This window comes from Paraburkholderia sp. BL6665CI2N2 (assembly GCF_004366535.1).
Taxonomy (GTDB): Bacteria; Pseudomonadota; Gammaproteobacteria; order Burkholderiales; family Burkholderiaceae; genus Paraburkholderia.
Map to the genome: position 1 here is coordinate 5,051,239 of NZ_SORC01000001.1, position 57,671 is coordinate 5,108,909.

The 57,671-nt window shown below is 62.6% G+C and carries 46 protein-coding genes and 3 pseudogenes (2 of these 49 only partly in view); 15 read left to right on the forward strand and 34 right to left on the reverse strand.

What is annotated here, in order from left to right; genetic code table 11:
• Positions 1–39, reverse strand: the 5' portion of a protein-coding gene (locus tag B0G81_RS22590; protein WP_134138397.1) for a Glu/Leu/Phe/Val dehydrogenase. It extends 1,284 nt beyond the left edge of the window; the window shows 39 of its 1,323 coding nt (coding positions 1–39); the start codon lies at positions 37–39; the stop codon falls past the left edge of the window.
• A gap of 138 nt (positions 40–177) precedes the next feature.
• Positions 178–1,134, reverse strand: a complete 957-nt coding sequence (locus B0G81_RS22595; RefSeq protein ID WP_134138398.1) for a LysR family transcriptional regulator — start codon at positions 1,132–1,134, stop codon at positions 178–180.
• 235 nt (positions 1,135–1,369) lie between these two features.
• On the opposite strand from B0G81_RS22595, the gene B0G81_RS22600 reads away from it, so the two are divergent.
• Both B0G81_RS22600 and purB read left to right on the forward strand, forming a co-directional pair.
• Positions 1,370–2,122: a glycosyltransferase family A protein gene (locus tag B0G81_RS22600; protein ID WP_134138399.1), complete on the forward strand. Its 753-nt coding sequence runs from the start codon at positions 1,370–1,372 to the stop codon at positions 2,120–2,122.
• 117 nt (positions 2,123–2,239) lie between these two features.
• The gene (purB, locus tag B0G81_RS22605) at positions 2,240–3,628 is read left to right on the forward strand and encodes an adenylosuccinate lyase (RefSeq protein WP_134138400.1); all 1,389 of its coding nucleotides are present in this window, start codon (positions 2,240–2,242) and stop codon (positions 3,626–3,628) included.
• Positions 3,629–3,718: 90 nt separating this feature from the next.
• Here the strand turns inward: purB and B0G81_RS22610 are convergent, their stop codons facing one another.
• The 4 genes from B0G81_RS22610 to edd all read right to left on the reverse strand — a co-directional run bounded on the left by B0G81_RS22610 (position 3,719) and on the right by edd (position 8,455).
• Positions 3,719–4,216: a gluconokinase gene (locus B0G81_RS22610; protein WP_106284005.1), complete on the reverse strand. Its 498-nt coding sequence runs from the start codon at positions 4,214–4,216 to the stop codon at positions 3,719–3,721.
• A 10-nt stretch (positions 4,217–4,226) separates the two neighbouring features.
• A complete protein-coding gene (locus tag B0G81_RS22615; RefSeq protein WP_134138401.1) occupies positions 4,227–5,624 on the reverse strand; it encodes a GntP family permease in 1,398 nt (465 codons plus the stop codon).
• Positions 5,625–5,883: 259 nt separating this feature from the next.
• Positions 5,884–6,525, reverse strand: coding sequence for a bifunctional 4-hydroxy-2-oxoglutarate aldolase/2-dehydro-3-deoxy-phosphogluconate aldolase (gene eda, locus B0G81_RS22620; protein WP_106284003.1), 642 nt, complete (start codon positions 6,523–6,525; stop codon positions 5,884–5,886).
• A gap of 25 nt (positions 6,526–6,550) precedes the next feature.
• On the reverse strand, positions 6,551–8,455 hold the full coding sequence (edd, locus tag B0G81_RS22625) for a phosphogluconate dehydratase (protein ID WP_134138402.1): 1,905 nt from the start codon (positions 8,453–8,455) through the stop codon (positions 6,551–6,553).
• Between the two features lie 290 nt (positions 8,456–8,745).
• On the opposite strand from edd, the gene B0G81_RS22630 reads away from it, so the two are divergent.
• The gene (locus tag B0G81_RS22630; RefSeq protein ID WP_134138403.1) at positions 8,746–9,591 is read left to right on the forward strand and encodes a MurR/RpiR family transcriptional regulator; all 846 of its coding nucleotides are present in this window, start codon (positions 8,746–8,748) and stop codon (positions 9,589–9,591) included.
• A gap of 69 nt (positions 9,592–9,660) precedes the next feature.
• Here the strand turns inward: B0G81_RS22630 and B0G81_RS22635 are convergent, their stop codons facing one another.
• From B0G81_RS22635 to B0G81_RS45615, 3 genes and pseudogenes are all read right to left on the reverse strand, one after another.
• Positions 9,661–10,419, reverse strand: coding sequence for an OmpA family protein (locus B0G81_RS22635; RefSeq protein ID WP_134138404.1), 759 nt, complete (start codon positions 10,417–10,419; stop codon positions 9,661–9,663).
• 126 nt (positions 10,420–10,545) lie between these two features.
• Positions 10,546–18,624 carry a YadA-like family protein gene (locus tag B0G81_RS45420; RefSeq protein ID WP_279590491.1) on the reverse strand — a complete coding sequence of 2,693 codons (8,079 nt, stop codon included), beginning with the start codon at positions 18,622–18,624 and terminating at the stop codon, positions 10,546–10,548.
• Positions 18,625–18,634: 10 nt separating this feature from the next.
• Positions 18,635–18,753: pseudogene (locus B0G81_RS45615) on the reverse strand (hypothetical protein); the annotation flags it as partial.
• A gap of 1,159 nt (positions 18,754–19,912) precedes the next feature.
• Between B0G81_RS45615 and B0G81_RS22645 the strand changes: the two are divergent.
• The 3 genes and pseudogenes from B0G81_RS22645 (at position 19,913) to B0G81_RS22655 (ending at position 22,391) form a co-directional block, all read left to right on the forward strand.
• Positions 19,913–20,338 (forward strand): nuclear transport factor 2 family protein, encoded by a 426-nt coding sequence (locus B0G81_RS22645; RefSeq protein WP_134138406.1) that lies wholly within the window; start codon positions 19,913–19,915, stop codon positions 20,336–20,338.
• A 360-nt stretch (positions 20,339–20,698) separates the two neighbouring features.
• Positions 20,699–21,712, forward strand: a pseudogene (locus B0G81_RS22650) (IS110 family transposase).
• Positions 21,713–22,070: 358 nt separating this feature from the next.
• A complete protein-coding gene (locus B0G81_RS22655; protein ID WP_134138407.1) occupies positions 22,071–22,391 on the forward strand; it encodes a nuclear transport factor 2 family protein in 321 nt (106 codons plus the stop codon).
• A gap of 165 nt (positions 22,392–22,556) precedes the next feature.
• Here the strand turns inward: B0G81_RS22655 and B0G81_RS22660 are convergent, their stop codons facing one another.
• The 11 genes from B0G81_RS22660 to B0G81_RS22715 all read right to left on the reverse strand — a co-directional run bounded on the left by B0G81_RS22660 (position 22,557) and on the right by B0G81_RS22715 (position 34,883).
• Positions 22,557–22,991: a hypothetical protein gene (locus B0G81_RS22660; RefSeq protein ID WP_243856570.1), complete on the reverse strand. Its 435-nt coding sequence runs from the start codon at positions 22,989–22,991 to the stop codon at positions 22,557–22,559.
• Between the two features lie 210 nt (positions 22,992–23,201).
• Positions 23,202–24,584 carry an IS4 family transposase gene (locus B0G81_RS22665; protein WP_134143187.1) on the reverse strand — a complete coding sequence of 461 codons (1,383 nt, stop codon included), beginning with the start codon at positions 24,582–24,584 and terminating at the stop codon, positions 23,202–23,204.
• Positions 24,585–24,952: 368 nt separating this feature from the next.
• Entirely contained in the window at positions 24,953–25,369 is a 417-nt protein-coding gene (locus B0G81_RS22670) for a CopD family protein (RefSeq protein ID WP_166679047.1), read from the reverse strand.
• 103 nt (positions 25,370–25,472) lie between these two features.
• Positions 25,473–26,744, reverse strand: a complete 1,272-nt coding sequence (locus B0G81_RS22675; protein WP_134138409.1) for a glutamate-5-semialdehyde dehydrogenase — start codon at positions 26,742–26,744, stop codon at positions 25,473–25,475.
• A 316-nt stretch (positions 26,745–27,060) separates the two neighbouring features.
• A complete protein-coding gene (gene holA, locus B0G81_RS22680) occupies positions 27,061–28,179 on the reverse strand; it encodes a DNA polymerase III subunit delta (protein WP_134138410.1) in 1,119 nt (372 codons plus the stop codon).
• Between the two features lie 54 nt (positions 28,180–28,233).
• Positions 28,234–28,785, reverse strand: a complete 552-nt coding sequence (gene lptE, locus B0G81_RS22685) for an LPS assembly lipoprotein LptE (RefSeq protein WP_116118291.1) — start codon at positions 28,783–28,785, stop codon at positions 28,234–28,236.
• Positions 28,786–28,876: 91 nt separating this feature from the next.
• Complete coding sequence (gene leuS / locus B0G81_RS22690) at positions 28,877–31,468, reverse strand: leucine--tRNA ligase (protein WP_134138411.1); 2,592 nt, start codon at positions 31,466–31,468, stop codon at positions 28,877–28,879.
• A 359-nt stretch (positions 31,469–31,827) separates the two neighbouring features.
• Positions 31,828–32,259, reverse strand: a complete 432-nt coding sequence (locus B0G81_RS22700; RefSeq protein WP_134138412.1) for a biopolymer transporter ExbD — start codon at positions 32,257–32,259, stop codon at positions 31,828–31,830.
• 25 nt (positions 32,260–32,284) lie between these two features.
• The gene (locus tag B0G81_RS22705; protein WP_134138413.1) at positions 32,285–33,001 is read right to left on the reverse strand and encodes a MotA/TolQ/ExbB proton channel family protein; all 717 of its coding nucleotides are present in this window, start codon (positions 32,999–33,001) and stop codon (positions 32,285–32,287) included.
• Between the two features lie 77 nt (positions 33,002–33,078).
• Positions 33,079–33,876, reverse strand: a complete 798-nt coding sequence (dapB, locus tag B0G81_RS22710; protein ID WP_134138414.1) for a 4-hydroxy-tetrahydrodipicolinate reductase — start codon at positions 33,874–33,876, stop codon at positions 33,079–33,081.
• 176 nt (positions 33,877–34,052) lie between these two features.
• Positions 34,053–34,883: an outer membrane protein assembly factor BamE gene (locus B0G81_RS22715; protein WP_134143188.1), complete on the reverse strand. Its 831-nt coding sequence runs from the start codon at positions 34,881–34,883 to the stop codon at positions 34,053–34,055.
• Positions 34,884–35,041: 158 nt separating this feature from the next.
• Between B0G81_RS22715 and fur the strand changes: the two genes are divergently transcribed.
• On the forward strand, positions 35,042–35,470 hold the full coding sequence (gene fur / locus B0G81_RS22720; protein WP_115781030.1) for a ferric iron uptake transcriptional regulator: 429 nt from the start codon (positions 35,042–35,044) through the stop codon (positions 35,468–35,470).
• Between the two features lie 120 nt (positions 35,471–35,590).
• On the opposite strand, the gene B0G81_RS22725 is transcribed toward fur, so the two are convergent.
• The 3 genes and pseudogenes from B0G81_RS22725 to B0G81_RS22735 all read right to left on the reverse strand — a co-directional run bounded on the left by B0G81_RS22725 (position 35,591) and on the right by B0G81_RS22735 (position 38,574).
• Positions 35,591–36,103, reverse strand: coding sequence for an ureidoglycolate lyase (locus B0G81_RS22725; protein WP_134138415.1), 513 nt, complete (start codon positions 36,101–36,103; stop codon positions 35,591–35,593).
• Positions 36,104–36,116: 13 nt separating this feature from the next.
• A complete protein-coding gene (gene alc / locus B0G81_RS22730) occupies positions 36,117–37,127 on the reverse strand; it encodes an allantoicase (RefSeq protein ID WP_134138416.1) in 1,011 nt (336 codons plus the stop codon).
• Between the two features lie 120 nt (positions 37,128–37,247).
• Positions 37,248–38,574 (reverse strand): annotated as a pseudogene (locus tag B0G81_RS22735) (C4-dicarboxylate transporter DctA).
• A 229-nt stretch (positions 38,575–38,803) separates the two neighbouring features.
• On the opposite strand from B0G81_RS22735, the gene B0G81_RS22740 reads away from it, so the two are divergent.
• Positions 38,804–39,514: a FadR/GntR family transcriptional regulator gene (locus B0G81_RS22740; RefSeq protein ID WP_134138417.1), complete on the forward strand. Its 711-nt coding sequence runs from the start codon at positions 38,804–38,806 to the stop codon at positions 39,512–39,514.
• A gap of 103 nt (positions 39,515–39,617) precedes the next feature.
• Here B0G81_RS22740 and gap read toward each other — a convergent pair whose 3' ends face one another.
• A complete protein-coding gene (gap, locus tag B0G81_RS22745) occupies positions 39,618–40,628 on the reverse strand; it encodes a type I glyceraldehyde-3-phosphate dehydrogenase (protein ID WP_106285226.1) in 1,011 nt (336 codons plus the stop codon).
• 95 nt (positions 40,629–40,723) lie between these two features.
• Positions 40,724–42,745 carry a transketolase gene (tkt, locus tag B0G81_RS22750; protein WP_134138418.1) on the reverse strand — a complete coding sequence of 674 codons (2,022 nt, stop codon included), beginning with the start codon at positions 42,743–42,745 and terminating at the stop codon, positions 40,724–40,726.
• A gap of 279 nt (positions 42,746–43,024) precedes the next feature.
• Here tkt and speE point away from each other — a divergent pair, with 279 nt between their 5' ends.
• The 3 genes from speE to B0G81_RS22765 all read left to right on the forward strand — a co-directional run bounded on the left by speE (position 43,025) and on the right by B0G81_RS22765 (position 45,185).
• The gene (gene speE / locus B0G81_RS22755; protein ID WP_134138419.1) at positions 43,025–43,897 is read left to right on the forward strand and encodes a polyamine aminopropyltransferase; all 873 of its coding nucleotides are present in this window, start codon (positions 43,025–43,027) and stop codon (positions 43,895–43,897) included.
• A gap of 114 nt (positions 43,898–44,011) precedes the next feature.
• Positions 44,012–44,425 (forward strand): VOC family protein, encoded by a 414-nt coding sequence (locus B0G81_RS22760; RefSeq protein ID WP_106285247.1) that lies wholly within the window; start codon positions 44,012–44,014, stop codon positions 44,423–44,425.
• Between the two features lie 19 nt (positions 44,426–44,444).
• Positions 44,445–45,185 carry a 16S rRNA (uracil(1498)-N(3))-methyltransferase gene (locus tag B0G81_RS22765; protein WP_106285224.1) on the forward strand — a complete coding sequence of 247 codons (741 nt, stop codon included), beginning with the start codon at positions 44,445–44,447 and terminating at the stop codon, positions 45,183–45,185.
• A gap of 134 nt (positions 45,186–45,319) precedes the next feature.
• Here B0G81_RS22765 and B0G81_RS22770 read toward each other — a convergent pair whose 3' ends face one another.
• The 3 genes from B0G81_RS22770 to B0G81_RS22780 all read right to left on the reverse strand — a co-directional run bounded on the left by B0G81_RS22770 (position 45,320) and on the right by B0G81_RS22780 (position 49,095).
• Positions 45,320–45,880 carry a barstar family protein gene (locus B0G81_RS22770; RefSeq protein WP_106285246.1) on the reverse strand — a complete coding sequence of 187 codons (561 nt, stop codon included), beginning with the start codon at positions 45,878–45,880 and terminating at the stop codon, positions 45,320–45,322.
• A 16-nt stretch (positions 45,881–45,896) separates the two neighbouring features.
• Positions 45,897–46,313 carry a ribonuclease gene (locus B0G81_RS22775; RefSeq protein WP_116118299.1) on the reverse strand — a complete coding sequence of 139 codons (417 nt, stop codon included), beginning with the start codon at positions 46,311–46,313 and terminating at the stop codon, positions 45,897–45,899.
• Positions 46,314–46,755: 442 nt separating this feature from the next.
• Positions 46,756–49,095: an NADP-dependent malic enzyme gene (locus B0G81_RS22780; RefSeq protein ID WP_012434352.1), complete on the reverse strand. Its 2,340-nt coding sequence runs from the start codon at positions 49,093–49,095 to the stop codon at positions 46,756–46,758.
• Between the two features lie 231 nt (positions 49,096–49,326).
• On the opposite strand from B0G81_RS22780, the gene thiL reads away from it, so the two are divergent.
• The 4 genes from thiL (at position 49,327) to B0G81_RS22800 (ending at position 52,002) form a co-directional block, all read left to right on the forward strand.
• Entirely contained in the window at positions 49,327–50,325 is a 999-nt protein-coding gene (gene thiL / locus B0G81_RS22785) for a thiamine-phosphate kinase (RefSeq protein ID WP_134138420.1), read from the forward strand.
• The gene (locus B0G81_RS22790) at positions 50,315–50,896 is read left to right on the forward strand and encodes a phosphatidylglycerophosphatase A (RefSeq protein WP_208328549.1); all 582 of its coding nucleotides are present in this window, start codon (positions 50,315–50,317) and stop codon (positions 50,894–50,896) included. Before thiL ends, B0G81_RS22790 begins: the two co-directional genes overlap by 11 nt.
• 66 nt (positions 50,897–50,962) lie before the next feature.
• Complete coding sequence (locus B0G81_RS22795; RefSeq protein ID WP_106285221.1) at positions 50,963–51,463, forward strand: CinA family protein; 501 nt, start codon at positions 50,963–50,965, stop codon at positions 51,461–51,463.
• A gap of 23 nt (positions 51,464–51,486) precedes the next feature.
• The gene (locus B0G81_RS22800; protein WP_121307160.1) at positions 51,487–52,002 is read left to right on the forward strand and encodes a cupin domain-containing protein; all 516 of its coding nucleotides are present in this window, start codon (positions 51,487–51,489) and stop codon (positions 52,000–52,002) included.
• Between the two features lie 35 nt (positions 52,003–52,037).
• Here the strand turns inward: B0G81_RS22800 and pyrF are convergent, their stop codons facing one another.
• From pyrF to araG, 6 genes are all read right to left on the reverse strand, one after another.
• Positions 52,038–52,853, reverse strand: a complete 816-nt coding sequence (gene pyrF, locus B0G81_RS22805) for an orotidine-5'-phosphate decarboxylase (protein WP_134138421.1) — start codon at positions 52,851–52,853, stop codon at positions 52,038–52,040.
• 246 nt (positions 52,854–53,099) lie between these two features.
• Entirely contained in the window at positions 53,100–54,161 is a 1,062-nt protein-coding gene (locus B0G81_RS22810) for an aldose 1-epimerase (RefSeq protein WP_134138422.1), read from the reverse strand.
• Between the two features lie 218 nt (positions 54,162–54,379).
• Positions 54,380–55,282, reverse strand: a complete 903-nt coding sequence (locus B0G81_RS22815; protein WP_134138423.1) for an SMP-30/gluconolactonase/LRE family protein — start codon at positions 55,280–55,282, stop codon at positions 54,380–54,382.
• A complete protein-coding gene (locus tag B0G81_RS22820) occupies positions 55,279–56,079 on the reverse strand; it encodes an SDR family oxidoreductase (protein ID WP_106285216.1) in 801 nt (266 codons plus the stop codon). Before B0G81_RS22820 ends, B0G81_RS22815 begins: the two co-directional genes overlap by 4 nt.
• 39 nt (positions 56,080–56,118) lie before the next feature.
• The gene (gene araH / locus B0G81_RS22825; RefSeq protein ID WP_106285215.1) at positions 56,119–57,135 is read right to left on the reverse strand and encodes an L-arabinose ABC transporter permease AraH; all 1,017 of its coding nucleotides are present in this window, start codon (positions 57,133–57,135) and stop codon (positions 56,119–56,121) included.
• Positions 57,136–57,189: 54 nt separating this feature from the next.
• Positions 57,190–57,671, reverse strand: the final stretch of a protein-coding gene (gene araG, locus B0G81_RS22830; RefSeq protein WP_106285244.1) for an L-arabinose ABC transporter ATP-binding protein AraG. 1,057 nt of this gene lie beyond the right edge of the window; the window shows 482 of its 1,539 coding nt (coding positions 1,058–1,539); its start codon lies beyond the right edge, outside the window; its stop codon occupies positions 57,190–57,192.

Below are 57,671 nucleotides of genomic sequence, written 5' to 3' on the forward strand. Positions count from 1 at the left end.
GGATTGGGCTGATTGTGCTGCCTGTTGCTGGGATGACATGAACGCTCCGGCGTTGAACGAATGTCAGCATTGTGGAAAAACGCCGTTTTGAAATCCAATGCCGTTTCCTTATCCGATTATGTTTTTTTTGCATAACCATCAAGAAGCCGCAAATTCGCGTCGTAAGGAGGCAGGATTTCAGGCCGTGCCTTGCGCCAGCTCCTGCGACACCACCTCCCACAATTGACGCGCGAGAATCTGTCGCGCATCGTCGCTCTTCGCCGCGAGTTTGTCGCGATAGAGGCGGATCTCCATGGTCAGTGTGAGCTGGCCTTCCGGCGTGCCGCGCGTCGCGCGGTCAAGACGGATCAGCTTACCGTCGGCGACCGCGTCCTCGACCGCGCTGTGCGGCAGGAAGGCGACGCCGTGCCCGGCCAGCGCCATCGCTTTGAGTCCCTCGGCCATGTCGGTTTCGTAGAGGCGGTCGAGGTACAAACGCTCCGGCGCGTTGGCAAGTATCACTTCGGTCATGCGTCCCAGATAGGCGTTCGGCGTGTACGACAGATAAGGCGTGGGCGCCTCGCCCGTGCCCGGCAACGTGTGACGCGGCCGGCCGGCGCGGCCCGGCGCCGAAAACGGACTGATCGGTTCGTTGCCGAGCGTTAGCATGTCGTAGCGGCCCGGATCGAGCGCGACCGGATGGCTGGGATGGTGATAGCCCATCATCAGATCGCAGCCGCCTTCCACCAGCGACAACGCCGCGTCGTGCACGTTCAGGGCCCGCAGACGCGTGTGGATCGGACCCAGATGGGCTTCGATCCGCTGCAGCCAGCGTGGAAAGTAAGTCAGCGACAACGTGTGCGGCACGGCGAACTCGATGGTGGCCTGCGGCGTTGCGGTATGGCCGCGCAGCAGCGCGCGCGCTTCGTGGAACTGCGAGAGCATCGCGAGCGCCTGTTCGTTGAATACCTGGCCGGCCGCCGTGAGCCGCGTCGGATAGACCGAGCGGTCGATCAGCTCCGTACCGAGCCATGCTTCGAGCGCCTGAATCCGCCGGGAGAACGCCGGCTGCGTGACGTGGCGCAATTCAGCCGAGCGGCTGAAACTACGCGTTTCCGCGAGCGAAACGAAGTCTTCGAGCCATTTCAGTTCCATGCGGGGCCTGCTGCCGACGAGGAGAGGAAGTCAGCATTCTAGTGGGTGTCGTGAGACCGCCAGGTGCGGCCGTGCGCGAGATCGCGTGATGACCCCACGTCAGGAAATCGGATTGCGCCGATGGCGCCGCCCGGCCGCGAGCCGCTATCTTGCTGCACGCACGCCCCGGCGGCAGCGCGCCGCACCCTCCATCAACTCTCTTTGATAACGCGCCTTTCCGTGCGCGAGACCCGCCATGCCCCCACTCGTCTCCATCATCACGCCGACGGCCAATCGCGACCGCTTCCTGCCGGCCATCGCGCGCTGCGTGCTGCGCCAGCAGGTCGACTGGGAATGGCTGATCCTCGACGACAGCCCCGAGCCGAGCGCGTATTTGCAGGCGCTGGCTTTGCAGGACGCGCGCATCCGCTACTTTCATTGCGCCGCGCGCATGTCGATCGGCGCCAAGCGCAACGCGCTGATCGCGGAATCGCGCGGCTCGCTCATCGCCCATTTCGACGATGACGACCACTACGCGCCGCACTACCTCGCGCACATGGTCACGACGATGCAGGAGAACCGCGCGGACCTCATCAAGCTGTCGGGCTTCTTCATGTACGCGCCGCACACGCAGTTCTTCGGCTACGTGGACCTGAATGCCAAGGTAGGCCTGCACTACGAACTGAGCGGGCGTTCGGTCAGCCCTATCGAATTCCACGAGAAGATGCAGATTGGCGCGGACTTCATCCTGTTTTACGGCTTCTCCTATGTGTACGACAAAGCGCTGGCCGCGGTCTCGGCCTTCGACGACATCAATCTGTGCGACGACGAGAGCTTCATCCGGCGCGTAGTCGAAGCAGGCCGCAACGTGATCGCGGTGGACGATCCGCAGGCGAGCTGCCTGCATCTGGTCCATCCCGCCTCCACCTCGCGCTGCTTTTCGCGCTACTCGCTGCCGCCGTTCACGCTGCCTACCCTGTTCCCCGGCTACGAAGGTTATCCGGGCTAGCCGCCACACGGGCGTTACGCCGGCGCCGCGCCGAAATCGGCCAGTCGGCGTCCGGTGGTAAAATTCGCGGTTCCCCCAGTTTCCTCCGCGTTTTCACCCTTGCGCCACGCCGCCATCATGTCCGACACCCATCCCGACACCCTCTTCGCGCTGAACGCGCTCTCCCCGCTCGACGGCCGCTACGCCTCGAAAACCGAATCCCTGCGCGACTGGCTCTCGGAAGCCGCTTTCATGCGCAATCGCGTGACCGTCGAAATCCATTGGCTGATTGCGCTCTCGCGCGCCGGTTTCGCCGAAGTGCCGCGCTTTTCCGAAGCGTCCGAGCAATTCCTGCTGCAACTGGCCGAGCGCTTCACCGCGCACGACGCCGCGCGCATCAAGGAAATCGAACGTGTGACGAATCACGACGTGAAAGCGGTCGAGTACTGGCTGAAAGAATCGGTGAAGGGTCAGGCGGAACTGGAGCGCGCGAGCGAGTTCATCCACTTCGCCTGCACGTCGGAAGACATCAACAACACGTCGCACGGCCTGATGCTGGCGGGCGCCCGCGAACACGTGATTCTGCCGGCGCTGCGCTCGGTGCATCAGCGTCTCGTCGCTCTCGCTCACGCCCACGCCGAACAGCCGATGCTGTCGCGCACGCACGGTCAGCCGGCCAGCCCGACCACGCTCGGCAAGGAACTCGCCAACGTCGCGGCCCGCCTGGAACGCGCGATCGATCGTATCGCCAAGGTCGAACTGCTGGGCAAGATGAACGGCGCGGTCGGCAACTTCAATGCGCATCTCTCTGCGTATCCGGAGTTCGATTGGGAAGCGTTCTCGCGCGAAGTCGTCGAGCAACGTCTGAAACTCACCTTCAATCCGTACACGATCCAGATCGAGCCGCATGACTATATGGCCGAACTGTTCGACGCGGTATCGCGCGCCAATACGATCCTGCTGGACCTGGACCGCGACGTGTGGGGCTACATCTCGGTCGGTTACTTCAAGCAGCGCACCAAGGCCGGCGAAATCGGTTCGTCGACCATGCCGCATAAGGTCAACCCGATCGACTTCGAAAACTCGGAAGGCAATCTCGGCCTGGCCAACGCCACGCTGCGCCACCTCGCCGACAAGCTGCCGGTCTCGCGCTGGCAGCGTGACCTGACCGATTCGACAGTGCTGCGCAATATCGGCGTCGCGTTCGGTTACTCGCTGCTCGCGTACGACTCGCTGATCCGCGGTCTGGACAAGTTGGAAGTGAATGCGCAGCGTCTGAACGAAGACCTCGACAACTGCTGGGAAGTGCTGGCCGAGCCGGTGCAAACGGTGATGCGCCGTTACGGGATCGAGAATCCGTACGAGCAGTTGAAAGAACTGACGCGCGGCAAGGGCATCACGCGTGAAGCGCTGCAAACGTTCGTCAACGGCCTCGCGATTCCGCAGGACGCGAAAGATCGTTTGCTCGCGATGACGCCGGGCTCCTATATCGGCAAGGCAGTCGAATTGGCTAAGCGGATCGCTTAAGCGGTCTCGATTGCCGATTGCCTCGTTAAAGTCGAGGCGTAAAAAAACCGCTCCGTGGAGCGGTTTTTCATTTGCAGCAGCGAAACAAGCTCACTTGCGCGCTTCGACCTGCTTCAGCACCTCGACGACGATTTCTTCCGGTGACAATTCGATGCTCACCGTGATCGCTTCGTCCGGGCCCGGCTCTTCGAGCGTATCGAGCTGGCTTTGCAACAGCGACGGATCGAAGAAATGCCCGGTGCGCGTGGTCAGACGCTGCTCCAGCACCTCACGCGAACCCTTCAGATACACGAAGCACACGTCCTTGTCGCCATCGCGCAAAACGTCGCGGTACGAGCGCTTCAGCGACGAGCAGGTGAACACGGCCGTCTCGCCCGCCTTCTGCTTCTCGACGATCGCGGCACGGATGGTTTGCAGCCACGGCCACCGGTCTTCATCGGTAAGCGGAATGCCGTGGTGCATTTTCTCTTTGTTGGCGGCGCTGTGAAACGCGTCGCCATCGGTGAACGCGCAATGCAGGCGTTCCGCCAGCATTTCGCCAATTCTCGTCTTGCCGGCGCCCGACACGCCCATTGCGATCAGAATCATCAAAAACTCCTTACACGACCGCCGCGAGTGCGAAGGTCAAACCCAAGCCCATCAGTGAAATGATGGTTTCGAGGAGCGACCATGTCTTGAAGGTCTGCCCCACCGTCATACCGAAGTATTCCTTGATCAGCCAGAAACCGCCGTCGTTCACGTGCGAGAAGATCAGCGAGCCCGAACCGGTGGCGAGCACCAGCAATTCCGGCTCGACATGCACGCCGCTAGCCGAAGCAATCGGTGCGACGATGCCGCATGCGGTGGTCATGGCGACCGTTGCCGAACCCGTGGCCAGACGAATCAGTGCGGCCACCAGCCAGCCGAACAACAGCGGCGACAGATGCATGGCCGTTGCCACGTTGACGATTTCCTTCGAGATACCGCTATCCATCAGCACGCGCCCGAAACCGCCGCCCGCGCCGACGATCAGCGTGATACCCGCGATCGGCGCGAGACAGTCGCCGCAGAACTTCTGGATCTGCTCGCGAGTGAAACCGCGGCTCGCACCGAAGGTCCAGAAGCTCACCAGCACGGCGATCAGCAGCGCGACGTCCGAATTGCCGGCGAAGTGCAGCAGATCGTTCGGCAAGGTTTTCGGCGTGGTGAAGAGATCGGCCCAGCTTCCCACCAGCATCAGAATCACCGGCAGCAGGATCGTGAGCAGCGTGATGCCGAAGCTCGGCAGTTCGCGCTTGGGTGCTACTTTCTGCGCTGCGTTTTGCTCGCCGTTTTTGGTCTCGTCACCGTGGCCGAGAAATTGCGCGGCTAGCGCGTTCTCTTTCGGCAGCTTGATGTAGCGGCTGATCAGCAACGCGAACAGCGGACCCGCGACGATCGCGGTCGGCACACCGACGATCAGCCCATAAGCGATGGTCCTGCCGATATCCGCGTGATACGCCTGCACCGCGAGCATCGCGGCCGGATGCGGCGGAAGCAGGCCGTGCACGACGGACAGACCCGCGACCATCGGCAAGCCGACCAGCAGCAACGACTTGTTGGTGCGCTTGGCGACGTTGAACGCGATCGGAATCAGCAGCACGAAACCGACTTCGAAGAACACCGGCAAGCCGACGATGATCGCCACGATCATCATCGCCCAATGGATGTTCTTCTCGCCGAAGAAGTTGATCAACGTGGTGGCGATGCGCTCGGCGCCGCCCGACTCGGCCATCATCTTGCCGAGCATGGTACCCAGACCGACCACGATGGCGATATGCCCAAGCGTATTGCCGTTACCCGTTTCGAACGATTTGACGATGGTCGCCATCGGCATGCCGGATGCAAGACCCAGCAGCAGCGACACGATGATCAGAACGAGGAACGGATAAACCTTGTAGCGTGTGATCAGCAGGATCAGCAATGCGATGGCGATCACCGCGAAGACCAGCAGCGTGCTGCCGTGGACAGCTTCCATGAAGCTCCTCCTTTTGCGTTATTGATTGTGAGTGCGTGCGGAACACCGCCAGCACCGTGTCTCACGGCGACCTGTTCGGGGCCTTGAAACCGGGCTGACCGCGCGGACGCTGAATTTTACTGTTTGTTATCTCAAGACGTGCGCCAATTCTCCGCGCATATCGCAAAAAGAGCCTCGCCAAGACAGCCTGAACAGCTGTATCGACGAGGCTCCTTCGTGTCGGACCTTGATAAAGGGTTAACGAGCGCGCGGATTCAGCCTAGTGAGCCGGCGCCGCCAGCTGGCTCGCGGCACGCGCCAGACGCGTGACCTCGTCCCAGTTTTGCGCGGCGAGCGCGGCTTTCGGCGTGAGCCATGAGCCGCCCACGCACACCACGTTCGGCAGCGACAGGAAATGCGTGGCCGTTTCCGCCGTGATGCCGCCGGTCGGGCAGAACTTCAGATTCGGGAACGGGCCGTGGAACGCTTGCAGCATCGGCACGCCGCCGGCTTGCTGCGCCGGGAAAAATTTCACGATCTCGTAGCCGAGCTCGAGCGCCGCGATGATGTCCGACGGCGTCATCACGCCCGGCAGCAGGGGCAAGCCCGCATCCTGCGCGGCCTTGTGCATGTCTCGTGTCAGGCCGGGCGAGACGCCGAACTGCGCGCCCGCCTTCTTGGCCTGAGCGCAGTGCTCGGGCTTCGTAATCGTGCCGACGCCGACCACGATGTCCTCGGCCAACTGGCTCGCGCGTTCGATCGCTTCGAGACCGGCTGCGGTGCGCAAGGTGATTTCAAGCACCTTCACGCCGCCGGCATGCAGCGCACGCGACACGTGTTCGCCCTGTTCGACCGAGTCGAACGCGAGCACCGGAATCACCGGGCCGAGGCGCACGATATCGCTTACTGTTTTCGACGTCATAGTCAGACTCCTTGTTCTGCAGCACTTAGCTGGCTTGAGTGGTGCTTGTGTGTTGTTCGGTGTGGGCTTTGGCCGGTTTGCCGTCATGCGTCGGACGCTCGCCCACCATCGCGCCGAATACCGACGCACCCTGCTCCGCAGGCGCCGCCGCCGCACGGAATACACCGAACAGCTCGCGGCCGAAGCCGACTTCGTTTTCCGCCTGGTGATGCGGCACGGCACCTTGCCGCGCGCTCCATTCCGCGGCGTCGATCTCGATGTCGAGCACGCCGGCTTCGGCGTCGATCACCAGCATGTCGCCGGTGCGCACCTTGCCGATCGGGCCTTGCAGCAGCGCTTCCGGCGACAGGTGAATCACCGCCGGCACCTTGCCCGACGCGCCTGACATGCGGCCGTCGGTCACCAACGCGACATGGAAACCTTGATCCTGCAACACACCGAGCAGCGGCGTCAAACGATGCAGTTCGGGCATGCCGTTTGCACGTGCGCCCTGAAAGCGCACCACTGCGATAAAGTCGCGCTTCAGCTCGCCGTTGTCGAACGCTTCCTGCACGGCTTCCTGCGAATCGAACACAATAGCCGGCGCCTTCACCTTGCGATGCTGCGGCGCAACCGCCGAAATCTTGATCACGCCGCGGCCCAGCTTGCCTTGCATGAGACGCAGACCGCCGTCCGGCTGGAACGGTTCCTTGATGCCGCGCAGCACCGCCGTGTCTTCGCTCTGCTGCGCGCCCGGCACCCATTGCAGCTTACCGTCCAACAGCTTCGGCTCTTCCGTGTAGTGCTTGAGGCCTTTGCCCGCGACGGTGTTCACATCTTCGTGCAGCAAACCGCCTTCCAGCAGATTGCGCACCAGGAACGCGACGCCGCCGGCCGCGTGGAAGTGATTCACGTCGGCCTTGCCGTTCGGATAGATTTTCGCGAGCAGCGGCACCGCTTGCGACAGCGTGTCGAAGTCGTCCCAGTCGATCACGATGCCCGCCGCGCGAGCAATCGCGACGAGGTGCAGCGTGTGATTGGTCGAGCCGCCCGTTGCCAGCAAGGCGACTATGCCGTTAACGATCGCCTTTTCGTCGACCACGTGGCCGATCGGCATGTAGTTGCCGCGCTCCGCCGTCAGATCGAGCACGCGGCGCGCGGCCTGCGCGGTCAGCGCGTCGCGCAGTGGCGTATGCGGATGCACGAAGGCCGCGCTCGGCAGATGCAGGCCCATGACTTCCATCAGCATCTGGTTGCTGTTCGCGGTGCCGTAGAACGTGCAGGTGCCGTGGCTGTGATACGCGGCGGCTTCCGCTTCGAGCAGCGCGTCGCGGCCGCACTGGCCGGTGGCGAAGAGTTGGCGCGTCTTGGCTTTGTCGTCGTTGGACAGGCCGCTGCCCATCGGGCCCGCCGGCACGAAGATGGTCGGCAGATGGCCGAATTGCAGCGCGCCGATCAACAGACCCGGCACGATCTTGTCGCAGATGCCGAGGCACAGCGCCGCGTCGAACATGTTGTGCGTGAGCGCAACCGCCGTGCTCATCGCGATGACTTCGCGCGAGAACAGCGACAGTTCCATGCCGGCATTGCCTTGCGTGACGCCGTCGCACATCGCCGGCACGCCGCCCGCGAATTGCGCGACGCCGCCGTTTTCACGCGCGGCCTGCTTGATGATGTCGGGGTAGTTTTTGTACGGCGCGTGGGCCGACAGCATTTCGTTGTACGAGGACACGATGCCGATGTTCGGCTCGCGAATCTGCTTGATGACGAGCTTGTCGTTGCCTTCCAGGCCGGCGAAACCGTGGGCCAGATTGGCACAGGAGAGCGCGCCGCGCGCCGGGAACTTGCCCTGCGCGTGGTGGATGCGGGCGAGATACGCCTCACGAGTCGGCTTGCTGCGCTCAGCCACGCGTTGCGTGACCTTCAACAATTGCGAATGCGGGGAAACCATCGGAGCTCCTTCGTCGCTGGCTTGAGGCGCGCGCGCACTATGCCAGGTAGGTATCGCGGGGGCGTCGGGTCAACCGACGTCGCCATCTTAGTAGAAAAACTACATGATCGCAATCAGGTTTCCTGCTGCGTCGCCGCAACTTTATGTCGCCCGAATCGCTTTACTGGCGTGCCACCGATAGGTATTACGCAAAACTTGGGGATTACACCTACGACGCTAAATGTAGTTTTTGTACCTTCCCGGCAATCAGATATAGTCCACGCATTCTTCAGCATAGTGCGAGTTTTCCGATGATGCTGTCCCAAGTGGAAGAGATGCGCGATCAGTTGCGCCCGTCCGAGCGCAAGCTTGCCGATTACGTGATCGAGGCGCCGCGCGAGGTGCTCGACCTGTCGATGACGGAAGTGGCCGCCCGTGCGGGCGTCAGCCAGCCGACCATCGCGCGGTTTTGTCATGCGCTCGGCTTTTCGGGGTTTCGTGAGTTCAAGATACGGTTGGCGCAGGGAATTGCGTCGGGTGTGCCGACCGTCTATCGGGACGTCCGGCCGGATGAAGGCGCGCCCGGCCTGATCGCCAAGGTCTTCGACCGGACCATTGGCACGCTCATCGAGGTGCGCAACAACCTGTCGCCGGATAGCGTCGAATCGGCCGTCGAACTGTTGGCGAACGCGGCGCGCATCGAGTTCTACGGAGCGGGCGGCTCCGGCATTGCCGCGCAGGATATCCAGCACAAGTTCTTCCGGCTCGGCATGCCGAGCGTCGCGTATTCCGATCCGCATACCTATTCGATGTCGGCGGCGTTGCTCGAACCTGGCGATGTCGTGGTGGCGGTATCCAATACCGGTCGAACCCGCGACATCATCGACGCTGTGCGCTCGGCGCTCGCTCGCGGCGCGAAGGTGATCGCGATTACGCACGGCAGTTCGCCGCTCGCGCGGGTCGCGACCATCTGCCTGTTTTCGAACGTGGCAGAGGAAAGCGATGTGTTTTCGCCGATGACTTCGCGCATGTCGCATCTGGCGATCGGCGACATTCTGGCGGTAGGTGTGGCGCTGAAGCGCGGACCTGAGCTGGTGGAGCGATTAGGACAGGCGAAAGGGGTAATTGGCCGGCTGAGGATCGACGGCGAGGTTTGAAGCGCGGGAGATAGAAAAAAGGCCTGCGCGATGGCAGGCCTTTGTGATCAAACTCTCGCGTACTGCGATTTACTCGGCGAACACGCGGACATCCACGCGGCGGTTCTGCATGCGGCCTTCGGCCGTCGAGTTCGATGCGACCGGATCGGCGCTGCCCATACGCTTAGCGACGAACTGGTCGGCGTGGAGGCCGCCGTCGCGCAGATACTGCACAACAGCCGCCGCACGAGCCTGAGACAGTTTCAGGTTATGCGCCTCGGAACCCGTCTTGTCGGTATAACCCACCACGGTCACGCGACGAAGGTGGACGTCCTGGTTCACGCGCAGGAATTGGTCGAGGTTTTCCTTGGCGATCGAGCTGAGCGCTGCGCTGTCGGTTGCGAAGTTCGCGTTGCCTTGCAGCAGCAAGCGGCGCTGCGCAGGCTGGCTGGCTTGCGGTTGGGGTTGCGGAGCGGGTTGCTGTTGTACGACCGGCTGCGGAACGGGCTGCGGGACCGGCTGCGCAGCGGGTTGCTGCACAACAGGCTGTCCGCACATGAACGTCCCTTCGCGCGGATCTTTCACGGGCGCATTGTTGCGTACGCCGTCGATCGATTCAAGCCAGGTCACAGGCTGAGCTTTACAGGTTTCTTCGGCCACACGCACACAAGTCTGCGAGCTTTCGAAGAGTCCCAGGCAGCTCACCCGATAGACCGGCGCCTGCTGGTTCAGCACGCTAGCCGCGTGAATCGAGTAGGTCGGGCCCGACTGCGTGGAACAGGCAGCGAGGATGGTCACAAATGCGCCGAGCAGCGGCGCGCGGAGATATTTAAGAAGAGTTGCGTTCATTTTTACGAATTCAGTCGATTGAAGCGGCACCCTCGCCACGTGTATCGTGGACAAGGGCGCGCTGGCAGTTAGATCAAGAGCGGACCTGGCTGACGGACGGGACTGGCGACCCGTCCGTCATGGCACTTACCACTGATAGGAAGCACCCACGCCAACCGTCGTACCCGACGAGCTGGTACCCGCGCCGGCCTTCATCTTCAGGTTCTCGGTGATGCGCGCCGAAACGCCGAGCGCGACAGCCTGCGAACCCTTATACGTGCCGCCACCGATACCGACCGCGATCGTCTTGCCTTGATCGACGTCCGGGATCATCGTCAGCGCCGTGGCGGCCGCGATACCTGCGTACGCACTCTTAGCGAGCTGATTGACGCTGTTCTGCACCGAGTTGACCTGCTGGTCGGTGTAGTCCTTCGCCGTCATGCCGGCCGGCAGATTGCCGACCGCTGAGCCGATCGCGTCGTTCAACTGGCCGACGTTGACTGCGTCCGTGGTCGCCGTACCGGCTGCGACGTTGGTGATCTGACGTTCGTTACCCGCCGAACCGACCGACACCGTGTTCGCACGATCAGCCACCGAGCCCGCGCCTAGTGCCACCGAGTTGGCCGCGGTTGCGCTAGCGTTCGCACCCATCGCCGTGGAATGCGTGCCGCTCGCGACTGCTGCTTCCGTGTCACGGTTGCCGTCTGCCGCGAACATCGGATTGCTCGCTGCGTTGGCAATGTTCGTGACGGTGGAGATCGCCGCGTTCATCTGGTTGACGTTCACCGCATCGGTGCCGTCCGTGCCTGCTGCTACGTTGTGGATAGTCGTACCGCCTGCAGCACCGTTACCCATGGTGACGCTGTTGTAGTTGGTCGTGCCGTCCGCGTTGTGGTCGTACGTGACTGCCGTGTTGGTCGTGCCATCCGGATTGATCATGCCCGACGCCTTCAACTGCGCGACGTTCACAGCGTCCGTGTCCGCCGTACCGGCCGCGACGTTGGTGATTTGACGTTCGTTACCCGCCGAACCCACCGACACCGTGTTGGCACGGTCAGCCACCGAGTTCGAACCCAATGCCACCGAGTTCGTTGCCTGCGACTGCGCGTTGCCGCCGATCGCCACAGACTCCGCACCCGTTGCCTGCGAATCCGGCAACGTCGAGTTGGCGTGGAAGTACGTGATGCCGCCACCGCTGCTGATGTTGTTCAGCGTGTTGTTGATGTTGGCGATATCCGTCGTGTTCTCCGTCACACGGCCGTCGAGGTTGGTGATCGCGTCACCTACGTTGTTGACAGTCGTGCCGTCCACCACGTACGTCGGCGCTGTGATCGAACCATCCGGGTTCACCGTCGAGCCACCACCCATCGCGTTCGCCGTCGACTGACCCAGCGCATACAGTTGGGCGCCGTTGACCGCATCCACGCTCGTCGCGTTCACATCACCAGCGGTCACGCCGGTCAGCTTGCGCGTACCTGCCGTGCCGGTGAAGTCCACCACCGTGCCATCCGTATCCTTTGCCACCGTGATGTTGCGTGACGTCGAATCCTGCTGCACCAGACCAACAGTACCGTTGTTGATGTTGTTCGTCAGGTTCGTGATGTCCGTCGTGTTCTGCGTCGTACGGCCGTCCAGGTTGGTGATCGCATCACCCGCGTTGTTCACGGTCGTGCCACCCACCACGTACGTCGGGTTCGTGATCGCACCCGTCGTCGTGTTGTACGTCGAACCGCCACCCAGCGACGATGCCGTGCTCGTGCCGATCTGGTTCACCTTCGCGTCTTCCGACATCAGCTGGCTTACGTTCACCGCGTCCGTCGCAGCGGAGCCCGCTGCGACGTTCGTGATGCGACGCTCTGCGCCTGCCGAACCCACCGACACTTCGCCGTTCGCCGTCGATGCCGTACCCGAGATCGCGCTGCCGCCCGGGTTGTAGCCCGCTGCCGTCAGATCCGCCGTGGTCGTCGAGTTCGAACCCAGTGCTACCGAGTTCGCCGCCGTCGCCTGGGCGTTGCCGCCGATCGCCACTGCATCCGTGCCCGTTGCCGACGAGTCCGCCAGCGTCGAGTTCGTGTGGAAATACTTGATGCCGCCACCGTTGGTGATGTTGTTCACCGTATTGCTGATGTTCGTGACGTTACCCGCGATGTTGCTGACGTTGTTGCTCAGGTTCGACACGTTGTTGCTGACGTTGTTCACCTTCGCATCTTCCGACTGCAACTGGCTCACGTTCACCGCGTCCGTGCCGTTCAGGCCCGCTGCGACGTTCGTGATGCGACGTTCCTTGCCTGCTGCACCCACCGACACTTCACCACCGGCTGCCGTGGCTGCCGAGATCGCCGTGCCGCCGGCCGGCGTGAAGCCTGCCGTCGTCAGCGTCGTTGAGTTCGCCACCGCGTTCGAGCCCAGTGCCACCGAGTTCGCCGTCGTTGCCGATGCGTTGCCACCGATCGCCACCGCGTCCGTGCCCGTGGCCGACGAATCCGCCAGCGTCGAGTTCGCGTGGAAGTACTTGATGCCCGCACCACCGTTGGTGATGTTGTTCACCGTGTTGCTGATGTTCGTGACGTTGCCCGCAATATTGCTGACGTTGTTGCTCAGGTTCGACACGTTGTTGCTGACGTTGTTCACCTTCGCGTCTTCCGACTGCAGCTGGCTCACGTTCACCGCATCCGTAGCATTCAGACCTGCGGCCACGTTCGTGATACGACGTTCCTTGCCTGCCGCGCCCACCGACACTTCACCGCCGGCTGCCGTTGCCGCCGTGATCGCCGTGCCACCAACCGGCGTGAAGCCCGCCGTCGCCAGCGTCGTCGAGTTCGCCACCGAATTCGAGCCGAGCGCCACCGAGTTCGCCGTCGTCGCCGTTGCCGCACCACCGATCGCCACCGCGTCCGTACCCACTGCCGATGAATCCGCCAGCGTCGAGTTCGCGTGGAAGTACTTGATGCCGCCACCGTTGGTGATGTTGGTGACGTTGCCCGCCAGGTTGCTGACGTTGTTGCTCAGGTTCGACACGTTGTTGCTGACGTTGTTCACCTTCGCGTCTTCCGACTGCAGCTGGCTCACGTTCACCGCATCCGTAGCATTCAGACCTGCGGCCACGTTCGTGATACGACGTTCCTTGCCTGCCGCGCCCACCGACACTTCACCGCCGGCTGCCGTTGCCGCCGTGATCGCCGTGCCACCAACCGGCGTGAAGCCCGCCGTCGCCAGCGTCGTCGAGTTCGCCACCGAGTTCGAGCCGAGCGCCACCGAGTTCGCCGTCGTCGCCGTTGCCGCACCACCGATCGCCACCGCGTCCGTACCCACTGCCGACGAATCCGCCAGCGTCGAGTTCGCATGGAAATACTTGATGCCGCCGCCGTTGGTGATGTTGTTCACCGTATTGCTGATGTTCGTGACGTTGCCCGCAATATTGCTGACGTTGTTGCTCAGGTTCGAAACGTTGTTGCTGACGTTGTTCACCTTTGCATCTTCCGACTGCAACTGGCTCACGTTCACCGCGTCCGTGGCGTTCAGACCCGCTGCCACGTTCGTGATGCGGCGTTCCTTGCCTGCCGCACCAACCGACACTTCACCGCCCAGCGCCGTCGCTGCCGAGATCGCCGTGCCGCCGGCCGGCGTGAAGCCTGCCGTCGTCAGCGTCGTCGCGTTCGCCACCGAGTTCGAGCCCAGTGCCACCGAGTTCGCCGCCGTGGCCGACGCGTTGCCGCCAATCGCCACTGCGTCCGTGCCGGTCGCCGACGAATCCGCCAGCGTCGAGTTCGCGTGGAAGTACTTGATGCCCGTACCACCGTTGGTGATGTTGTTCACCGTGTTGCTGATGTTCGTGACGTTGCCGCTCAGGTTGTTCACGTTGTTGCTGACGTTGTTCACCTTTGCGTCTTCCGACTGCAGCTGGCTCACGTTCACTGCATCCGTGCCGTTCAGGCCCGCTGCGACGTTCGTGATGCGACGTTCCTTGCCTGCCGCGCCCACCGACACTTCACCACCGGCTGCCGTGGCTGCCGAGATCGCCGTGCCACCGGCCGGCGTGAAGCCTGCCGTCGTCAGCGTCGTCGCGTTCGCCACCGAGTTCGAGCCCAGCGCCACCGAGTTCGCGGCCGAGGCCGAAGCGTTGCCGCCGATTGCCACCGCGTCCGTACCGGTCGCCGACGAGTCCGCCAGCGTCGAGTTCGCGTGGAAATACTTGATGCCCGTACCACCGTTGGTGATGTTGTTCACCGTGTTGCTGATGTTCGTGACGTTGCCGCTCAGGTTGTTCACGTTGTTGTTGACCGTGTTCACCTTCGCGTCTTCCGACTGCAGCTGGCTCACGTTCACCGCATCGGTCGCCGCCGAGCCGGCTGCCACGTTCGTCACGCGACGCTCCGCGCCCGCGTTGCCGACCGACACTTCACCGTTGGCCACCGAAGCCGTGCCCGACAGCGCTGCTGTGCCCGGGTTGTAACCCGCTGCCGACAGGTTCGCCGTCGTCGTCGAACCCGAGCCCAGCGCCACCGAGTTCGCTGCCGACGCCACCGTTGCGCCGCCGATCGCCACCGAATTCACGCCCGTTGCCGACGAATCCGCCAGCGTCGAGTTCGCGTGGAAGTACTTCACGCCGCCACCATTGGTGATGTTGTTCACCGTGTTGCTGAGGTTGGTGACGTTGCCAGCGATGTTCGTCACATTGCCCGACAGGTTGCTGACATTGTTGCTCAGGTTGTTCACGTTGTTGTTAACCGTGTTCACCTTTGCGTCTTCCGATTGCAACTGGCTCACGTTCACCGCGTCCGTCGCCGCCGAACCGGCGGCCACGTTCGTGATGCGACGTTCCTTGCCTGCCGAACCCACCGACACTTCGCCGTTAGTCGTCGAAGCGATGCCCGAGAGCGTGCCCGTGCCCGGGTTGTAGCCCGCGGCTGACAGGTTCGCCGTCGTCGTCGAGCCATAGCCCAAGGCCACCGAATTCGCCGCCGACGCGGTCGCCGAGGAGCCAAGCGCCAGCGATTGCGCCGATGCTGCCGATGCGTTATCGCCTACAGCCACGGCTTGGGCGCCTGCCCCAGCACCACCGGCCACCGAGTTACCGCCGATGGCAATGTTGTGGTCGAAGTTGGCAGAAGCGTTGGTGCCGATGGCAATCAGATCGTTGGCAGCGCCGACATATTGGGAGGAGGCCGTCGTCGCGCCGGTACCCAGGGCGATAGAGTTAAAGCCTTTCGACAATGCGTTGGTGCCGATCGCAGTCGAATCGTGTGCCCCGCCAAAGCTAGGGGCAGACGCGCCCCCGCCGATTGCAATGCCACCGGACATCCCGGCCGACGAGTCTGCCAGCGTCGAGTTCGTGTGGAAGTACTTGATGCCACCACCGTTAGTGATGTTGCTGACGGTGTTGCTGATATTCGTGACGTTGCCCGCGATGTTGCTGACGTTGTTGCTCAGGTTCGACACGTTGTTGCTGACGTTGTTCACCTTTGCGTCTTCCGACTGCAACTGGCTCACATTCACCGCATCCGTCGCTGCCGAACCGGCTGCGACGTTGGTGATGCGACGTTCCTTGCCTGCCGAACCCACCGACACTTCGCCGTTAGTCGTCGAAGCGATGCCCGACAGCGCGCCCATGCCCGGGTTGTAACCCGCAGCCGACAGGTTCGCCGTGGTCGTCGAACCAGAACCCAGCGCCACCGAGTTCGCGGCCGAGGCCGAAGCGTTGCCGCCGATTGCCACCGCGTCCGTACCGGTCGCCGACGAGTCCGCCAGCGTCGAGTTCGTGTGGAAGTACTTGATGCCACCACCGTTAGTGATGTTGCTGACGGTGTTGCTCAGGTTCGAGACGTTGTTATTGACGTTACTGATGTTCGTGTTCAGCTTGCCCAGCGCCGTGTCCACCGTGCTGAATGCTGAACCGATATTGGTCGCTGCACCCGACGTACCGTCGATCGCGTTCGCATTGGTCAATGCAAAGCTCGGTGCGCTGATCGCACCCGTCGTCGAGTTGTAGGCCGAGCCGCCGCCCAGCGCTGCCGCGGTCGACGTGCCATCCGGGTTCACCTTCGCGTCTTCCGATTGCAACTGGCTCACGTTCACCGCGTCCGTCGCCGCCGAACCGGCGGCCACGTTCGTGATGCGACGCTCCGCGCCCGCGTTGCCGACCGACACTTCACCGTTGGCCACCGAAGCCGTGCCCGACAGCGCTGCTGTGCCCGGGTTGTAACCCGCTGCCGACAGGTTTGCCGTCGTCGTCGAACCCGAACCCAACGCCACCGAGTTCGCTGCCGACGCGATCGTCGCGCCGCCGATCGCCACCGAGTTCGCACCCGTGGCCGATGAATCCGCCAGCGTCGAGTTCGTGTGGAAGTACTTGATGCCGCCACCGTTGGTGATGTTGTTCACCGTATTGCTGATGTTCGTGACGTTACCCGCGATGTTGCTGACGTTGTTGCTCAGGTTCGACACGTTATTGCTGACGTTGTTCACCTTGGCATCTTCCGACTGCAACTGGCTCACGTTCACCGCATCCGTAGCATTCAGACCTGCGGCCACGTTCGTGATGCGACGTTCCTTGCCTGCCGCGCCCACCGACACTTCACCACCGGCTGCCGTGGCTGCCGAGATCGCCGTGCCGCCGGCCGGCGTGAAGCCTGCCGTCGCCAGCGTCGTCGAGTTCGCCACCGCGTTCGAGCCCAGTGCCACCGAGTTGGCCGTAGCAGCCGTCGAGAGCGTACCAATGGCCACACTCGAGCCGCCCGTCGCCGTCGACCAGTAACCGAACGCCGAAGCGGCTGTCCCTGTTGAGGTGCTGCCATAGCCGACGGCAGTCGCCTCCGTACCCGTTGTTACAGTGTTGACACCGATAGCCGTAGCCCGTCCCCAAGAGGCCGCGGGCGTGGTTGCATTTGCGTTCTCACCAATGGCGATGCTGTCGCCACTGCCGCCGGCACCGTCCGGGCCACCAGCTTTCGCATTGCCCCCAATTGCGATGCTCGTGCTGAAGTTGGCTGTGGCGGCGGTACCGATCGCGATCAGATCCGCCGTCGCGACAAACACACCTGTTTGAGCCGTGGTCGCGCCCGTGCCGAACGCAATGTCATTGGTACCCTTTGCAAGCGCATTCGAGCCGATTGCGGTCGAGCTGCCAGTGCCCAATGACGAATTCGCTACGGCGCCGCCACCAATCGCAATGTCATTGGTACCCACTGCCGATGAATCCGCCAGCGTCGAGTTCGTGTGGAAGTACTTGATGCCACCACCGTTGGTGATGTTGTTCACCGTGTTGTTGATGTTGGTGACGTTGCCCGCCAGGTTGCTGACGTTGTTGCTCAGGTTCGAGACGTTGTTATTGACGTTACTGATGTTCGTGTTCAGCTTGCCCAGCGCCGTGTCCACCGTGCTGAATGCTGAACCGATATTGGTCGCTGCACCCGACGTACCGTCGATCGCGTTCGCATTGGTCAATGCAAAGCTCGGTGCGCTGATCGCACCCGTCGTCGAGTTGTAGGCCGAGCCGCCGCCCAGCGCTGCCGCGGTCGACGTGCCATCCTGGTTCACCTTCGCGTCTTCCGACTGCAACTGGCTCACGTTCACCGCGTCCGTCGCCGCCGAGCCGGCCGCCACGTTCGTCACGCGACGCTCAGCACCCGACTTGCCCACGGACACTTCACCATTGGCCGCCGAAGCTGTACCCGACAGCGCTGCCGTGCCCGGGTTGTAACCCGCGGCCGACAGGTTTGCCGTCGTCGTCGAACCCGAACCCAACGCCACCGAGTTCGCTGCCGACGCGATCGTCGCGCCGCCGATCGCCACCGAATTCACGCCTGTCGCCGACGAATCCGCCAGCGTCGAGTTCGCGTGGAAATACTTGATGCCACCACCGTTGGTGATGTTGTTCACCGTGTTGTTGATGTTGGTGACGTTGCCCGCCAGGTTGCTGACGTTGCTGCTGACGTTGTTCACCTTCGCGTCTTCCGACTGCAGCTGGCTCACGTTCACTGCGTCCGTGCCGTTCAGGCCTGCCGCCACATTCGTGATGCGGCGTTCGTTGCCGGCCGCGCCGACCGATACTTCACCACCGGCTGCCGTTGCCGCCGAAATCGCCGTACCGCCAACCGGCGTGAAGCCGGCCGTGGTCAGCGTCGTCGAGTTCGCCACCGAGTTCGTGCCCAGCGCCACCGAGTTCGCCGTCGTCGCCGTTGCCAAACCACCAATGGCGATTGCGGAACTTCCCGTCGCCCCTGTCATCGTTCCGAGCGCAATTGAATTATTTCCGGACGCCGTCGCTCCTATACCGATCGCAGTTGAGTTGCTGCCTGAAGCATAAGCTCCGTAACCAGGTGCGTTACTTCCCGCCCCAAAAGCGAGCGCCCCCATCCCTGAAGCAGTAGCACCATTGCCGATAGCGGTCGCGACGGTAGTCTGCTGCCCGTTAATAGATCCTTGATCGGTCGCACCAGCGTGTGCAATGGTCGAATAAGTTGCCGCGGCAACGGCCAGAAGGGAAATGGTCCCGATTGCTGCACTGATGCGACCGCCGCTGGATCCTTTACTACAACCTTTTGCAGTTTCGGCCGCCGCGACAAACGTGCCGGTTTTCTTGTTCCAAACGGCCCGATAAGACTTGTTCACACTTTTTCCTTTGAATAGGCGATAACTGAATTAGTAATGCGTAGACGCCACATAGAGCGCCTGCATTTCAAGACAGGAAGTTACCGAAGGGAATCGAAGCAGGATCACAAGCCAATTTGCCAGACCATCTCGACAATCCCTCTGGGGATGGTGCCAATATAAAATTGGCGCAGAGATCAATTAATAAGACGATTCCTAAAACAGCACTTTGTTTCAAAAAAAATCCCGCCGTTCACCCGGAAATTCTTATTTTTAAGCGAACTCGCTATGGCTATCGCACTCGCAAGAAAACCCGAGCGAGGAAGATTGATTGAAGCTGCGTGTCAGGATATTGCGAAGGGGTTTGGCCACGCCGTCGGTCGATGCACGAGATCACGTCATCCTCAAACATGTCGACTTCAGACATCTGATTGACAAGACAAAGAGCCCAACAAACCCGATCAAAGTCAAAAATAGGAGAACTCTGAAAAACACGGACGCGACTGCGAAAGTTTTGCCACGCCTTTTTAAAGTTTTCCCTTCCAAATTCAAATATGTAGCCAGTTTGCTACCGGCAGCAGCGGGGTGAACTTGGTTCGCCAACGCGGAACGGACTTGCCGGACTCTCGCGACTCGCCTGCTAGATAGACCTACGCCCGCCTTCATTGACACCGTGCGTCGCCTGATCCATGAGCGATTCAAACAGCTTGCTACGGCACAACCCGTTTAACGGCAACAGCACTTCCCAAAATTGGGAATACTCTCAATATTTGACATAACATTAAGATTTTTCCTAATTCAAAGCAGACGATGTGCCGTTAAGATTCAGTTCTATCCGCTCCGCACCAATCAGTCACACCGCAAAATCAGAAAAATAAAAAATTCCGCCATATCAAGACAGTTACGCACGTACCAAGGAATCGAAATGAAGTACTTTTTCCGACTAGCCGTCATTACTTCAATCGCGTTTTCAGCAGCATTCCCCGCTTATGCTGCGGACCATGACGAAGACATGCTAAAGTCGATCGAACAGACGTGGGTTACTGCCGTCGAGCAAGCTGATCAGGCCACTCTTGAAAGAGTGTTTGACGATTCCTTCATCGAAATCACTGCAAGCGGCGCACGTCGCACCAAGAACGACGTTCTTCTCGCCTCACCGCCTCCTCCTGGCTCGACGCAAACTCTGATGAACGTCGATGTACGTGTGAATGGCGATACGGCCATTGTCACCGGCATCAACCGCTCCAAGTCGGCGCCCACCGCCCAAGCGACCAACTACTCATTCACTGACGTTTTCCTTCGAAAAAACGATGGATGGCGTGCTGTTTCGGCACATATGACACGTAAGTAAGTGGTTCACAAAATGTAGTACATATGCGGATCACAAATGGAAAAAGGGAGTGCGCTGCGTTTGCCGCCCACTCCCTAACACCGGGATGAACGTCGAAATGTTGCGCAGCAATCGAGTGTGATGACAAGCCAGGTAGGACCGGGACTCGCTAAACCTGTATGCCCTGCGGAGCTTAGAGCTCGTTGCTGGAATGAGGTGCGAGTCAGCGGATTTCATAGTGGCCCGCAGCGTATCAGGCTGCAACAAGGCCAGATACAGTGGAATGGCATCGTCCCACCCTCGGTGGTAGTGCACGAAGGTGCTCGGCCTGAGAGCGTGGCAGTATCAGGGCTCCTGATCTGCAATTGAACGGAGGCCGTCATGAGTGTCACGTTGCTGAGCATCGATCTTGCGAAAAATATCTTCCAGCTGTACGGCGTGGACGAACGCGGCACCCAGTGTTGAGTCGGCGAGTCAGCCGCAACAAGCTCGAATTCATTGTCAGTCTGCCCTCTTGCCGTATCGTGATGGAAGCCTGTGGTGGAGCGCATTACTGGGCTCGCCGGTTCTCGGCGATGGGCATCATGTGCAGATCATTGCGCCCCGATTCGTCAAACCGTTCGTCAAATCCCAGAAGAAGGATCGCAACGATGCGGAGGCGATCGTCGAAGCTGCGTCCCGTCCGACCATGCGCTACGTTGCGGTCAAAACAGCGTTCAGCAGCAGGATATCCAGTCCATGCACCGCATCAGCAGCCTGCTCATGCGTGACCGTATCGCGCAGATCAACCAGATACGAGGCCTGTTAGCCGAATACGGTGTTGTCATTGCACAAACCGCACTGAAAGTACGGCAGCAGCTGCCGGCAATTATTGACGACAAACGCAACGAGCTCACAGGGTTGAGTCGATCAATGATGCGGGATATGTACGAGCGACTCGTCCTGCTGGATAAGCAGACCGCCCGGTATGATGAGCTGATCCATCAAGTGCACAAGGCATCCCCTGCAAGTCAGCGATTTGAGAGGATTCGAGGCGTCGGGCCGCTGATCGCAACTGCTGTCATCGCTGCAGCGGGGAGTGCCACTGAATCCTCAAACGGCAGACAGTTTGCGGCGTAGCTGGGCTTGACCCCACGCCAGCACTCGTCAGGCGGCAAGGATCGCCTGTTCGGCATCACGAAGCGCGGTAACGGATATCTGCGAATGCTGCCGGTACACGGCGCCAGATCGGTCGTCCAGCAAGCCATAAAACATACCGATACGCTTTCCCGATGGATTCGAGAGGTTCAGGCGAGACGGGGAACAAACATCGCCGTCGTGGCACTTGCCAACAAGATCGCCAGGACGATCTGGGTATTGCTCGCACGCGGCCTGGAGTACGCACCGCCGGTATGAACGGAGCAACGATCGGATGGCGGCAACCGTTTTACCTCTTCATTGGTTGCACAAGTGATCTGATTCAATGGCAAACAGGTCGGACCGTCGGTGACAAAACCTGCGCAGTCTTAGGGCTCTCGAAGCCGTGGATATAAGTAGGAGTCGCCGGGCGAAATCCATTGGGGCCACGCACATGCGTGCCACAGAAAGGCCGAATGTATATATGCAATCCTGCACCTGCTCGCTGTAGAACAGATCGTTTGGCAAACGGGACGAGGCCATGTATAAAGCTGCAACCCATCCTGTCAGTCAATACACACGAAAAACTGTTGCAAACGGGCGGCGTCCATCTAGATGGTTATGAAACGCTTGTTTTTTGGCCGCCATTGGCGTGTCGACCTGTGTGTTGGCCGCCGGCCTTCACACAGAGGTTCAAATCGAGGCAACACTTGTTTCGATCGAGCAAACATGGGTAGATGCCGCCGTCAGCGGCGACCGCGAAGCGCTCGATGAACTGCTCGACGACTCGTTCGTCGAGACCATGCCTAATGGCGCACGCCGCAGCAAAGCCGAGGTTTTGTTCGCGCCCTCGCTGCCACCCGGCTCCGCGCAAACCTTCGGGGATCTGAAGGTGCGTGTCTTTGGCAATATCGCGATGGTTTACGGCGTTTACCCTACACACCCGCTTATGGCATGAAAGCGACCGATTACGCCTTCACCGACCTCTACGTGCGGCGCGGGACGACATGGCGTGTCGCGTCGTCACATACGACGCGCGGGTCCAGCGCATAAATGTTCAGTTAGTGCGCCGCAGTCTGCGACTTCAAAGCCATGAGGCGCGATCGCCCGCGCCTCATGTCGTCTACTGGACCGTATCGGCAGACCGTCTCAGTGAGCAATCGCAGCCACGCTTGGTCCGACGTCCGCCCCCGCCTTTTTCGCGTCCTGACCCGCTTCCGCAAGAAGCTTTCGCCGCAGCGCCAGCCGTAATACGGCGGTGTGAGATGCCGCGCGCGTCGAGTGCGATCACCTGATACAGTTCGCGGTCGCATTCCACTTCACGCTCATACTCCTCACACGTCTCGACCAGCAGTTCGAGCAGCACTTGCCGGCTCCGTCGTTCGCGGCTCGTCAACGCAGGATTCCTATATATCGAGGTCGCAAGCGTGGCCAGTCTGTTGAGTTGAGTCAACTGCCGCTCGCACGAACCGAATGCCGACAAGGCGAGCTTTTCGTACTGCAAGGCATCGACTGGCGGGCGTGAGGCGAGTTTGGCGTTTTTTCCGATTTTGCTCATGGCGCGATTCCCTGATGAATTCCTGAATCGCCCGACACTCGCTTGCAAGGAGGGTGAGCGGGCACGTAGCGGGTTAGCAGACCGGCGTTCCAACAATCCGGCGAGCCTTGCGGCTCCCCACCACGGCCCGCCCATTGAAATGTAGACGTGCAGAGGCAGACGCACGACCCGCCTGGGCCTCAGGTTTACCCACAAAGTTGAGAGGCCGCGCTATCCGCTTTGCTTGAAGAGCTGATACATCTTCGTAATTTCGTGCAGGACGAGAAACCCGCGCCATATGACGGTCGGTCCTGGTGGCCGGTCATGCTTACGATTCAGATAACCGCCGAGCATACCTATCCACACGATGGTTTGCTGCAGCGTCGGAACCTGCTCTGGCAGTTGCGTCGTTCGGTGGGTGTGGCAATAGAGCGCCTGCCATTCGACGGGTTGAAGCAGTACTTCGCAGCATAGCTGCGTATCAGTTCGCGCGAGCAGTGTTGCATACAGGATGTGCCACGCGATGACGGCAAACAGAGCTGTCGCTCTCACGAACCGGTCGAGCGTGCCGAACTGGCGCGCCTCGATACGGCAGCCGCTTTTGAGCACGCGATGCCACGTCTCGATGGTCCAGCGCCGTGCGTACCAGGCCAGCCGTTCGAGAACTTCATCAAGCGAGGTCGTGGGCACCGAACTCAGCAGCATCCATTCAAGCGGTTCAACGCCATCCGGGGGGGTATCTTCAATGGCGTGAATCGCAAAGACGTCCATCTCAGGCAGGCTTCGGCGGCTGGCGCGCGCTCTTGGAGAGTGTAGTCGCACGCTCGCACAACGCAATGTCAGCCGTGCTGTGCGCTGAGGAAGTGTGCCCCTGGCTGGCACCTGCAGTTCAGTGTGGCCAAGAGGCAGGGTGGCTAGAACAGCCTCCCAGAGGTAGCCTTGCGGGTGACGCGCCACGCGGTTGTGTACTGCGCGGATCAACCAGTCCACCCCGTCGGGGCGTTCGGCGACAAATAGCTCGTACAGGTCGCTCTCGCGGTCTCCAACACAGACAAACCGCGTCTGCGTACAACGTACCTTGAGTGCCGCGAGATGGTCGATTCCTTCAAGCCATTTGTTACTTTCCTTCTGTTCGATCGGGCGCGTAACCGCAGGGGCCCTCTTGCCGAACACCTCTTGGGGGCGCACCCAGGTCTTCATGCCCAGCACCCCTAGCGGCAAGCCCTCGGGCGTGACCGCCAGCAGGCTGTGCATCATGAAGCCTTGCTCATTGTTGCCGGTGCCGCGACCCAGGCCTTCAGTCGCGGGCAGATGCGACAGGTTGAACTCCGTTGTGTCCTGAATTGCCAGCACGACCGGCACCTGCCTCATGCGATCGAGCGTTTGTGCAATATGAGGCGCAAGGATCCCGTTTGTGTCCACCTGCTCATTATCGAAGAAGCGGTAGGCGGCCTTCAGTTCGGCTGGCTTGAGTGACTGGGGAAACGAACCCTGCGGACTGTGCGCGAGGCGGCGAGCCAACGCAACAAGACGTTGTGCAAGGCGCGCGTCCCCCAGATTCGCCTCGCTGAATTCGGCACTCGCCCAGTCGTCAGTATCGTTTCCGTCGACCAATTCCAACTGCCGTCGCGAACAGAATGGGCCAAAGTTAACATCGACGCCGACCGTTTACAAGCGATCATTCACTCCTGCCACACAAAAAGTTGTGGGGAATCCTGAGGCCTGGGCGGGTGTGCGGTTTCAGGCGCAGGCTGCTAAACCTGACCACCGGTTGATGCCGGCAGTTCGGAAATTATAAATCAGGCCGTACACGCATTGGCCGCCCCAATATGGGCTGACAGCCAAAGCTAGCCATTCCGCCTAAGACGATACGCCGCGCGCCAGCGCCCGCTAATGTAACAAAGGGCGGTTTGCCGAATCCAGCAAGCCGCCCTTTGTCAGATCGCAGCCGGCAACCTGAACCGGCGCGAAACGCGCGCGTCCTAAAACGGCTTGATCACCACCAACGCCACCGCCGCGAGCATCCCCAACACCGGCAGTTCATTAAACATCCGATACCACTTGTCCGAGCGACGATTCTCGCCGCGCTCGAAGGTGCGCAGCAGCACGCCGCAGTACGCGTGATAAATCACAAGCAGCACCACCACGCCAACTTTTGCGTGAATCCACCCCTGCCCACGGCCGATGCCGATCACCAGCCACAGCCATATGCCGCACGCCAGGGCTGGCACCGCAATGAACGTCATGAAGCGGAACAGCTTGCGGGCCATGATGAGCAGTCGTGCCGTCGCGGCGGGCTCCGTTTCCATCGCCAGATTGACGAAGATGCGCGGCAAATAGAACAAGCCGGCAAACCAGGAAGCAATCAGGACGATGTGAAACGTTTTTACCCAAAGCATCGGCAGTACCTGTTCGTGTGCAATTGGTGAGTGTGTGGATCGGCTGAGCGAGCGCGGCTGCGTTGCACAGCCGCGTTTTCGTTAAACGCTCGGCGTCGTGTGCTCACTGCCGCCCTTCGCCGTGCCCCAGCACGACATACTTGAGCGACGTCAGCCCTTCCAGCCCCACTGGGCCACGCGCATGCAGCTTATCGTTCGAGATGCCGATTTCAGCGCCCAAGCCAAACTCAAAACCATCCGCAAAACGCGTCGACGCATTCACCATCACGCTCGCCGAATCCACTTCGCGCAGAAAGCGCATCGCACGGTCATGATCTTCCGTGACAATCGCATCGGTGTGCTGCGAGCTGTACGTGTTGATGTGATCGATCGCCGCGTCGAGGTCGTCCACCACCTTGATCGCCAGCACCGGCGCGAGATATTCAGTGCGCCAATCTTCTTCGGTCGCTTCAACGAGCGGACCCACGCCCGCATCCGCCAGCACGGCGCGCGCCGCCGCGTCCACACGCAACTCGACTTCCTTGCCGCGATACAGCTTGCCCAACGGCGGCAGCACTTCAGCCGCGATGCCGCGCGCGACCAGCAGCGTTTCCATCGTGTTGCAGGTACCGTAGCGGTGCGTCTTGGCGTTATCGCAGACGGTCAGCGCCTTGGCCAGATCCGCGCGATCGTCGACATACACGTGGCAAATGCCGTCGAGATGCTTGATCATCGGCACGCGCGCTTCGTTCATCAGCCGCTCGATCAGGCTTTTGCCGCCGCGCGGCACGATCACGTCGACGTAGTCGGTCATCGTAATCAGCTTGCCGACCGCGGCGCGGTCGGAAGTGGCGACCACCTGCACGGCGTCCTGCGGCAAACCGGCCGCTTCGAGACCTTCACCGATCAGCTTCGCCAGCGCCGCATTGCATTCGAGCGCTTCCGATCCGCCGCGCAGAATGGTTGCGTTGCCCGACTTCAGGCACAGCGCCGCAGCGTCGATCGTCACGTTCGGACGCGATTCGTAGATGATGCCGATCACGCCCAGCGGCACACGCATCTGGCCGACCTGAATGCCGCTCGGCCGGTATTTCAGATTGCTGATCTCGCCGATCGGATCCGCCAACGCAGCAACTTGCCGCAAGCCCTCGACCATCGTCTTCAGCGCTTTATCCGATAGCGTCAAACGGTCGATGAACGCTGCATCGAGCCCCTTCTCGCGAGCCCGCGCGAGGTCACGCGCATTGGCCTCTTTCAGCAGCGCAGCATCGCGTTCGATCGCCTCTGCGACGGCCGCGAGCGCGGCGTTCTTCGCCGCCGTCGACGCCCGCGCCATCGCCCGCGAAGCTTGGCGAGCGCGACGGCCGAGGTCGGTCATGTACTGGTCGATATCCATGGTGATTCTCGTGGTGCCGCGCACGTTCTCGTGCGGCGGACTGACAGAATTAGCGAAACATCAAGCGATTGTAAGGCGAGTAGAGGCGCTTTGCTTGTCGCGGCGGCTTGAGCGGTTAGTACGGCTTGAGCGGTTCGAGGAGCACTAGCGGCTCACGCGAGTCTCGCGGGTTCTGGCAAATCGAGCTTGTCAAGAACCCGCCTTTCGCATCTCAAACCCGGCCACTACAAAAGCGGCTTTGGGAAACGATCCGCAAACGGTCACGATATGACTCGCACTTGCATCGAACCCTCACCACCCGGCCCCTCAGGCTCAATCAAACTGGCCTTCGAGCGGTAGCGGCGGCTCCGCTCCGAGGTCGTGGCGGCGGCCCAGGCACCGTTTTCGGCGAAGCCACCGTCATGGCCAGCTCGAACAAACCGTCCCAGGGATCGGGCGGCGGATCGTTGCGATGATTGCCCGGCGTACCGCCCGACAAGCCCTTCACCTGCCGATCCAGCCGAGCCGCCAAAGCAAGCGCCTTTTCCAGCGAGCCTTCGCTCACACGCGACAGCGCCGGCCCGATCAGCCGTTCTCGCGGCCCCCACACGCGGTTCTCGCGCACCAGCATCGCAAGCGGCTTGCCTGCCGTAACGCCGCGCTTGATCCGCAGCAGCGTGCGCACTTCTTCGACAACCGCCCACAGCACCAGCACCGCGGCCTCGCCTTCGCCGCGCAGCCCGTCGAGCATGCGCGACAAACGGCCGACATCGCCCGCCAGCATTGCTTCGTTCAGCTTGAAGACGTCATACCGCGCGACATTGAGCACCGCGTCGTGAATCTGTTCAAAGCTCAACGACCCAGCTGGATACAACAACCCGAGTTTCTGAATTTCCTGATGCGCCGCCAGCAGATTGCCTTCCACGCGCTCTGCGATAAACGCCAGCGCACGCCGCCCTTCTTCGCCGGCGACCACACGCTGATTCTGTGCGGCGAGCCGCTGGCCGACCCAATTCGGCAACTGCGCACGCTCGACCGGATCGATTTTCAGCGCGACGCCCGCCTCGGACAAAGCCGTGAACCACGCCGACTTCTGCGTGGCCGCGTCGAGCCGTGGCAGCGTGATCATGGCGAGCACGTCGTCATTGACGGCAGCGGCGAGCGCTTTCAGCGCTTCCGCGCCTTCCTTGCCGGGTTTGCCGGACGGAATGCGCAACTCGACCAGTTGGCGGTCGCCGAATAGCGACATCGACTGGCTCGCGCCCAGCAACGAACTCCAGTCGAAGCCGCGCTCCACGGTGAACACCGAGCGGTCGGTAAAGCCGGCCGCGCGCGCCGTGGCGCGAATGCGGTCGCACGCTTCCTGCGCGAGCAGATGCTCGTCGCCGTACACGATGTACAGTCCGGCGAGTCCCTTGGCGAGATGCGCTTCGAGCGCGTCAAGTCGCAGTTGCATGGCTACCGATCGGCGAGGTTGAACAAAGACGGCAATTCGAACGAATGGTGCGACTCACAGCGGCGGCGGCGGCAACGGCGCGCGCGGCGCAACCGAGGGCACTTCCTCGCCCGGCGCCGGATGCATCGAGCGCACGACGGCCAGACGGCGCGTGAGCTGGTCGATCGCGTCTCTTTCCATGTCGTCGAAGAGAATGTTGCTTTCGGAGGCTTTCGCTTGCGAGAACTGATCGCTATAGGTCATCGCGCGGTTCAACGCGATCACGCTCGGCGGAATCAGCAGCGTGCCGTCCTTGGCCGTCAGCGAATAGTTCATATTGAGATTCAATTGATACTCTTCGACCACACCCAGCGAGTTCAGCGTCAGCGTGCCGATGCCGCGGCCTTCGGTGATCTGCAACGTGGCGTCGGCATTCGCGACCGACGTGACCACCACCGTGTCGCTGCCGCCTTCCACGATACGCGCGAGACGCGCGCCCGCCGCCGCGGAACCGCCGGCGATATAGAGGCGTTTGAATGCGTAGTCCTGCTGGCCGCGCAACTGGAAGCCGCAAGCGGTCAACATCAATACGCTGCAAGCCAGCGTCAAAAACGATCTGCGAGTCACATTGGCTCCTGGTTCGCAGTAGATTCCGCAGCGCGGACAAGCGCCGCCGTGCGCGGCGGCGTCCTGCCTGCTGCCATGTCTTCGTCGATGCTCACACAACCACGTTCACGAGGCGTCCCGGCACCACGACGATCTTCTTCGGCGCCTTGCCTTCGCTGAACTTCGCGACCATGTCATGCGCGGCCGCGAGCTGTTCGATCGATTCGCGCGAGGCGTCTTTCGCCACGGTGATCGCGCCGCGCACCTTGCCGTTCACTTGCAGCACGAGTTCGATCTCGGACTGCTCCAGCGCTTGCTCGTCGACTTTCGGCCACGGCGCGTCGAGCAGCGAGCCGAGTTCGTCGGCGTAACCGAGTTCCTGCCACAACTGGAACGTAAGGTGCGGCACAACCGGATACAGCACGCGCAGCATCACGCTGCATGTTTCGCGCAGCACGGCCGGCCGGGCGCCTTTCGCGCTGTCGAGCGCGTTGAGCATCTTCATGGCGGCCGACACCACCGTGTTGTACTGCAGACGCTGGTAGTCGAAATCAGCCTGTTTCAGCACGCTGTAGATCTCGCGGCGCAGCGTCTTTTCAACATCGCTCAGTTGCGCGGCGTCGAACGTGCCGCCTTCGCGCAATGCGGCTTCGTTCGCCTGACTGAAACTCCACACGCGGCGCAGGAAGCGGCTTGCGCCTTCCACACCCGAGCCGGACCATTCGAGCGACTGCTCGGGCGGAGCAGCGAACATCACGAACAGACGCGCGGTGTCCGCGCCATGCTGATCGATCAGCAATTGCGGATCGACGCCGTTGTTCTTCGACTTCGACATTTTCTCGACGCCGCCGAGCACCACCGGTTGACCGTCCTCATTCAGGACGGCGCCGACCGGGCGGCCCTTGTCGTCGAACGAAACGGTCACGTCGGCCGGGTTGTACCAGGTCTTCTTGCCCGCTTCGTTTTCGCGGTAATACGTTTCGTTGAGCACCATGCCCTGCGTGAGCAGGTTCCTGGCCGGCTCGCTGAATTTGACGAGGCCCATGTCGCGCATCACCTTCGCCCAGAAGCGCGAATACAAGAGGTGAAGAATCGCGTGTTCGATCCCGCCGATGTACTGATCCATCGGCGCCCAGTAGTCGGTGCGCTCGTCGACCATGGTCTTCGCATCCGGCGACGCGTAGCGGTAGAAGTACCACGACGAATCGACGAACGTGTCCATGGTGTCGGTTTCGCGTTTGGCCGCGCCGCCGCAGGTCGGGCAGGTGCAGTTCACAAACGCTTCGGACTTGGCGAGCGGATTGCCCGTGCCGTCCGGCACGAGGTCTTCCGGCAGCACCACCGGCAGATCTTTTTCCGGCACCGGCACGTCGCCGCAGGTCGGGCAGTGGATGATCGGAATCGGCGTGCCCCAGTAACGCTGACGCGACACGCCCCAGTCACGCAGACGCCACGTGATCTGTTTGTCGCCGAGGCCGAGTTCCTTCAGGTCCGCGGCGATCTGGTCGACCGCTTCTTCGTAGCCAAGGCCGTCGTACTTGCCGCTGTTGATCAGCGTGCCGGTCTTCTCGCCGTACCATTCTTGCCAGACATCGGTCGAGTATTCCTTGCCTTCAACCGCGACCACCTGCTTGATCGGCAGACCGTATTTCTTCACGAACGCGAAGTCGCGCTCGTCGTGCGCCGGCACGCCCATCACGGCGCCTTCGCCGTAACTCATCAGCACGTAGTTGCCGATCCACACTTCGATCTGTTCCTGCGTCAGCGGATGCGTGACGTAGAAGCCGGTGGCCATGCCCTTCTTTTCCATGGTCGCGACGTCGGCTTCAGCAACGCCGCCGCGCTTGCATTCCTCGATGAAGGCCTGCAATTCCGGCTTGTCTTTCGCGAGGCGCGTGGCGAGCGGATGCTCGGCGGCGATCGCGCAGAAGGTGACGCCCATGATCGTGTCGGCGCGCGTGGTGAACACGCGCAGCAGCTTCTGTTCGCCGTCGATCTCGTACGGGAAGCCGAAGTTCACGCCGAAGCTCTTGCCGATCCAGTTCTGCTGCATGATCTTGACGCGCTCGGGCCAGCCGAGGCCTTCGAGGTCGTTCAGCAGTTCGTCCGCGTACTGCGTGATGCGCATGTAGTACATCGGGATTTCGCGCTTTTCGACGAGCGCGCCCGAACGCCAGCCGCGGCCGTCGATCACCTGCTCGTTGGCGAGCACGGTCTGGTCGACCGGATCCCAGTTGACGGTGCCGGTTTTCTTGTACGCGATGCCCTTTTCCAGCATCTTCAGGAACAGCCACTGGTTCCACTTGTAGTAGTCCGGGCTGCACGTGGCGACTTCGCGCGACCAGTCGATCGCGAGGCCCATGGACTGCATCTGCTTCTTCATGTAAGCGATGTTGTCGTAGGTCCACTTCGCGGGCGGCACGTTGTTGGCCATTGCCGCGTTTTCCGCCGGCATGCCGAATGCGTCCCAACCCATCGGCATCAGCACGTTGTAGCCGTTCATCCGCAGATAGCGGTACATCACGTCGTTGATCGTGTAGTTGCGCACGTGACCCATGTGCAGCTTGCCCGACGGGTACGGCAGCATCGAGACGCAGTAGAACTTGGGCTTGTCGGTGGTTTCCGTCGACTTGTACGCGTCGATGGCGCGCCATTGCCCTTGCGCGGCGGATTCGACGTCGGAAGGAACGTATTTTTCGTGCATGGTGTGATGGGATCGCTGGGTCGGTGCTTTCGCACCGGCCGCTTTGGTGCTCTGCTGGATGAATTGGCGTCGTTTCCCCTTCGGCGGGGGAAAGGGCTGATTATACCGTCCGCGGACGGGTCCGCCGCGCGGCGTGCTGCATGCGACGGCTTGGCTTGGCTTGGCTTGGCTTGGCTTGGCTTGGCTTGGCTTGGCTCGGCTCGGCTCGGCTCGGCTCGGCTCGGCTCGGCTCGGCTCGGCTCGGCTCGGCTCGGCTCGGCTCGGAAAGTATTTTGCGGCGCGCGGGGCGAAAGCAACTCGCACGCGATCTGGAAGCGCGACGGCCTCATCAGCCGCCCGTTCCGCCAATTCCCGCGCCGCTAAGGCTTTGCAGCCGGCGGCGGCGGATCCGTCACGAAACCGATCCGCTCGAGGCCGGCCTGCTGCGCCGCGCCCATCACCTGCGCGATCACCTCGTAGCGCGTGGAGCGCTCGGCGCGAAGCTGAATCTCCGGCTGATCGCTCTGCTTGCCCGCTTGCGCGAAGCGCGCGCGCATCTGCTCGAGCGTGATCACGCTGCCGTCCCAGTAGAGCTTGCCGGCGGCGTCGATGGAAAGAGAAATGGTTTGCGGCGTCTGGCGCGCGGGCGCGGCCGCGACCTTCGGCAAATCGAGCCGGATCGCGTGTGTGAATAAAGGCGCGGTAATGATAAAAATCACCAGCAGCACCAGCATGACGTCGATCAGCGGCGTCATGTTGATCTCGGCCATGGGCGCAGCCGTCTGCCTTTTCTCGAGTCCGCCGAATGCCATACCGCCTCCTTCCGCCCGAGCGCGCTTAGTGGGTTGGAGCCTGCTGGGCTCGCGCCGGCGCCTGCGTGTGGCCCTGCTCCGCCGGGGCGCACACGTAGGCGTGCAGGTCGTGCGCGAAGCCGTCCAGTTCCTCCGACAACTGCCGCACCATCCGCCCGAGCACGTTATAGGCGAGCACAGCCGGGATCGCGACCACAAGGCCGAAGGCGGTCATGATGAGCGCCTCGCCGACCGGCCCGGCGACGTTTTCGATCTGCGCCTGACCGCTCGCCGCGATGCTGCCGAGCGCGTGATAAATGCCCCAAACGGTGCCGAGCAGGCCGACGAACGGCGCCGTGCTGCCCACCGAGGCCAGCAGCACCTGGCCGAATTCGAGCCGCCGCTGGGACACGTTGAGCGCCTGACGCAACGCTCGCAGCACTCGCTCGCCGCGTTCGACACGCGCGAGCAGTGCGCCCGGAATATCCACTTCAGACGCATGCAGCGCCGCTTCGGCCAGCGGCGTGAAGACGCGCTCGCGGTCCGCGCGCTTTAACGCCGCGACGCCTTCGGACAACGTCGGCGCCTGCCAGAAGAGCGCGATAGCGCGTGCGGCCTGGCGCTTGGCGCGCGTAAGAACCCAGCTTTTGACGATCAGAAAGCACCAGCTCGCAATCGACATGGCCAGCAGCACGTATGCGACGCCATGCGTGATGGCATCGCTGGTTTGCAGGTAATGGATGATGCCGCTGCTGCCTGCCATCTGACCTCGCCATGGAGTTGTGATTTCAGGGGCGCGAACACGAGGCGCGATGCCCCTGGAGTTCGCTCAGGAAACGCTCAGCGCAGACCGAGCACGTCCTGCATGTCGAAGAAGCCGGTTGCGTGGCCTTCGAGGAAACGCACAGCACGAAGCGCGCCTTGTGCATACGAAAGACGGCTCGCCGATTTGTGCGTGATTTCGATGCGCTCGCCGATGCCCGCGAACAGCACCGTATGGTCGCCGACGATATCGCCGCCGCGAATCGCCGAAAACCCGATCGTGGACGGGTCGCGTTCGCCGGTCACGCCTTCGCGGCTGTAGACCGCACAGTCGTCGAGATTGCGGCCGAGCGCGTTGGCAATCACCTCGCCCATGACCAGCGCTGTGCCGGACGGCGCGTCGACCTTGTGACGATGATGCGCCTCAATGATTTCAATGTCGTAGCCGGTCGCGAAATGCCTGGCCGCGAATTCGAGCAGCTTCAGCGTGACGTTCACGCCCACGCTCATGTTCGCCGAGAACATGATGGCGATCTTGTCCGCAGCGGCGCGCAGTTGCGCCTTCTGCTCGTTGTCGAAGCCGGTCGTGCCGATCACCATTTTGACACTGTGACGCTGGGCCGCTTCGAGATGCATCAGCGTGCCTTCGGGGCGCGTGAAGTCGATCAGGTAATCGGATTCGGCGAACACGCGCTCGACGTCGTCGGTCAGCACAACGCCTGTCTGTTTGCCCAGAAATGCGCCGGCGTCCTGACCGAGTTGCGGGGAGCCCGCGCGGTCGAGCGCGCCGGACAGCGTGGCGTCGGAATCGTTAAGGACTGTTTCGATGAGCATGCGGCCCATACGGCCCGATGCGCCAGCAATGGCAATTTTCATGGCTACGAGGGTTCGAAAGGCAAAACCCGGCAAGGCGGGCAAAAGCGGCGGCGGGCAGCACACCCAGGCGCCGCGCATGACTGAAAAACGAAGAACCGGACGGACGCTTTGCGCGGTGCGGTTGCCCGCGCGCAGCGCCTGTCTTAACAGCCTGTCTTAACACACGGACAGCGCGATTAGCCGCCCGTTCCCGAAGCCGGAGAAGAGGTCAGCGGCGCGTTGTGCGTCGGGCCGCTGTTGCTGCTCTGCGGGCCCGTCGGTCCAACCGGATTGCTGTTGTCGGTACCCGGATTTTGCGGCGGCGGCGGACGATGGAAGTGGAACTGCGGCTGACCCGCGGCGGTCGGGCTCTGTTGCGGGATGCCGCCGCCGTTGGCGGTCGGCGCGCTCGGCACGCTCGGACGCGCATTGGGCGACAACTGCACCGCATTGGTCGCACGATTGGCGGCTTGCGCGGCTTCGGCGTTGGCGTCCGTGGACGGCACGCCCGCTGCGGCAGCGCCGGCAACGGTCGGCGAACGCGTGGTGTCGAGCGTGGCCGGCGCGGTTGCAGCAACCGGCGCGCTCGCCTCGCTGGCGCCAGCGGCCACGGCCGCCGCGGCCTTCTTCTTGCCCAGTTTGTCGCCGTCGATTTCAGCCAGCAATTCGAGGTTGGACGGCAGATCTTCGCCACCCGACCAGCTGGCGACACGGTCGCCCGCGAACATCACTACGAAGTCGCGCTGCTGAACGACGCTCGTCGAGCCGCGCTTGAAATAGAACACGTAGTCCCAGCGATCGGCGTGGAACATGTCGGTCAGGAGCGGCGTGCCGAGCAGTTGCTTGACCTGCGCGCGGGACAAGCCGACCTGCATCTGTGCAGCCGCTTCTTTCGAGACGAAATTGCCTTGCACCACTGTAATGCGGTACGGCGTGATGCTTTGGGCAATACGCTGTGTCAGGCTGTCGTACGTGGAACATCCGGCAAGAACCGCGACAGTCGCAACAGCGATCAAGGTACCCCGCATGCGGCTCCCCCGGTAGATCAATTGAGATTTTGAAATCATTTCACTCACCGTGCGGGCCCGCTGACGAGCCGCGCGAGTTTCATTCCATCGAAGATGACCAGAACGGCAAAAACACATTACTATGAGAGCCCAGCATTGTACTCTAGGGATCCCTTGTCATGACCAATCCAACCGATCTCAAGAATATCGGGCTCAAGGCGACCCTTCCGCGCCTCAAAATCCTTGAGATTTTTCAGCACAGCCCGGTGCGCCACCTGACGGCCGAAGACGTGTACCGCAACCTGCTGCACGAAGAACTCGATATCGGTCTTGCAACCGTGTATCGCGTGCTGACGCAATTCGAGCAGGCGGGCCTGCTCTCGCGCAGCAATTTCGAGTCGGGTAAGGCGGTGTTCGAACTGAACGAAGGGTCGCACCACGACCACCTCGTTTGCCTCGATTGCGGGGTCGTCGAAGAATTTTTCGACTCAGAGATCGAGAGCCGTCAGCAGTCCATCGCGAAGGAACGCGGCTTCAAGCTGCAGGAACACGCTCTGGCCCTGTACGGCGCCTGCACCAAGGAGAACTGCCCGCATCGCAAGCATTGATGCGGCGCCGGCCGCGCCGGGGTGCGCGGTGCAGGCGGGCAGAAAAAGACCCGGCGGATGCGAATCGGCCGGGTCTTTTTGCATCTGCGCGGTGAATCTGCGGGAAGGCTTTTTACGACCCTATTCCACCAACTCGGCGCTCGCTTCAAACGTGAGCCGCCACGGCTCTGCCAACGACAATTCGTCGCAATTAGGCTGCTCGCCGCCACGATCCACCACCACGAAATCGCTCACCCGATCGAGCGCGAGCAACGGGTGATGCCAGACGCCTTTCGCGTAGTTCACGCCCTGCCACGCGTCAGTCCAGAAGGCGCGCATCTGCACCGGATCGAACTCGCCGGCCGGCGCGACGACCACCAGATAACGCCCCGCGGTTAAGGGAATGAAAGCCTGGCTGCCGAGCGGATGCCGCTCCATCATCGTGATCTCGACCGGCAGCGCGCGCGGCTGTGCGCGGAACAAATTGATCAGCGGCCGCCCGCCATGCTCCGTCACGTCGACGCTGGCCAGATCGTGATAACGCTCGGTCGTGCCGCCGTTGATGGCGAAATGCCGCGCGCCGTCCAGTTCGATCACGTCGCCGAACGGCGCGAAGGCTGCGCGCGTGAGGCGTTCCATCTGCAATGTCTTCATCGACGCCGCTCCGCTATGCGATTTCGCCCCATAGGCGCAGGCGCGACACGCCGCCGTCAGGAAAGATATTGAAACGAACATGCGCGACCGGACCCAGCGACGCGAGGTTGTCCGCGAAGGTGTGGACGTGGTCCATCTGCAGCTTCTGTTCGTCGAGCAGCACCGGCCAGAACATTGCCTGCGTGACGAGCGAATCGTCCGTGCCGCCCGTCACCGACGCGGCTTGCAGCGAGCAACGGTCCGGGAAGTTGCCCTTGAAGTGCGCCGTATCCACTTCGATCTTGCGGATCACGCCGGGCCGCGCCAACGCGACGATCGCCCAGTCGTTGCCCGGCTCGCGACGGCGCCGCGTTTCCCAGCCGTCGCCCATGTTGACGCTGCGGCCCGGCATCAGCATCTGCGAGGCCGGCCCGAAGTGCTGGTTGTTCGCCGCGACCAGATACGCGCCGTTCTCGATCGCCGCCAGATCCAGCAGCGTGCCGCGCTCCACGCGCTCCCAATCGCGCTTCGGCTGGCCGTACACGCGCAGGCGCGCGAGGCCGCCATCCGGATACAGATTCACGCGCAGATGGGTGAAAGCGCGGGCGTCGTTCACGTCGACGTAGTGGTGCTGATTGCCCTGCAGCGTGGTGGCCGGCACGATGGTTTGCCAGTCGGCGTTATCGGCCGGCACGTCGCCGTCCGCGTAGCAAGCGTCGATCGACGCCGCCGGCGGGAAGTTGCCGGTGAAGTGGCTCGTATCGAGATCCACGCCATGCACGACGCCCGGGTGCGCGAGGCGGATCACGCAGTAGTCGTGGCCGGTGGTGCGCTTGCGGCGGGTTTCCCAGCCGTCCATCCACTTGCCGTGATCGTCGTATTTGCCGGGGATGAACACCGCCGGCTGCGGCTCCAGCATGCGTTCCTTCGGCGCGAAGAATTCGTCGCTGGCGAAGAGCGCCTTCGCGCCCAGACGCGGGTCGGCGAGATTCATGTAGCGACGGGTGAAGGCGGGAGCGTTGGGGTCGAGGATCGGATTAGCCATGGTCGTCTAGTCTCGGTCAGGCAGCGAAAAAGTGAAGGAGAGCCGGCATTCTTCATATCTGCCGGCGCTGGGAGTGCGCTGCAATGGCGCGCGGTTTCGAATGAGGTTTCTCAGGTTCATTCAGACAGCCGGAGCGTGCTCGCCGGCGGCAGCGGGTTCGGCATCTTCACCGGCCGGCACGTAACGCAACGCCGCGTCGCGATTCAACACGCGATGCGCGCGCGCCCGGTCGATATCGTTTTCCCACACGGCGACCACCACCGTTGCCACGCAGTTGCCGATCAGGTTGGTCAGCGCGCGGGCAATGCCGACGAACCAGTCGACCGGCAGGATCAGCACGAGGCCGAGCACGGGGATCGCCGGAATCGCGGACAACGTGGCGGCCAGAATCACGATCGCCGAGCCGGGAATGCCGTGCGCGCCCTTTGACGTCACCAGCGACACCAGCACCACCACGATCAGGTCATGCACCGACAGCGGCGTGTTGGTGGCCTGCGCGATGAAGATAACCGCGAGCGTGAGATAGATGGAGAACCCGTCGAGATTGAACGAGTAGCCAGTCGGAATGACGAGCCCGACAGTCGAATCCTTCACGCCCATCCATTCGAGCTTGCGCATGATCTGCGGCAGCACGGCGTCCGACGAGGCGGTGCCGAGCACAATCGACAGTTCTTCGCGCAGGTAGCGAATCAGCTTGAAAATGCTGAACCCCGCGAGGCGCATGACAACGCCAAGCACGACGGCGACGAACACGAAACAGCTCACATAGAACACAAGCACCAGCATGCCGAGCTGCTTGAGCGACTCGACGCCATATGTGCCGGTGGTGAACGCGATTGCTCCGAGCACGCCGAGCGGTGCGAGCTTGATGATGAAGCCCATCACGCGGAAAAACACTTGCGACAGCTCGTCGATGAGGCTGCTCACACGCTGCGCCTTACTGCCGAGCAGCGACAGCGCCGAGCCGAACAGCACCGAAAACACGAGGATTTGCAGGATGTCGCCGGTGGCGAACGCGTTGATCGCCGTGTCGGGGATGATCTTCAGCAGAAAGCCGGCCGTGTCCTTGAGGCTCTTCGCGTGCTCGGTGTAGGTCGAGAGCGAGGCCGGATCCAGCGAGTGCAGATCGATGTTCATGCCGACGCCCGGACGCGTGACATACGCGAGGATCGCGCCGATCACGAGCGCGATCGTCGTCATCACCTCAAAGTAGATCACGGCCTTCAGGCCGACGCGCCCGACCTTGCGCAAGTCGCCGGCATGCGCCATGCCGTTGACCACGACACAAAAGACGATGGGCCCGATCACCATCTTGATCAGTTTGAGAAAGCCGTCGCCGAGCGGGCGCAGCGATTGAGCGAAATGCGGAAAAAACGGCGCCGACCACGATGCCCGCCACTAGCGCTATGACGACGCGCCCAAACAGCGAATTGAAAAATTTCAACACGGCTTCCTCCTGGTTGCGATTCACATCTGTTCAGACTGGTCCGACCAGTGCTGTTATCTCGAATAGTAGGAAGCCGATATACTGACGTCAAGGATTCATAGAACGGTGTTTACCCGCTGTTTTCGCGGCGGTTTTGGGTCCGATCAGCGCCGGCGAGTAGCAAGCCGCACGAACGTTCAGACCACGCATTACAATGCTGGTCAGACCGCGCTTCCACAGTGAGCTAACGATGAAAAACGTCCCGCATACCGTTACCGATGCCGCCATCGCGACCATCCGCGAACGGATCGAAGCGGGCGTCTATCCGGTGGGCAGTTTGCTGCCGGCGCAGCGTCAACTTTCCGAAGAACTCTCGATCAGCCGCGCGTCGCTGCGCGAAGCGCTTTCAACACTCGAAGCGCTCGGTTTGCTGGTGATTCGACCCGGCAAGGGCGTCTACGTGGAAAGCGCGCAGGCGTCGGCCACGCATGCGTGGCGCTTCGCGGAGCAGTCGTCGCTGCCGGACACCTATCAGATGCGCTTCGCGCTGGAAGGCTTTATCGCGCGCATGGCGGCGCTGGCGGTCAGCGATTCCGACCTCGCCTGGCTCGAAGACAACATCACCGCCATGCAAACAGCGCTCGCCTGCGACGAACTCGACGAAGCCGCCCGCCTCGACTACGACTTCCACATGCGCATCGTCAACATTGCCGGCAACGCGGCGATCGAATCGATTCTGAGCAGCAGTGCGGAAATCATGAAGGAAAGCCAGCGCATGCCGTTCTACCGGCGCGAACTGGTGCTGTCCACGTACAACGAGCATCGCGTGATTCTGGACGCGCTCAAGGCGCGCGATTCCGCCGCGGCCGGCAAAGCCATCGAGACGCATATCTCGAACGCCGCGCAGCGCGCCGGGGTCTATTTCCCGACGCCGCAGACGCAGACGCAACCGCAGGCATAGGCATAGGCGAAAAAAAACCGCTCCGAAGAGCGGTTTTTCTTTGCCCAGCCACCGCCGGCACGAAGCCGGCATTGCGGGCGCAATGCGCGCAAGGCGCAGTCAGTTACTTCGCGTTGGCCAGTGCCACAGCCGTGTCCAGCATACGGTTCGAGAAGCCCCACTCGTTGTCGTACCAGCTCGACACCTTCACCAGACGGCCCGACACCTTGGTCAGCGTCGCGTCGAACGTCGACGAAGCCGGGTTGTGGTTGAAGTCGATCGACACCAACGGTGCCTCGTTGTAACCGAGGATGCCCTTCAGCGAGCCTTCCGACGCTTCCTTCATGATCGCGTTGACTTCTTCGACCGTCGTGTCGCGCGCAGCGATAAACGACAAGTCAACCACCGACACGTTGATCGTCGGGACACGAATCGCGTAGCCGTCCAGCTTGCCATTCAGTTCCGGCAGCACCAGGCCGACCGCCGAAGCCGCGCCGGTCTTGGTCGGGATCTGGCTGTGCGTGGCCGAGCGCGCGCGGCGCAGGTCTTCGTGATACACGTCCGTCAGAACCTGGTCGTTCGTGTACGCGTGGATCGTGGTCATCAGACCGTTCACCAGGCCGATCTTGTCGTTCAGCGGCTTGACGAGCGGCGCCAGGCAGTTCGTCGTGCACGATGCGTTCGAGATCACCGTGTCCGAGGCCTTCAGCACGTTGTGGTTCACGCCGTAGACGATCGTGGCATCGACGTCTTTACCGCCCGGCGCCGAAATGATCACCTTCTTCGCGCCGCCCTTGATGTGCGCGCTCGCCTTTTCCTTGGTCGTGAAAAAGCCCGTGCATTCCATCACGACGTCGACATTCAACTCGCCCCACGGCAGTTCGGCCGGGTTGCGGTTGGCCAGCACCCGGATCTTGTCGCCATTGACAACGAGGTAGTCGCCGTCCACCGACACTTCGCCCGGGAACTTGCCGTGCGCCGTGTCGTATTGCGTCAGGTGTGCGTTGGTCTTGGCATCGCCGAGATCGTTGATGGCGACGATTTCGATATCGTGCTTCTTGCCGTTTTCATAGAAGGCGCGCAGCGTGTTGCGGCCGATCCGGCCGTAGCCGTTGATTGCGACGCGAATCGTCATGGTCTATCTCCTGAGGGCTGAAAAAATACGTCCAGGTTCGTCTGACTGACTGCGTTGCCGCGCGCTCGCACGCACGCGGCAACGCTTGTTCAGGATCAGCCGAGGGCGGCTTTTGCCGTCTCTACCACGTGCTCGACGGTGAAGCCGAAATGCTTGAACAGCACGCCAGCCGGGGCCGATTCGCCGAACGTGTCGATGCCGACCACGCCGCCTTCCAGACCCACGTACTTGCGCCAGAAATCCGTGACGCCCGCTTCGATCGCGACGCGGCGCACGCCATGCGGCAGCACGCGCTCACGGTACTCGGCGTCCTGCTTGTCGAACACGGTGGTCGACGGCATGGACACGACGCGCGCCGCGATGCCTTCGCGCGCCAGCGGCTCGACTGCGTTCAGTGCCAGTTCGACTTCCGAACCGGTCGCGATCAGGATGACCTTGCGTGCGACGATTTCGTCGTTCCAGTCGCGCAGCACATAACCGCCCTTCTCGATGTTGGCGATCTGCGCGTCCGTGCGCTCCGAGAACAGCAGATTCTGACGGCTGAAGATCAGGCACGACGGGCCGTGGTGTTCGACCGCGTGGGTCCAGGCCACCGCAGTCTCAACGGTATCAGCCGGACGCCACACTTGCAGGTGCGGAATCAGACGCAGGCTCGCAACGTGTTCGACCGACTGGTGAGTCGGGCCGTCTTCGCCGAGGCCGATCGAATCGTGCGTGAACACGAAGATCGACGGCGCTTTCATCAGCGCGGCGACGCGCAGCGCGTTGCGGCTGTAATCCGAGAACGTCAGGAATGTGCCGCCGAACGCCTTGAAGCCGCCATGCAGCGCGATGCCGTTGATCGCGGCGCTCATGCCGAATTCGCGCACGCCGTAGTTGACGTAGTTGCCGGCAGCCTGACCTTCGGCGTTCACACGCACCGGCTTGGCGGCCTTCCAGTTGGTCAGGTTCGAACCGGTCAGGTCGGCGGAGCCGCCGAGCAGTTCCGGCAGCACGGTCGACAAAGCTTCGATAGCCTGCTGCGAAGCCTTGCGCGTCGCGATGGTTTCCGCGCGTTCGTTCGCGCCGGCGATGATCGCCTTGGCCTTTTCTTTCCAGTCGGCGGGCAGTTGCTTCGCGTCGCGACGCTTGAATTCCGCGGCTTCCTGCGGATATTTGGCTGCGTACGCGGCAAACGCCTTGTCCCAATCGGACTCGTTGCGCGCGCCGGCTTCTTTCGCGTCCCACGCTGCATAGACTTCTTGCGGGATCACGAACGGTTCCCACTTCCAGCCGATCTTTTCGCGCGTGGCCGCGACTTCCTTGTCGCCCAGCGCCGCGCCGTGCGAATCGTGGCTGCCGGCCTTGTTCGGCGAGCCTTCGCCGATCACCGTCTTGCAGCAGATCAGCGTGGGCTTGTCGGATTGCTTGGCTTGCTTGATGGCCGCGTCGACCGCTTCGACGTCGTGGCCGACCACGTTCGGGATCACGTTCCAGCCGTACGCCTCGAAGCGCTTGGGCGTGTCGTCGTGGAACCAGTGCACCACTTCGCCGTCGATCGAGATGCCGTTGTCGTCGTAGAACGCGATCAGCTTGTTCAGCTTCAGCACGCCCGCCAGCGAGCAGGCTTCGTGCGAGATGCCTTCCATCAGGCAGCCGTCGCCGACGAACACGTACGTGTGGTGGTCGACGATCTTCGCGTCAGGCTTGTTGAATTCGGTGGCGAGCAGCGACTCGGCGAGCGCCATGCCGACCGCATTCGCCAGACCCTGGCCGAGCGGGCCGGTGGTCGTCCCGACGCCCGGCGTGATGCCGTATTCCGGGTGGCCCGGCGTCTTCGAATGCATCTGGCGGAAGTTCTTCAGCTCGTCGATCGGCAGATCGTAGCCGGTGAGATGCAGCAGGGAATACAGCAGCATCGAGCCGTGGCCGTTCGACAGCACGAAACGGTCGCGATCGGCCCACTGCGGGTTCTTCGGGTTGTGGCGCAGATGGCGCGACCACAGCGCCACGCCGATTTCTGCCATGCCCATCGGCATGCCGGGGTGGCCGGAATTCGCTTTTTGAACGGCGTCCATGGACAACGCGCGGATTGCGTTGGCCATCAGGGAGGTGGGTGCGGGAGACGGGGTCGTCATGTCGAGTCCGGAGACAGAGTCAGAAAGCGGTGCGCGCTTGAGTCCCGAATGCTCGAATGCCGGTTCACTTTGGCGCACGGTGCGGCGCCAGGAGACGCGAAACGGGCAGAGCAAACGGACAAGGCTGAAAGCGTGACATTCTAACAGAACGTTGCCCGCGCCCCGCTCCGAAAGCCGTCTGGCCCTGCGGCCCGATCCGCCCGCCGAGCCCGCGCCGCGCGCCGGCCATTACAATTGCTCAACCTCGACCCACCGCGCTCCGGACGGAGCCCGCCATCCGTGAGCATTCCCTTGCTGTTCCGACCGAGTCCCGACGCCGTCTACGGATTTCCGCACGCGAAGCGTCTCGTGCGTGTCGATTCGCCGTATCAGCGGATCGAGGTTTGGGACACGCCGCAACTCGGCCGGCTCTTCACCCTCGACGGCCGTCCGATGACCTCCACCGGCGACGAGTTCATCTACCACGAATGCATGGTGCATCCGGCCGCGCTGGCGCACCCGTCGCCGCAAGCGGCGCTCGTGCTGGGCGGCGGTGACGGCGGCGCCGCGCGGCAATTGCTGAGGCACCCGGACATTGGACGGATCGTGGTAGCGGAGTTGGACGCGCAAGTCGTAAGTCTGACGCGCGAACATCTGCCCGAGGTGCACGGCGGTGCATTCGACGACCCACGCGTCGAACTGATAATCGGCGACGCCGCGCAATACGTCGAGGCAGCTGCTCCGGCGCAATTCGATCTCGTCGTGTTCGACCTGACGCCGCCGGATTCACTCGCCGCCGGTCTTTACACGCGAGCCTTCTACCAGCGGCTCAAGCGCGTCATGAGCCCGACTGCGGCACTCTCCGTGCACCTCGGCTCGCCCTATTTTCATGCCGAGCGCGTCGCGCGCCTGCTCGACGACCTGAGCGCGGCCTTCGCCGTCGTCCGCATCATGAGCACTTTCGTGCCGCTATACGGCTCGCTATGGATGATGGCGACCGCCAGCGACACGCTCGACCCAGCCGCCCTCACCGTCGATACGCTTACGGACCGCCTGGCCGCGCGAGGAATCGACACCCTGATGCACTACGACGCGGCCACGCACGCCGGACTGTTCTCGGCATCCCGCTCACTGCGAGATAAACTAGGTCAATTCTTAAAGCCAGCAAGCTAACGCGTGGGCAAAATGCACGGTTCCGTCGGACTGCGCTATCGGCATAACGATACGCAAACGTCCACCTGGACTCGCAGCACGTGCCCCGCCAACCCCATCGATCCGGAGAATCCCATGACCGCCTCCCGCCCAGCCGGTGTGCCCTGGTTGACCCCTTATCTGACGGTGCGCGACGCACATGCCGCGTCCGCGTTCTTCACAGCCGCGTTCGGCTTTGAAGTGCGTGACAGTGTCCAGGACGACGGTGTCGTCATGCATGTCGAGATGACCTATCAAGGCCAGTTGATTGTGATGTTCGCTCCGGAAGGCGCGTTCGGCTCGGCGGCGAAAACACCCAAAAGCGCGGGCGCAATCGCACCGCAATCGTTCTATGTCTATGTCGACGATGTCGACGCGATCTATGCGCGGGCGCTGGCCGCCGGCGCAAAGTCGCTGAGCGAGCCACAGGATCAGTTCTGGGGCGACCGCTTCGCCCAGGTCGAAGATCTGGACGGCTACCGCTGGGCGCTCGCTCGCCACCTTTCGTGAACCAATGAGTATTTTTCTGATGCCTCGCTTTTTCGTCGGTACGTCTCTCCAGCCCGAGGACGTCATGCCGCTTCCCGATGACGTCGTTCGGCATGTGCTCGTGCTGCGCCTGCAGCCCGGCGATTCGATCGTCCTTTTCAATGGCGAAGGCGGCGAATACAGCGCCGAACTCGTCGAAGTCGAACGGCGCTCGGCCGTGGTGAAGATCCGCGAATTCCGCGCTATCGAGGTCGAGGCGCCCTATCGCCTCACGCTCGCACAGGGCATTGCCGGCGGCGACAAGATGGACTGGCTGATCGAAAAAGCCGTCGAACTGGGTGCGTCCAGCTTCGTGCCGTTGACCACCACGCGCAGCGTCGTGCGTCTTTCCGGGGATCGCGCGCAGCGGCGCCATGCGCACTGGCAAGGCATCGTCCGGGCGTCGTGTGAGCAGTGCGGGCGCAATCGCCTGCCGGAAGTGATGCCGGTGCGCGAGATCGCCACCTGGCTCGGCTCGATGCCCCGCACGCCCGAAGAAGGCGACCTGCGCATTCTGCTCTCACCGCGCGCCAGCATCAGCTTTTCCGCGTTGCCCCCCGAACCGCCGAAAGGACGCGTGACTGTGCTGGTGGGCCCGGAAGGCGGCTTTTCCGCGACCGAGGAAGCAGCGGCGGCCGCTCACGGGTTTACCGCCGTCGGCCTCGGGCCGCGCGTGATGCGTACCGAAACGGCCGGCATCGCCGTTCTCTCCGCGCTGGCGGCCGGCTGGGGCGGCTGGTAAGCCGCTTGCCAGCCATACCCGGCCGTCTTGATTAAGGACGGCGAGCCGGTGTCGACATTCGCACCAAAAGCAAAGGCCCGCCAACTGGCGGGCCTTTGCTGTGTCGCCTCAACAGGCAACGCCCAAGCAAAAACTCAGGCGAACGAGTAAAACACCCGGAACGCCACTTTCCGCTCGGCCCAGAACTCCGCCGCTTCGCGGAACACGTCCAGCAGCGTCTCGCGGCCTTCCTTGTCGAACTTCTGGGCGACCGGCAACTGCTCGAGCACGATCACGAAGCCCGGCTGCGTACCCGCTTTCTGGACAAGATCGGTCAGGCAGTCGTAGAGCGCGTCGTAATTCTTGCCGAAATGCTTCGGAAACAGGAACGAGGTCGCGATGGTTTCGAGCACTTCCTGCTTGGACTGCGCGTTGGCGCAATACGCATAGAGAAAATGCTGGCCGAGCCGGTTGGCTTCGTCCGCGAGATCCTGCACGCGGAACGCGCGGATCGACTGTACGATGTTGGGTCGTACGGTCTTGAAAAGACTCATGGGCTCCTCGTTCGATGAAACCACAGTGCCTGCTTCGCTCTGGTTCTCGCGGCCCTGATCGCCGGCTCGCATCCGCATGACGCGTTGGAACAAATTGCCGTCGCCGGCCGCGAAAAGATCCGTCGCGACTCCGGAGTCGTGCGCGTAGACGTTGTCGCTCATGCCGTTCATCCCGATGTCATTCAACAATACGATTAAAACTGGTGTAGTGGTCGTCCGAGTAATAACAATTGTCGGTTCGCTTCAGCGGACCTCCGCAGACGATGCGACGCGCCCCGCGATTACGTGAGCGAGGCGTGGGAACGGTGTATTCGTGGTAATAGCCGCGCCGATGGGCCGGCAGCAACCGTTCGCGATTGCCGAATACGATGCCGTCCTTCTCATACGGGTAAGGCCCGCCTGCGGCAATCAAGTTCAATGTATTGACCGCTTCGCGTGGCAACTGCGCCAGCGCGATGGTGCCCTGCAACTGCGCGTTCGCGTCAGCGGGTGCCGTGGAGTCGCGCGCAAACGCGCCAGGCACGGGGCCGGATAAAACGCACAGCGTAATAGCACCCATCAGCACGCCTTTCATGCGTTGCCACTTGCGTGCCATGTATCAGGGTTCCCCGCTGTTAGATCACGAGTTTGACGACCATGAAAGTCGTAAGGGTATCGCTAATGGCCCCCGGAATCAACGCTCGCCGGGCCGGCGAAATCCTCACATAGGGCGCGAAATGGCCACCGGCGCGGCTTTGACGACTTTTGACAGAATATTTAGCTTAGTCAAGCTAAACTTTATCTCAATCTTGCGAATAGCGGTGGAGGCACGCAGGTGGGGAGCGGATGTCGGGCCGCTTTGCATGAGGCTGCAAATAATTCGATTCCCGAGGCAAGGGCAATGAGCCCATTAGCGTTCCGAGGCGGAATGTCTGACTTGCCGTTTTTCCTGGGTGGCAATCCCCTGTTCACCCTAAGGCGTGCCCGTTGCGGGCGCGCCTTTTTTTTGCATGGCGCACGGTCTTCAAACCGGCGCCATGCTTCGTCTGGATCGCGGATTAACGGGCCGCGATCACATCCGCCACCAGCAGCGCCGTCATGTTGACGATCCGGCGCACCGTTGCCGAAGCCGTCAGCACGTGCACCGGCTTGGCCGCGCCCAGCAGCATCGGACCAATCGCGATGTTGTTGCCCGCGGCGGTCTTCAGCAGGTTGTACGAGATGTTGGCCGCGTCGATGTTCGGCAGCACCAGCAGATTGGCGTCGCCTTCGAGCGTCGAGTCGGGCATCACTTCGCGGCGCAGATTCGCGTCGAGCGCGATGTCGCCGTGCATTTCGCCGTCCACTTGCAGGTCCGGCGCGCGTTCGCGCAGGATCGCCAGCGTGTCGCGCATCTTCTGTGCGGTCGGCGCGTTGCTCGTGCCGAAGTTCGAATGCGACAGCAGCGCGATCTTCGGCTCGATACCGAAGCGGCGTACTTCTTCAGCCGCCATGATCGTGATTTCGGCCAGTTGCTCCGGCGTCGGATCGACATTCACGTGCGTGTCGACGAGGAAAATCTGGCGGTTCGGCAGCACCAGCGCGTTCATCGCCGCGTAGACCTTCGCGCCTTCCTTCTTGCCGATCACCTGATCGATGAAGTGCAGGTGGCGATGCGTGGTCGACACCGTGCCGCAGATCATGCCGTCGGCCTCGCCCTTCTCCACCAGCATCGCGCCGATCAGCGTGGTGCGGCGGCGCATTTCGAGCTTTGCCATCTGCGCGCTGATGCCCTTGCGCGACATCATCTTGTGATATTCCTGCCAGAAATCGCGATAGCGCTCGTCGTGGTCGGTGTTGACCACCGTGTAGTCCTGCCCAGCGATGAGACGCAGACCATAGCGCGCAATACGCTGCTCGATCACGGCCGGACGGCCGATCAGGATCGGCTTGGCCAGCTTTTCGTCGACGATGATCTGCATGGCGCGCAGCACACGCTCTTCTTCGCCTTCCGCGAACACAATGCGCTTTTTCTCCGGCTCGACGCCACGCGCGAGCTGGAAAATCGGCTTCATGGTCGTGCCGCTGTGATACACGAACTGCTGCAGATGCTGTTCGTAGGCTTCCATGTCCTCGATCGGACGCTCGGCAACGCCCGAGTCCATCGCGGCCTTCGCCACGGCCGGTGCGACCTTGACGATCAGACGCGGATCGAACGGCTTCGGAATCAGGTATTCCGGACCGAACGAGAGGTCCTGAATGCCATACGCCGTCGCGACGATGTCGCTCTGCTCCTGGCGCGCCAGTTCGGCGATCGCGTTGACCGCCGCGATTTCCATTTCCCGCGTCACCGTCGTCGCGCCCGCGTCCAGCGCGCCGCGGAACAGGAACGGGAACACCAGCACGTTGTTCACCTGGTTCGGGTAGTCGGTGCGGCCGGTGCACAGCACGGCGTCCGGACGCACTTCCAGCGCCAGTTCCGGCAGGATTTCCGGGGTCGGATTGGCCAGCGCCAGAATCAGCGGCTTGTCCGCCATCTGCTTGACCATGTCCTGCTTGAGCACGCCACCGGCCGACAGACCGAGGAACACGTCCGCGCCGCCAATCGCTTCAGCGAGCGTGCGCGCGTCGGTTTCACGCGCGAAGCGCTCCTTGTCCGGATCCATCAATTCGACGCGGCCCTTGTAGACCACGCCGGCCAGATCGGTGACGGTGATGTTTTCGAGCGGCAGGCCGATATCGACCAGCAGATCCAGGCAGGCCAGCGCCGCCGCGCCCGCGCCCGAGGAGACCAGCTTGACCTCCTTGATGTCCTTGCCGACCACCTTCAAACCGTTGGTGATGGCCGCCGCCACGACGATCGCGGTGCCGTGCTGGTCGTCGTGGAACACCGGAATCTTCATGCGCTTGCGGCATTCGCGTTCGACGATGAAGCAGTCCGGCGCCTTGATGTCTTCGAGGTTGATGCCGCCGAAGGTCGGCTCCAGCGCCGCGATCACGTCGACCAGCTTGTGCGGATCGGACTCGTTCAGCTCGATATCGAACACGTCGATGCCGGCGAACTTCTTGAACAGGACGGCCTTGCCTTCCATGACCGGCTTCGAGGCGAGCGGCCCGATGTTGCCGAGGCCCAGCACCGCGGTGCCGTTCGTGACGACGCCGACCAGGTTGCTGCGCGCGGTGAAGCGCGCGGCGTTCAACGGGTTTTCGACGATTTCTTCACACGCGAACGCGACGCCAGGCGAGTACGCCAGCGCGAGGTCGCGCTGGTTGATCATCTGCTTGGTCGGGGCGATCGCGATCTTCCCGGGGGTGGGGAACTCGTGGTAATCGAGGGCGGCTTCGCGGAGTTTGCTATTGACGGGAGTCGACATAAGGCGGGCTTCGGAGGGCGGATTAGAATAGACGTTCGACGGCATTGTAGCCCTAATTGCCGGCCCAATTCCTTCAATACGGGTACAACTGCCGCGACTGAAACATAGCGAAAGGCTGACGTGGCATGCTGTGGGCGGAACGCGACCCGAATCGGAGTTGCAGGCGGATCGAAGGTTTACCCTTCGTTCGCTCCGTACAATGCGCGCCGTTAGCCGAACTTCACGGCACTTGACCATTCACCTGCGCGTTCACCCTCGCATCCACCCATCGCCACCATGCTCTCAGAGTTTTCGCTGATCGATCGTTTCTTTGCCCGCCGCGCCGCTGCCCGGCCATCCGGTGCCGCCGCGGGCTCGCTCGGCATCGGCGACGACTGCGCGCTGCTCGCGCCGCGCGCCGGCGAAATGCTGGCGATATCGACGGACATGCTGGTCGAAGGCCGCCACTTTTTCGCCGATGTCGATCCCGAGGCGCTCGGTCACAAAGCGCTCGCCGTGAATCTGTCGGACCTCGCCGCGATGGGTGCGCAACCGCAGGCGTTCACGCTGGCGTTCTCCTTGCCGAAGGCAGAGGAAGCCTGGCTCGCCGCGTTCAGTGAAGGGCTGTTCGCGCTGGCCGAACGCTACGGATGCGAGCTGATCGGCGGCGATACGACCGGCGGCCCGCTGAATCTGTGCATCACCGTGTTCGGCAGCGTGCCGCCGCGCGCCGCGCTGCGCCGCGACGCCGCGCAGCCGGGCGACGACATCTGGATCTCCGGCACGCTCGGCGACGCGCGCGCCGGCCTCGGCGTACAACGCGGCGAATGGTCCGCCGATGCCGGCGACACTGCGACGTTTCGCCGCGCCCTTGAGCGACCGGAGCCGCGCGTCGCGCTCGGCATGGCGTTGCGCGGCATTGCCCACGCGGCGCTCGACCTCTCGGACGGCCTCGCCGGCGATCTGCTGCACATTCTGGAACGCTCGAACCTGCGGGCCACCGTCGACGTCGACGCCGTGCCGCGCTCAGATGCGCTGCGCCGCCTCGCCCCCGAAATCCAGCGACGCTGCACGCTCGCCGGCGGCGACGACTACGAGCTGTGCTTCACGGCGCCGGTCGCAGCGCGCACCGCGGTCGACAAGGCCGGCCACGAGGTGGGGATTCAGCTCACCCGCATCGGTACAATAAGCGCTCTCGAAACGGCGCCCGACCGCCCGGCGATCGGCTGGCACGACGCCGCCGGCGCGCCGCTCACTCTGACGTTGCAAGGCTTCGACCACTTTCATGCAGACTGATCCCCCGCTCGGCCCGGCCGACAAACTCATCGCCGCCGAGACCTCCCCGCCCCCGCGCGCGCCAGATCAGCGCCCGCCTGGCCGTCAGCCGCGTCGCGCCACGGCGCGTTTCATGCTGTCGCATCCGCTGCACATTCTGTCGCTTGGGTTTGGTAGCGGCTTGTCGCCGATTGCGCCGGGCACCATCGGCACGTTGTTCGCGTGGGCTTCGTTCGCCGTTCTTAGCCGCCATTTGACGGTCATCGAGTGGGCTGTACTGATCGTCGCCGGCTTCTTCGGCGGCATTGCGGTTTGCGGCTTCACCGCGAAGAAGCTCGGTATCGACGATCCGTCGCCGGTCGTGTGGGACGAAATCATCGCGTTCTGGCTGGTGCTGCTGATGGTCACGCCGGTCACGCTGACCGGGCAGTTCTGGGCGTTCATCGTGTTCCGCTTTTTCGACATGGTGAAGCCGCCGCCCATCGGCTATTTCGATCGCCGTCTGAAAGGTGGCTTTGGCATCATGTTCGATGACCTGGTTGCCGCGTTTTTCACGCTGCTCGTGATTGCGCTCTGGCGTATGTCCGTTTGATTGCTGCACGGCGGCCGCCGCGCCGCCGTGCATTCACCGCCAGCCCCCGTTTTCCGGATTGACGCCATGCCTACCGATTCCGTCGTTCATCAGCTCGCGATTCGCGTGAGCAACCGTCTGCGCGACGAGCGCCTCATGCTCGTCACTGCCGAGTCCTGCACGGGCGGCATGGTGGCGACCGCGATCACCGATATTTCCGGCAGCAGCGGCTGGTTCGAGCGCGGCTTCGTCACGTATTCGAATCAGGCGAAGAGCGAGATGATCGGCGTGCCCGCCGAGCTGATCGACAAACACGGCGCGGTCAGCGAGCAGGTGGCGCGCGCCATGGCCGAAGGCGCGCTGCGCAACAGCCGCGCGCAGGTCTCGCTGTCGATTACCGGGGTGGCCGGACCGGGCGGCGGCACCGAGACGAAACCGGTCGGCATGGTCTCGTTCGGCTGGAGCAACCGGCTGCATACGTCGGTGGAAACCAAGATTTTCAAGGGCGACCGCGAGAAGATTCGCGTGCAGGCTGCCGCGCATGCGCTGCGCGGCGTACTAGCCTTGCTCGACGAACGCGAGCACTAACCTCTGTTCGAAGCGGAAAGCCCATGCCTGATTCGCACGCAATCAAAGACGAACTGATCCGCCGCCTCGAACTCAAGCCGCATCCCGAAGGCGGATTTTTCAGCGAGACTTATCGCTCGGTGGAGCGTGTGATCCGCGACAAAGAGAGCGGCTCAGCGCAAACGCGCTCCGCGTCGACGGCGATCTATTACCTGCTGTGCGACGGCGCGCATTCGGCGTGGCATCGGATCAAATCCGACGAGGTCTGGCATTTTTATGCGGGCGAGCCGTTGAACGTCCACGTGTTAGACGAAACGGGCGCGCTGGTGACGCATAAACTGGGCAATGCGCTGACGCATCCGGATGCCGTGTTTCAGGCGGTGGTGCCGGCAGGGTTATGGTTCGCGGCGGAATGCGCCGACCCAGCGGCCTTCGCGCTGGTGGGTTGCACGGTGGCGCCGGGTTTCGAATTCAGCGAATTCGAGCTGGCGGATGTTGACGCGTTGAAAGCGCGGCACTCACAGCATGCCGCGTTGATCGCGCGGCTGGGGCCAAACTGAACTCCACGCGCACCCGAACAACGCTAGCCCATGATTTACCGGAACGCGTTGATCCGATCCCGCGTTTCCATCGCGGCCTTCGCCGCGGCTTCGGCGAAATCGTCGCCCTTGCCCGCGTAAATAATCGCGCGTGACGAGTTGATCAGCATGCCCGTGCCGTTCGCGGTGCGGCCGGCGTTGACGGTCGCTTGCACGTCGCCGCCTTGCGCGCCGATGCCCGGAATCAGCAGCGGCATATCGCCGACGATCCCGCGCACCACCTCGATTTCCTTCGGGAAAGTCGCGCCGACCACCAGACTCAGTTGGCCGCTCGCATTCCATTTCTCGGCTGCCAGTCGCGCGACGACCTGATACAGCGGACGGCCGCCCGTCTCCAGGAATTGCAGATCGGAGCCGCCCGGATTCGACGTGCGGCACAGCACGATCACGCCCTTGCCTGCATGCTCCAGATACGGCTCGATCGAGTCGAAGCCCATGTACGGATTCACCGTCACCGCGTCCGCCTGATAGCGCTCGAACGCCTCGCGCGCATATTGTTCGGCGGTGCTGCCGATGTCGCCGCGCTTCGCGTCCAGAATCACGGGCAGGCCCGGATGGTTCGCGTGAATGTGGGCGATCAGCTGCTCGAGCTGGTCTTCCGCGCGATGCGCCGCAAAGTAGGCGATCTGCGGTTTAAACGACGACGCATACGGCGCGGTCGCGTCGACGATCGTGCGGCAGAAATCGAAAATCGCCTCGGGACGGCCCGCGAGCGGGCCCGGGAATTTGCTCGGCTCGGGATCGAGGCCGACGCACAGCAGCGAGTTGGTGCGCTGCCAGGCGTCGTTGAGTGTCTGGATGAAGTTGGACATGTTAGGTCTCGCGGCGAGCGGAAAACGGAAGAGGCGCGTATTTTACCCGTCCCGCGCGGCGGGCCGCGCCGGGAGCGTGCGGCAGCGGCGGTCCGGCGCCAGATGCTGACAGGCGCGGCTACCGGCCGCAATTCGTCGTGAGTGCGCACATTCATCGGCCAGGCGCTCGCGAAGAACCGTGCGAGCCGATGATGTCCGCAGCGCATCAGGACATGCACACGTCCGCCCTGTCGCACACATTGCCCGCTATTGCCGCCGCTTCGAGCCGCGCGCGCCCGGCATCGAGCGCAACCCTGTGCGTTCGACGGTGAAGCGGAACGTGCGCGTCAGTCGCTCGCCACGTCCCAGCAAAGTCATGCCGTTTTCGCTCGCGCCGCCGACCAGGTTCATCGCGTTGATCGGATGATCCACCGGTTCGAAGCAGAAAAAGTCTTCGCCGGGCGGCGTGTACAGCACGTAGTAATCGGTGTCGGCGGCAATGTTCAGCGACAGCCGGCGCTTCGGCCACACCACCGCCGCTTGCCCGCTCCAGCCGGTAAAAGCGTGATTGACCATGGTTTCCGGCAGCGGATACGCCACGCCGAATTGCCAGGCGGGCGGCGCCGGCACGTGCCGCACCGGCAGCCAGTCGTCGCCGGAGAGCCACAAGCCGCCGGCTGCAGCCGACAACTCGGTGTCCGCGTCGCGCACGAAGAAGGGATGCACGCCCAGCCCGAAAGGCAGCGCCTCGCGGCCGGCATTTTCGATTTCGAGCGCGACGACGAGCGTCGGGCCGTCCAGCGTATAAGTTTGCGTCGCACGGTAGGCGTACGGCTTGCCGTCGCGGCGCTCGAGCGTGAGGCGGACGTTTTCACGATCCGACTCCGCGACCTGCCAGACCGATTGCCAACCGTCGCCGTGAATCGGCAAGGGCTCGTCGGCGCGATTGCGCGGCACCTCGACGCGCCGTCCCGCCACATTGAACTGCCCGCCGCCGATGCGGTTCGAATACGGCAGCAGCGGATAACAGGCCAACTGGTTCGGTTGCGTATCGGCCGTGACGTGGCGGCAGCGGCGGAAGATCGGCGTGAGCGCGCCATCGTTACGCCAGTCGAAACGAGTGACGCCGCCACCGAGCGTCGGCGCGACGTCGAGCCGCAGATGCGCATTGGCAAGCGTGATGCACGCGACATCGCCGCCGCTGTCTTCGCCGACGGCCACCGCCGACGTGCTGGGACCGGCGAGCACCGGATTGGCCGCCGCCGCGAGTCGCGAGCGTCGACTCTGTGAGGTCTGAGGGGAGGAGGAAACAGGATTCGCAACAGTCATATCTGGCTCCATCGAGAGGCTTGGGACGTTGCCGTCATTGCTGACGGATGCTGTTGGGCGATTTTTTTAAAACGGGTCGCCTCTGGGTCCGAACTGCATGCTGCCGATTTGCTGCCACTGGGATTGCACCATCAACTTGCGATTCACTTCTGATTCACTGCCCGACCGTGCTTGATTGCTTCATGGCTGCCTCGGGAGCGAGGCAGCGTCATTCTGCGCTAAGCGGGCGCGCCTTGGAACACCGGCTCCGGCAAACCTTGCCGTCCGAGCGTGGCGATAAACACGCCGCCGGCCTGCATATCGTCGGCGAGCGCCGCCGCATCGAGGCCGCAGCGCGCGCTCGTAATGTACAGCGTGTCCAGCTGCGTGCCGCCTAGCGCGACGCAACTCGGCTGCGCGGTCGGCACGCCGACGCGCTCCGTTTCCACGCCGTCCGGTCCGTAACGCACCACGCGCCGGCCGCCCCACTGCGCGTTCCACAGGCCGCCGTCGCGGTCGACGGTCGAGCCGTCGGGTTCGCCGCTGGCGTCGGTGAGGCGGGTGAACAGGCGGTCATTGGCGATGCTGCCGTCCGCGCGATAGTCGCACGCACGGATTTCGCGTGTCGGCGAATCGCAGTAGTACATCGTCCCGCCGTCGGGACTGAACGCGATGCTGTTCGAGATCGCCGGCGCGGGCAACGGCAAACGCTCCAGCGACAAATCTAGACTGAGCCGGTAGAAGCCGCCGATTGCCTGCAACGGCGCGCCCTCATCTTTGGTGCCGAACACGAAGCGGCCCTGACGGTCGCAGCGGCCGTCGTTCACGCGGGTGTTCAAGCCGGCTTCGACGTCGATGATGCGCCGCGTCTCGCCGGTGGCCAGCTCGAAAAACGCGAGATGCGTGGCCAGGCCGAGCAACAGGTAACGTGGATCCGCGCACAGCGCGAAGGTGGCGAGGCGCTCGGGCATCTGCCAGGACATGTTGCTACCGTCCCGTGGGTCGTAGCGCCACAGACGCGCGCCTTCAATATCCGTCCAGTAGAAACGGCCGGTTTGCGCGCACCATGTCGCGCCTTCGCCGAGTGTGCATTTCGTATCGAGCAGCAGCGCGGCCGTGCTGGATGAACCGCTCGCGCTCACGCCCAGCCTCCATCGACGATGATGTCCTGCGCGGTGATCATCCGGCTGTCGTCGGCGGCGAGGAAGAGCGCCATGCGCGCGAGATCGGCCGGTTCCAGCTCGGCGTCGATACACTGCCCTTCCTTGATCGAACGACGGCCCGCGTCGTCGAGCCACAAGCGTTTCTGCTTCTCGGTCATCACCCAGCCCGGCACCAGCGTATTGACGCGGATATTGAAGTGGCCGAGGTCGCGCGCGAGACCGCGCGTCAAACCCTGCACTGCGGACTTCGACATCACATAGACCGGATAGCCGCCGTTTTTCAGCATCCAGCTGATCGAACCGAGATTGATGATCGAGCCGCTGTTGGCGGCTTTCATGTCTTCCATCACCGCCTGCGCCGCGAAGAACTGGTGACGGATGTTCACCGCGATGCCCGCGTCGAACGACTCGCGCGTGACTTCGCCGATCGTATGGCGCTTGTCGTTCGCGGCGTTGTTGACCAGCACCTGGATCGGACCGAGCGCGGCCTTCACGTCGGCGATCGCCTTTTGCAGCGCGTCGATGTCGGTCAGATCGCACGACAGGAACAGCGGCTTGTGTTTCGAATCGCCCAGTTCGTCGGCAAGCGCTTCGCCAGCGCTCGCGTCGATATCGAAAAACGCGACGCGCGCGCCTTGCGCCGCGAAATGCTCGACGAACGATGCGCCGATCCCGGTCGCGCCGCCCGTGATCAACACCGTGCGGTCGACGAGGCTCGGATAACGCGCGAAGGCGCTGTCCGCGAGACGGACGTTTGCATTGGCCGGAGACGACATCGTTCGATTCCTTTTAGAGCAAGTGAGTGGGCGGGGCGTTTAATCGCGCGAGCCGCGGTTCTTCAACTGGTCGAGCAGCACGGCGGCGAGCAGGATCGCGCCACGCACGAGGTACTGATAGAACGCGTCGATGTTCATCAGGTTCATCACGTTCTCGACCGTGCCCATGATCAGCACGCCGATCACCACGCCCGAAATCGTCGCGCGGCCGCCGAGCAGCGACACGCCGCCCAGCACGCACGCCGAAATCACGTTCAGCTCGAAGCCTTCCGCGGCATTCGGCTGACCCGACGTGATACGCGAGGCCAGAATCACACCGGCCAGCGCGGTCACCGCGCCCTGGATCAGGAAGATGTAGACGCGCGTGCGTTCCACATTGATACCGGCCAGACGCGACGCTTCCGGATTGCCGCCGATCGCGAGCGTATTGCGGCCATACACGGTCTGGTTGAGCATCACGCCGAACACGATGAAGCACAGCAGCGTGACCCAGATCGGCAGCGACACGCCGAAGAAGCTCAAGCCGCCGAGCGCGATAAACGTATCCGACGACACGCCTACCGCCTGACCATGCGAGACGATAAAGCCGAGGCCGCGGACGATTTCCATCGTGGCGAGCGTCGTGATCAGCGCGTTGATGCGCAGATACGCGATCACCGCGCCGTTGACGAAGCCGATCACGCCGCCCGCCGCCACCGCCGCGACGATCGCGATGAAGGTGTTACCAGTCGCGTTGAGCACCATCGCACACAACACGCCGGCAAATGCGACCGTCGAACCGACCGACAAGTCGAAGTCGCGCGAGGCGAGACAGAACATCATCGTGCACGCGACCATGCCGATCTGCGAGATCGACAGCGCGAGGCCGAGCATGTTCTCGATCGAGAAGAAGTGATCGACGGTCAGCGACATCGTGACGAACATCACGACGAAGATCACGATCAGGCTGTACTCGGTGATCTGTTGCCACCATTTGGCCTTGTCGTTCGACTGCGGAATCAACGCATCGGCAGCGCTCTTGGCGGCCTGTTGCGCGAGGTTTTCTCTGGCTTGCATGTTGAAGACTCCTCCCGTTCCCCACGGGTTGCCGGACTTTCGTCCGAATGATGTTCAGGCCGCCTGTTGGGCAGCGGTTTCCGTTCCGGGCAGTGCGGTCGAGCTTTGCGGCAGCGCAAGGCTCAATACCGATTGTTCCGTTGCATCCTTACGCGACAGTTCGCCGGAAATGCGGCCCTGGCGCATTACGACGATCCGGTCGGACACGCCGAGCACTTCCGGCAGCTCCGACGAAATCATCACGATCGCGCAGCCGCGTTCGGCAAGCTGATAGATCACGTTGTAGATTTCATGCTTCGCGCCGACGTCGATACCGCGCGTCGGCTCGTCGAGAATCACCACTTTCAGATCAGGCTCGGCCAACCAGCGCGACAGAATCGCCTTCTGCTGATTACCACCCGAAAGGAAACGAATCTTCTGGCGGCGGCTCGGCGTCTTGATCTTCAGCAGCTTGATGAAACGATCCGCGGTTTCCGCTTCCTTCTTGCGGTCGAGGAACATCCCGGCGCGCAGATAGTGACGGCGGCAACTGATAT

Bases quoted from the DNA above. Each gene is read 5' to 3' on its own strand.
- B0G81_RS22595 (WP_134138398.1), bottom strand. From the start codon at position 1,134: ATGGAACTGAAATGGCTCGAAGACTTCGTTTCGCTCGCGGAAACGCGT.
- B0G81_RS22600 (WP_134138399.1), top strand. From the start codon at position 1,370: ATGCCCCCACTCGTCTCCATCATCACGCCGACGGCCAATCGCGACCGC.
- purB (WP_134138400.1), top strand. From the start codon at position 2,240: ATGTCCGACACCCATCCCGACACCCTCTTCGCGCTGAACGCGCTCTCC.
- B0G81_RS22610 (WP_106284005.1), bottom strand. From the start codon at position 4,216: ATGATTCTGATCGCAATGGGCGTGTCGGGCGCCGGCAAGACGAGAATT.
- B0G81_RS22615 (WP_134138401.1), bottom strand. From the start codon at position 5,624: ATGGAAGCTGTCCACGGCAGCACGCTGCTGGTCTTCGCGGTGATCGCC.
- eda (WP_106284003.1), bottom strand. From the start codon at position 6,525: ATGACGTCGAAAACAGTAAGCGATATCGTGCGCCTCGGCCCGGTGATT.
- edd (WP_134138402.1), bottom strand. From the start codon at position 8,455: ATGGTTTCCCCGCATTCGCAATTGTTGAAGGTCACGCAACGCGTGGCT.
- B0G81_RS22630 (WP_134138403.1), top strand. From the start codon at position 8,746: ATGATGCTGTCCCAAGTGGAAGAGATGCGCGATCAGTTGCGCCCGTCC.
- B0G81_RS22635 (WP_134138404.1), bottom strand. From the start codon at position 10,419: ATGAACGCAACTCTTCTTAAATATCTCCGCGCGCCGCTGCTCGGCGCA.
- B0G81_RS45420 (WP_279590491.1), bottom strand. From the start codon at position 18,624: ATGACAGGGGCGACGGGAAGTTCCGCAATCGCCATTGGTGGTTTGGCA.
- B0G81_RS22645 (WP_134138406.1), top strand. From the start codon at position 19,913: ATGAAGTACTTTTTCCGACTAGCCGTCATTACTTCAATCGCGTTTTCA.
- B0G81_RS22660 (WP_243856570.1), bottom strand. From the start codon at position 22,991: ATGAGCAAAATCGGAAAAAACGCCAAACTCGCCTCACGCCCGCCAGTC.
- B0G81_RS22670 (WP_166679047.1), bottom strand. From the start codon at position 25,369: ATGCTTTGGGTAAAAACGTTTCACATCGTCCTGATTGCTTCCTGGTTT.
- B0G81_RS22675 (WP_134138409.1), bottom strand. From the start codon at position 26,744: ATGGATATCGACCAGTACATGACCGACCTCGGCCGTCGCGCTCGCCAA.
- holA (WP_134138410.1), bottom strand. From the start codon at position 28,179: ATGCAACTGCGACTTGACGCGCTCGAAGCGCATCTCGCCAAGGGACTC.
- leuS (WP_134138411.1), bottom strand. From the start codon at position 31,468: ATGCACGAAAAATACGTTCCTTCCGACGTCGAATCCGCCGCGCAAGGG.
- B0G81_RS22700 (WP_134138412.1), bottom strand. From the start codon at position 32,259: ATGGCATTCGGCGGACTCGAGAAAAGGCAGACGGCTGCGCCCATGGCC.
- B0G81_RS22705 (WP_134138413.1), bottom strand. From the start codon at position 33,001: ATGGCAGGCAGCAGCGGCATCATCCATTACCTGCAAACCAGCGATGCC.
- dapB (WP_134138414.1), bottom strand. From the start codon at position 33,876: ATGAAAATTGCCATTGCTGGCGCATCGGGCCGTATGGGCCGCATGCTC.
- B0G81_RS22715 (WP_134143188.1), bottom strand. From the start codon at position 34,883: ATGCGGGGTACCTTGATCGCTGTTGCGACTGTCGCGGTTCTTGCCGGA.
- fur (WP_115781030.1), top strand. From the start codon at position 35,042: ATGACCAATCCAACCGATCTCAAGAATATCGGGCTCAAGGCGACCCTT.
- B0G81_RS22725 (WP_134138415.1), bottom strand. From the start codon at position 36,103: ATGAAGACATTGCAGATGGAACGCCTCACGCGCGCAGCCTTCGCGCCG.
- alc (WP_134138416.1), bottom strand. From the start codon at position 37,127: ATGGCTAATCCGATCCTCGACCCCAACGCTCCCGCCTTCACCCGTCGC.
- B0G81_RS22740 (WP_134138417.1), top strand. From the start codon at position 38,804: ATGAAAAACGTCCCGCATACCGTTACCGATGCCGCCATCGCGACCATC.
- gap (WP_106285226.1), bottom strand. From the start codon at position 40,628: ATGACGATTCGCGTCGCAATCAACGGCTACGGCCGGATCGGCCGCAAC.
- tkt (WP_134138418.1), bottom strand. From the start codon at position 42,745: ATGACGACCCCGTCTCCCGCACCCACCTCCCTGATGGCCAACGCAATC.
- B0G81_RS22760 (WP_106285247.1), top strand. From the start codon at position 44,012: ATGACCGCCTCCCGCCCAGCCGGTGTGCCCTGGTTGACCCCTTATCTG.
- B0G81_RS22765 (WP_106285224.1), top strand. From the start codon at position 44,445: ATGCCTCGCTTTTTCGTCGGTACGTCTCTCCAGCCCGAGGACGTCATG.
- B0G81_RS22770 (WP_106285246.1), bottom strand. From the start codon at position 45,880: ATGAGCGACAACGTCTACGCGCACGACTCCGGAGTCGCGACGGATCTT.
- B0G81_RS22775 (WP_116118299.1), bottom strand. From the start codon at position 46,313: ATGGCACGCAAGTGGCAACGCATGAAAGGCGTGCTGATGGGTGCTATT.
- B0G81_RS22780 (WP_012434352.1), bottom strand. From the start codon at position 49,095: ATGCCGTCGAACGTCTATTCTAATCCGCCCTCCGAAGCCCGCCTTATG.
- thiL (WP_134138420.1), top strand. From the start codon at position 49,327: ATGCTCTCAGAGTTTTCGCTGATCGATCGTTTCTTTGCCCGCCGCGCC.
- B0G81_RS22790 (WP_208328549.1), top strand. From the start codon at position 50,315: ATGCAGACTGATCCCCCGCTCGGCCCGGCCGACAAACTCATCGCCGCC.
- B0G81_RS22795 (WP_106285221.1), top strand. From the start codon at position 50,963: ATGCCTACCGATTCCGTCGTTCATCAGCTCGCGATTCGCGTGAGCAAC.
- B0G81_RS22800 (WP_121307160.1), top strand. From the start codon at position 51,487: ATGCCTGATTCGCACGCAATCAAAGACGAACTGATCCGCCGCCTCGAA.
- pyrF (WP_134138421.1), bottom strand. From the start codon at position 52,853: ATGTCCAACTTCATCCAGACACTCAACGACGCCTGGCAGCGCACCAAC.
- B0G81_RS22810 (WP_134138422.1), bottom strand. From the start codon at position 54,161: ATGACTGTTGCGAATCCTGTTTCCTCCTCCCCTCAGACCTCACAGAGT.
- B0G81_RS22820 (WP_106285216.1), bottom strand. From the start codon at position 56,079: ATGTCGTCTCCGGCCAATGCAAACGTCCGTCTCGCGGACAGCGCCTTC.
- araH (WP_106285215.1), bottom strand. From the start codon at position 57,135: ATGCAAGCCAGAGAAAACCTCGCGCAACAGGCCGCCAAGAGCGCTGCC.